The organism is Campylobacter sp. US55 (assembly GCF_004378955.1).
Taxonomy (GTDB): Bacteria; Campylobacterota; Campylobacteria; order Campylobacterales; family Campylobacteraceae; genus Campylobacter_D; species Campylobacter_D jejuni.
Map to the genome: position 1 here is coordinate 1 of NZ_RYYF01000004.1, position 57671 is coordinate 57671.

General features: G+C 29.9%; 61 protein-coding genes and 4 pseudogenes (1 of these 65 running past the window's edge). 23 read left to right on the forward strand and 42 right to left on the reverse strand.

The window, feature by feature from the left end; translation table 11 throughout:
- Window positions 1–67: 67 nt before the first annotated feature.
- On the reverse strand, window positions 68–805 hold the full coding sequence (locus ELQ07_RS03480; RefSeq protein WP_134224738.1) for an ATP-binding protein: 738 nt from the start codon (window positions 803–805) through the stop codon (window positions 68–70).
- A complete protein-coding gene (locus ELQ07_RS03485; RefSeq protein ID WP_134224739.1) occupies window positions 798–2024 on the reverse strand; it encodes a hypothetical protein in 1227 nt (408 codons plus the stop codon). The genes ELQ07_RS03480 and ELQ07_RS03485 overlap by 8 nt, the downstream gene beginning before the upstream one ends.
- 126 nt (window positions 2025–2150) lie before the next feature.
- Between ELQ07_RS03485 and ELQ07_RS03490 the strand changes: the two genes are divergently transcribed.
- Window positions 2151–2735: a YigZ family protein gene (locus tag ELQ07_RS03490; protein ID WP_070316764.1), complete on the forward strand. Its 585-nt coding sequence runs from the start codon at window positions 2151–2153 to the stop codon at window positions 2733–2735.
- 43 nt (window positions 2736–2778) lie between these two features.
- On the opposite strand, the gene ELQ07_RS03495 is transcribed toward ELQ07_RS03490, so the two are convergent.
- The 6 genes and pseudogenes from ELQ07_RS03495 to ELQ07_RS03520 all read right to left on the reverse strand — a co-directional run bounded on the left by ELQ07_RS03495 (window position 2779) and on the right by ELQ07_RS03520 (window position 6724).
- Window positions 2779–3162, reverse strand: coding sequence for a hypothetical protein (locus tag ELQ07_RS03495; RefSeq protein ID WP_134224740.1), 384 nt, complete (start codon window positions 3160–3162; stop codon window positions 2779–2781).
- 75 nt (window positions 3163–3237) lie between these two features.
- Entirely contained in the window at window positions 3238–3573 is a 336-nt protein-coding gene (locus ELQ07_RS03500) for a hypothetical protein (RefSeq protein WP_002859498.1), read from the reverse strand.
- Window positions 3563–5140 carry an ABC-F family ATP-binding cassette domain-containing protein gene (locus ELQ07_RS03505; protein ID WP_088303935.1) on the reverse strand — a complete coding sequence of 526 codons (1578 nt, stop codon included), beginning with the start codon at window positions 5138–5140 and terminating at the stop codon, window positions 3563–3565. Before ELQ07_RS03505 ends, ELQ07_RS03500 begins: the two co-directional genes overlap by 11 nt.
- Window positions 5141–5217: 77 nt before the next feature.
- A pseudogene (locus ELQ07_RS03510) lies at window positions 5218–5684 on the reverse strand (hypothetical protein).
- A gap of 49 nt (window positions 5685–5733) precedes the next feature.
- The gene (locus ELQ07_RS03515; RefSeq protein WP_134224741.1) at window positions 5734–6051 is read right to left on the reverse strand and encodes a hypothetical protein; all 318 of its coding nucleotides are present in this window, start codon (window positions 6049–6051) and stop codon (window positions 5734–5736) included.
- Between the two features lie 250 nt (window positions 6052–6301).
- Entirely contained in the window at window positions 6302–6724 is a 423-nt protein-coding gene (locus ELQ07_RS03520) for a hypothetical protein (RefSeq protein ID WP_134224742.1), read from the reverse strand.
- A gap of 166 nt (window positions 6725–6890) precedes the next feature.
- Between ELQ07_RS03520 and ELQ07_RS03525 the strand changes: the two genes are divergently transcribed.
- A complete protein-coding gene (locus ELQ07_RS03525) occupies window positions 6891–7100 on the forward strand; it encodes a transcriptional regulator (RefSeq protein WP_002778401.1) in 210 nt (69 codons plus the stop codon).
- Between the two features lie 60 nt (window positions 7101–7160).
- A complete protein-coding gene (locus tag ELQ07_RS03530) occupies window positions 7161–8117 on the forward strand; it encodes a membrane protein (RefSeq protein ID WP_002921846.1) in 957 nt (318 codons plus the stop codon).
- A 4-nt stretch (window positions 8118–8121) separates the two neighbouring features.
- Here the strand turns inward: ELQ07_RS03530 and ELQ07_RS03535 are convergent, their stop codons facing one another.
- Both ELQ07_RS03535 and ELQ07_RS03540 read right to left on the reverse strand, forming a co-directional pair.
- Window positions 8122–8694, reverse strand: coding sequence for a YceI family protein (locus tag ELQ07_RS03535; protein ID WP_134224743.1), 573 nt, complete (start codon window positions 8692–8694; stop codon window positions 8122–8124).
- A gap of 74 nt (window positions 8695–8768) precedes the next feature.
- Window positions 8769–9131 carry an HIT family protein gene (locus tag ELQ07_RS03540; RefSeq protein ID WP_002857306.1) on the reverse strand — a complete coding sequence of 121 codons (363 nt, stop codon included), beginning with the start codon at window positions 9129–9131 and terminating at the stop codon, window positions 8769–8771.
- Window positions 9132–9237: 106 nt separating this feature from the next.
- Between ELQ07_RS03540 and ELQ07_RS03545 the strand changes: the two genes are divergently transcribed.
- Complete coding sequence (locus ELQ07_RS03545) at window positions 9238–9942, forward strand: putative metalloprotease CJM1_0395 family protein (RefSeq protein ID WP_134224744.1); 705 nt, start codon at window positions 9238–9240, stop codon at window positions 9940–9942.
- A 64-nt stretch (window positions 9943–10006) separates the two neighbouring features.
- Here the strand turns inward: ELQ07_RS03545 and ELQ07_RS08425 are convergent.
- The 11 genes and pseudogenes from ELQ07_RS08425 to lgt all read right to left on the reverse strand — a co-directional run bounded on the left by ELQ07_RS08425 (window position 10007) and on the right by lgt (window position 22186).
- Window positions 10007–10214 (reverse strand): annotated as a pseudogene (locus ELQ07_RS08425) (hypothetical protein).
- Between the two features lie 31 nt (window positions 10215–10245).
- Window positions 10246–10332: pseudogene (locus ELQ07_RS08325) on the reverse strand (hypothetical protein); the annotation flags it as partial.
- 170 nt (window positions 10333–10502) lie between these two features.
- Entirely contained in the window at window positions 10503–12224 is a 1722-nt protein-coding gene (locus ELQ07_RS03560; protein ID WP_070316757.1) for a GMC family oxidoreductase, read from the reverse strand.
- Between the two features lies 1 nt (window position 12225).
- Window positions 12226–12954, reverse strand: coding sequence for a gluconate 2-dehydrogenase subunit 3 family protein (locus ELQ07_RS03565; protein WP_070316756.1), 729 nt, complete (start codon window positions 12952–12954; stop codon window positions 12226–12228).
- Between the two features lie 135 nt (window positions 12955–13089).
- Entirely contained in the window at window positions 13090–13794 is a 705-nt protein-coding gene (locus ELQ07_RS03570; RefSeq protein WP_088303932.1) for a tetratricopeptide repeat protein, read from the reverse strand.
- Entirely contained in the window at window positions 13794–15623 is a 1830-nt protein-coding gene (locus tag ELQ07_RS03575; protein ID WP_070316754.1) for a dynamin family protein, read from the reverse strand. Before ELQ07_RS03575 ends, ELQ07_RS03570 begins: the two co-directional genes overlap by 1 nt.
- Window positions 15613–17799, reverse strand: a complete 2187-nt coding sequence (locus ELQ07_RS03580) for a dynamin family protein (RefSeq protein ID WP_134224745.1) — start codon at window positions 17797–17799, stop codon at window positions 15613–15615. Before ELQ07_RS03580 ends, ELQ07_RS03575 begins: the two co-directional genes overlap by 11 nt.
- Before the next feature lie 27 nt (window positions 17800–17826).
- Entirely contained in the window at window positions 17827–18552 is a 726-nt protein-coding gene (locus tag ELQ07_RS03585) for a fumarate reductase iron-sulfur subunit (RefSeq protein ID WP_002854302.1), read from the reverse strand.
- Window positions 18545–20536: a fumarate reductase flavoprotein subunit gene (locus tag ELQ07_RS03590; protein ID WP_070316751.1), complete on the reverse strand. Its 1992-nt coding sequence runs from the start codon at window positions 20534–20536 to the stop codon at window positions 18545–18547. Before ELQ07_RS03590 ends, ELQ07_RS03585 begins: the two co-directional genes overlap by 8 nt.
- Entirely contained in the window at window positions 20520–21302 is a 783-nt protein-coding gene (locus ELQ07_RS03595) for a fumarate reductase cytochrome b subunit (RefSeq protein WP_070316750.1), read from the reverse strand. The genes ELQ07_RS03590 and ELQ07_RS03595 overlap by 17 nt, the downstream gene beginning before the upstream one ends.
- 68 nt (window positions 21303–21370) lie before the next feature.
- Window positions 21371–22186: a prolipoprotein diacylglyceryl transferase gene (lgt, locus tag ELQ07_RS03600; RefSeq protein ID WP_070316749.1), complete on the reverse strand. Its 816-nt coding sequence runs from the start codon at window positions 22184–22186 to the stop codon at window positions 21371–21373.
- Between the two features lie 89 nt (window positions 22187–22275).
- Here lgt and ELQ07_RS03605 point away from each other — a divergent pair, with 89 nt between their 5' ends.
- On the forward strand, window positions 22276–23175 hold the full coding sequence (locus ELQ07_RS03605) for a membrane lipoprotein lipid attachment site-containing protein (RefSeq protein WP_070316748.1): 900 nt from the start codon (window positions 22276–22278) through the stop codon (window positions 23173–23175).
- Between the two features lie 73 nt (window positions 23176–23248).
- Here ELQ07_RS03605 and ELQ07_RS03610 read toward each other — a convergent pair whose 3' ends face one another.
- The 8 genes from ELQ07_RS03610 to gatC form a co-directional block, all read right to left on the reverse strand.
- Complete coding sequence (locus ELQ07_RS03610) at window positions 23249–24037, reverse strand: shikimate dehydrogenase (protein WP_070316747.1); 789 nt, start codon at window positions 24035–24037, stop codon at window positions 23249–23251.
- Window positions 24034–24858, reverse strand: coding sequence for an SPOR domain-containing protein (locus ELQ07_RS03615; protein WP_134224746.1), 825 nt, complete (start codon window positions 24856–24858; stop codon window positions 24034–24036). Before ELQ07_RS03615 ends, ELQ07_RS03610 begins: the two co-directional genes overlap by 4 nt.
- A gap of 13 nt (window positions 24859–24871) precedes the next feature.
- Window positions 24872–25417: a DUF1882 domain-containing protein gene (locus tag ELQ07_RS03620; RefSeq protein ID WP_002859481.1), complete on the reverse strand. Its 546-nt coding sequence runs from the start codon at window positions 25415–25417 to the stop codon at window positions 24872–24874.
- Window positions 25414–26658 carry a serine hydroxymethyltransferase gene (locus tag ELQ07_RS03625; RefSeq protein ID WP_134224747.1) on the reverse strand — a complete coding sequence of 415 codons (1245 nt, stop codon included), beginning with the start codon at window positions 26656–26658 and terminating at the stop codon, window positions 25414–25416. The genes ELQ07_RS03620 and ELQ07_RS03625 overlap by 4 nt, the downstream gene beginning before the upstream one ends.
- Entirely contained in the window at window positions 26655–28160 is a 1506-nt protein-coding gene (gene lysS, locus ELQ07_RS03630; protein WP_134224748.1) for a lysine--tRNA ligase, read from the reverse strand. The genes ELQ07_RS03625 and lysS overlap by 4 nt, the downstream gene beginning before the upstream one ends.
- On the reverse strand, window positions 28161–28634 hold the full coding sequence (locus tag ELQ07_RS03635; protein WP_002854230.1) for a Fur family transcriptional regulator: 474 nt from the start codon (window positions 28632–28634) through the stop codon (window positions 28161–28163).
- Window position 28635: 1 nt separating this feature from the next.
- Window positions 28636–29199, reverse strand: coding sequence for a CvpA family protein (locus ELQ07_RS03640; RefSeq protein WP_002882168.1), 564 nt, complete (start codon window positions 29197–29199; stop codon window positions 28636–28638).
- A gap of 68 nt (window positions 29200–29267) precedes the next feature.
- Entirely contained in the window at window positions 29268–29552 is a 285-nt protein-coding gene (gene gatC, locus ELQ07_RS03645; protein ID WP_002858734.1) for an Asp-tRNA(Asn)/Glu-tRNA(Gln) amidotransferase subunit GatC, read from the reverse strand.
- 143 nt (window positions 29553–29695) lie between these two features.
- Here gatC and ELQ07_RS03650 point away from each other — a divergent pair, with 143 nt between their 5' ends.
- The 7 genes from ELQ07_RS03650 to ELQ07_RS03680 all read left to right on the forward strand — a co-directional run bounded on the left by ELQ07_RS03650 (window position 29696) and on the right by ELQ07_RS03680 (window position 35862).
- Window positions 29696–30274 (forward strand): hypothetical protein, encoded by a 579-nt coding sequence (locus ELQ07_RS03650; RefSeq protein WP_002860270.1) that lies wholly within the window; start codon window positions 29696–29698, stop codon window positions 30272–30274.
- A complete protein-coding gene (locus tag ELQ07_RS03655; RefSeq protein WP_002861152.1) occupies window positions 30271–31269 on the forward strand; it encodes a hypothetical protein in 999 nt (332 codons plus the stop codon). The genes ELQ07_RS03650 and ELQ07_RS03655 overlap by 4 nt, the downstream gene beginning before the upstream one ends.
- The gene (locus tag ELQ07_RS03660; RefSeq protein WP_002938172.1) at window positions 31266–31556 is read left to right on the forward strand and encodes a hypothetical protein; all 291 of its coding nucleotides are present in this window, start codon (window positions 31266–31268) and stop codon (window positions 31554–31556) included. Before ELQ07_RS03655 ends, ELQ07_RS03660 begins: the two co-directional genes overlap by 4 nt.
- Window positions 31543–32172 (forward strand): type III pantothenate kinase, encoded by a 630-nt coding sequence (locus ELQ07_RS03665; RefSeq protein ID WP_002854234.1) that lies wholly within the window; start codon window positions 31543–31545, stop codon window positions 32170–32172. Before ELQ07_RS03660 ends, ELQ07_RS03665 begins: the two co-directional genes overlap by 14 nt.
- 119 nt (window positions 32173–32291) lie before the next feature.
- Window positions 32292–33638 (forward strand): FAD-dependent oxidoreductase, encoded by a 1347-nt coding sequence (locus ELQ07_RS03670; protein WP_002854402.1) that lies wholly within the window; start codon window positions 32292–32294, stop codon window positions 33636–33638.
- A gap of 48 nt (window positions 33639–33686) precedes the next feature.
- The gene (pyk, locus tag ELQ07_RS03675; protein WP_134224749.1) at window positions 33687–35129 is read left to right on the forward strand and encodes a pyruvate kinase; all 1443 of its coding nucleotides are present in this window, start codon (window positions 33687–33689) and stop codon (window positions 35127–35129) included.
- A 97-nt stretch (window positions 35130–35226) separates the two neighbouring features.
- A complete protein-coding gene (locus tag ELQ07_RS03680) occupies window positions 35227–35862 on the forward strand; it encodes a hypothetical protein (protein WP_134224750.1) in 636 nt (211 codons plus the stop codon).
- A 30-nt stretch (window positions 35863–35892) separates the two neighbouring features.
- Here ELQ07_RS03680 and pflB read toward each other — a convergent pair whose 3' ends face one another.
- From pflB to der, 5 genes are read right to left on the reverse strand one after another with little or no spacing between them, the layout of a single operon-like run.
- On the reverse strand, window positions 35893–38355 hold the full coding sequence (gene pflB / locus ELQ07_RS03685) for a motility protein PflB (protein WP_134224751.1): 2463 nt from the start codon (window positions 38353–38355) through the stop codon (window positions 35893–35895).
- Between the two features lie 9 nt (window positions 38356–38364).
- Window positions 38365–39600 (reverse strand): serine--tRNA ligase, encoded by a 1236-nt coding sequence (gene serS / locus ELQ07_RS03690; protein WP_087695560.1) that lies wholly within the window; start codon window positions 39598–39600, stop codon window positions 38365–38367.
- Between the two features lie 10 nt (window positions 39601–39610).
- The gene (trpS, locus tag ELQ07_RS03695; RefSeq protein ID WP_087695559.1) at window positions 39611–40570 is read right to left on the reverse strand and encodes a tryptophan--tRNA ligase; all 960 of its coding nucleotides are present in this window, start codon (window positions 40568–40570) and stop codon (window positions 39611–39613) included.
- On the reverse strand, window positions 40567–41064 hold the full coding sequence (locus ELQ07_RS03700; protein ID WP_072225852.1) for a shikimate kinase: 498 nt from the start codon (window positions 41062–41064) through the stop codon (window positions 40567–40569). The genes trpS and ELQ07_RS03700 overlap by 4 nt, the downstream gene beginning before the upstream one ends.
- Window positions 41051–42433, reverse strand: coding sequence for a ribosome biogenesis GTPase Der (gene der, locus ELQ07_RS03705; protein ID WP_038816916.1), 1383 nt, complete (start codon window positions 42431–42433; stop codon window positions 41051–41053). Before der ends, ELQ07_RS03700 begins: the two co-directional genes overlap by 14 nt.
- A 101-nt stretch (window positions 42434–42534) precedes the next feature.
- On the opposite strand from der, the gene ELQ07_RS03710 reads away from it, so the two are divergent.
- The 7 genes and pseudogenes from ELQ07_RS03710 (at window position 42535) to ELQ07_RS03740 (ending at window position 47335) form a co-directional block, all read left to right on the forward strand.
- The gene (locus ELQ07_RS03710; RefSeq protein ID WP_087695556.1) at window positions 42535–43467 is read left to right on the forward strand and encodes an EamA family transporter; all 933 of its coding nucleotides are present in this window, start codon (window positions 42535–42537) and stop codon (window positions 43465–43467) included.
- Window positions 43464–44279, forward strand: a complete 816-nt coding sequence (gene kdsA, locus ELQ07_RS03715) for a 3-deoxy-8-phosphooctulonate synthase (protein ID WP_134224752.1) — start codon at window positions 43464–43466, stop codon at window positions 44277–44279. Before ELQ07_RS03710 ends, kdsA begins: the two co-directional genes overlap by 4 nt.
- Window positions 44276–44740 (forward strand): 6,7-dimethyl-8-ribityllumazine synthase, encoded by a 465-nt coding sequence (ribE, locus tag ELQ07_RS03720; RefSeq protein ID WP_002933962.1) that lies wholly within the window; start codon window positions 44276–44278, stop codon window positions 44738–44740. The genes kdsA and ribE overlap by 4 nt, the downstream gene beginning before the upstream one ends.
- Window positions 44740–45138, forward strand: a complete 399-nt coding sequence (gene nusB / locus ELQ07_RS03725) for a transcription antitermination factor NusB (RefSeq protein ID WP_002854405.1) — start codon at window positions 44740–44742, stop codon at window positions 45136–45138. Before ribE ends, nusB begins: the two co-directional genes overlap by 1 nt.
- A pseudogene (pyrF, locus tag ELQ07_RS03730) lies at window positions 45135–45812 on the forward strand (orotidine-5'-phosphate decarboxylase); the annotation flags it as partial. The gene nusB and the pseudogene pyrF, both read left to right, overlap by 4 nt.
- A gap of 57 nt (window positions 45813–45869) precedes the next feature.
- Entirely contained in the window at window positions 45870–46763 is an 894-nt protein-coding gene (gene msrP, locus ELQ07_RS03735; RefSeq protein ID WP_002857634.1) for a protein-methionine-sulfoxide reductase catalytic subunit MsrP, read from the forward strand.
- Window positions 46763–47335 (forward strand): sulfite oxidase heme-binding subunit YedZ, encoded by a 573-nt coding sequence (locus ELQ07_RS03740; protein WP_052776093.1) that lies wholly within the window; start codon window positions 46763–46765, stop codon window positions 47333–47335. The genes msrP and ELQ07_RS03740 overlap by 1 nt, the downstream gene beginning before the upstream one ends.
- Here the strand turns inward: ELQ07_RS03740 and ELQ07_RS03745 are convergent.
- The 8 genes from ELQ07_RS03745 to rpsU form a co-directional block, all read right to left on the reverse strand.
- Complete coding sequence (locus ELQ07_RS03745) at window positions 47300–49012, reverse strand: ATP-binding protein (RefSeq protein WP_070295332.1); 1713 nt, start codon at window positions 49010–49012, stop codon at window positions 47300–47302. The two genes, ELQ07_RS03740 and ELQ07_RS03745, sit on opposite strands and share 36 nt — an antisense overlap.
- Complete coding sequence (locus ELQ07_RS03750; RefSeq protein WP_088303803.1) at window positions 49012–49836, reverse strand: hypothetical protein; 825 nt, start codon at window positions 49834–49836, stop codon at window positions 49012–49014. Before ELQ07_RS03750 ends, ELQ07_RS03745 begins: the two co-directional genes overlap by 1 nt.
- 10 nt (window positions 49837–49846) lie before the next feature.
- Window positions 49847–50323 (reverse strand): hypothetical protein, encoded by a 477-nt coding sequence (locus ELQ07_RS03755; protein WP_134224753.1) that lies wholly within the window; start codon window positions 50321–50323, stop codon window positions 49847–49849.
- An 8-nt stretch (window positions 50324–50331) separates the two neighbouring features.
- Window positions 50332–50823, reverse strand: coding sequence for a YajQ family cyclic di-GMP-binding protein (locus ELQ07_RS03760; protein ID WP_088303802.1), 492 nt, complete (start codon window positions 50821–50823; stop codon window positions 50332–50334).
- The gene (locus ELQ07_RS03765; protein ID WP_134224754.1) at window positions 50813–51748 is read right to left on the reverse strand and encodes a D-2-hydroxyacid dehydrogenase; all 936 of its coding nucleotides are present in this window, start codon (window positions 51746–51748) and stop codon (window positions 50813–50815) included. The genes ELQ07_RS03760 and ELQ07_RS03765 overlap by 11 nt, the downstream gene beginning before the upstream one ends.
- A 2-nt stretch (window positions 51749–51750) precedes the next feature.
- Window positions 51751–52920, reverse strand: a complete 1170-nt coding sequence (locus ELQ07_RS03770; protein WP_057042685.1) for a glutathionylspermidine synthase family protein — start codon at window positions 52918–52920, stop codon at window positions 51751–51753.
- Between the two features lie 9 nt (window positions 52921–52929).
- Entirely contained in the window at window positions 52930–53535 is a 606-nt protein-coding gene (locus tag ELQ07_RS03775; protein WP_002866630.1) for a UPF0323 family lipoprotein, read from the reverse strand.
- Between the two features lie 122 nt (window positions 53536–53657).
- The gene (gene rpsU, locus ELQ07_RS03785) at window positions 53658–53870 is read right to left on the reverse strand and encodes a 30S ribosomal protein S21 (protein ID WP_002780697.1); all 213 of its coding nucleotides are present in this window, start codon (window positions 53868–53870) and stop codon (window positions 53658–53660) included.
- 158 nt (window positions 53871–54028) lie between these two features.
- Here rpsU and ccoG point away from each other — a divergent pair, with 158 nt between their 5' ends.
- The 4 genes from ccoG to cmeB all read left to right on the forward strand — a co-directional run.
- Window positions 54029–55405: a cytochrome c oxidase accessory protein CcoG gene (gene ccoG / locus ELQ07_RS03790; protein WP_057042684.1), complete on the forward strand. Its 1377-nt coding sequence runs from the start codon at window positions 54029–54031 to the stop codon at window positions 55403–55405.
- Window positions 55392–56024, forward strand: a complete 633-nt coding sequence (cmeR, locus tag ELQ07_RS03795) for a multidrug efflux system transcriptional regulator CmeR (RefSeq protein WP_002854190.1) — start codon at window positions 55392–55394, stop codon at window positions 56022–56024. Before ccoG ends, cmeR begins: the two co-directional genes overlap by 14 nt.
- 93 nt (window positions 56025–56117) lie before the next feature.
- Window positions 56118–57221 (forward strand): multidrug efflux RND transporter periplasmic adaptor subunit CmeA, encoded by a 1104-nt coding sequence (gene cmeA / locus ELQ07_RS03800; RefSeq protein ID WP_057042683.1) that lies wholly within the window; start codon window positions 56118–56120, stop codon window positions 57219–57221.
- Window positions 57221–57671: the 5' end (the start) of a multidrug efflux RND transporter permease subunit CmeB gene (gene cmeB, locus ELQ07_RS03805; RefSeq protein WP_134224755.1), read on the forward strand. Its footprint extends 2672 nt past the window's final position; only the first 451 of its 3123 coding nucleotides appear in the window; the start codon lies at window positions 57221–57223; its stop codon lies off the right edge, out of view. The genes cmeA and cmeB overlap by 1 nt, the downstream gene beginning before the upstream one ends.

Genomic DNA, 57671 nt, shown 5'->3' on the forward strand with positions numbered 1-57671 from the left:
AGGGGATTAAATAAAGGATTAAATAGTATAAATATTTGTGTAAGTATTTATATAAGTATAATGGGGGCTATATTTTAGAGCACTCGTAATTTTTATTTTTTATATTAACAAATTGACTTTTAAGTGTTTTAAAATCTGGAATATAAGCATAACCGCTAAGCGTATCTATAACAATACAAAGAACATGCTTTTTTGATAACAAACGTATAATGCAATCTGAATTATTCTTTGCTAAAGTTTTTTCATATGCATAATTGGCATTTTTTAACGGAGAATACACTCTGCCCATTTCATCAAATACTAATCTAGTGAATCCTGAACAAGATCCTTTAAATTCAACCTTTTCTATTCCGAATCTTTTTGTAAGATTAAATCTTTGTGTAGTTTTTTCATCATCTTTACTAATAACTCCACTTTGACCTGAATTCATTAATTTGTTATAATTGATTACATCAACAGCAATTTCTCTATCTATATTGATTTCAGTTTTACCTAAATTAGCATTTCCATCGCCATTTTTATCCAAGAAAATAGTATATGTTTGATCATAACCTGTGGCAGCTGATTTTATAAAATAAATCTGCCATTTACTTTTAAACCACTCTCTTTTTGCGATAGCCAACTCATCAACTCTTATGCCTTCTTGCATCATGGCTAAACTTTGGGTATATTGGATATCATTAAGAATTTGTATTGCACCTTCTAGTAGATTGTCTTTTTTTAAGTAAAGACTGCCTAAATTAAAAACTATACCTAAAATGAGAATTATAAACACAAATTCCAACAAACTGAAAGCTTTAATCATAGTTTAAAATCTGATATACTTTTTCATATTTTCCAAGTTTTACTTTAACAATTTTTTTGTCCATATCATGCTTATCGGCTTGTTTTAAAGCTTTTAAATAAAACTTATTGCTATTTTTTATTCCATAAAATCGTAATCTTTTTTGCAAACTTGGGGCTGTTGCAAGCTCTAAAACATCTTGTTTTTTTAATTCTAGCGCCAATTCTTTAGCAAAATGATAATTATTGGCAAAATGACGATTTGGATTGTTTATAAAATAATACAATAATTGATTAGCGACGATTAAAAAGTAACAAAATATCAAAAAAATTATAGAACATTCTATAAAGATTTTATACCTTAATCGAAAAACTGGCAATCTCACTCTATAACTTTGCATTAAAGTTTTTATAAGCAAAGGAGTGCAAATAACACAAAAAGGCAAAAAATCATCTAAAAAAAGTTTTTGTCTTAAAGAAAGCAACAAACAAAATACAAATGTTACGCTCATTAAAAACCATAATAAATTTTTATATTTTTGAAAAGTCAAACGATAAATAGTATAAAAAAAATACACAAAAACCAAAGGAGAAAAACATGCAGCAAAAATTCCTAAGGTATCTAAAAAATAACCTCTTGGACGACCACCTGTATCAAAACCATAAAAACTGATACTCGCTCCAAACAAAACAAGAGATAAGGTAAATAAAATAGCATTTCTTTTATAAATCCCAAAAAAGAAAAAAGTTAAAAATAAAATATTAAAAGATTTATCAACAAATAATACTATAATCAATAATATATAAAAAAGCCATTTTTTTTCATATTCGTAAGCACATAATATAGCAAGGGTTAAAAAAATCACCAAAGATGCGGCATTAACCAGCAAAGCACTTGCAACAGTACCCGGCAATAAAACAAACAACAATAAAGAAAAAAAAGCATCAATTTTAGTTTTAGTATATTTTAAAGCTAGCAAATACGAAAGCAAGCAACTTAAAAAATGAAAAAATAAAAAAGGAAGCCTTAAACCAAAATCATTTTGCCCAAAAATAAAAGTTCCAAAATGAGATATATAATAAAGCAAACTATGGAAAAAAATAAGTGATTTACCCTGCTCACCAAAATAAATATCAGCTTCATCAGTACTAATACTCAGTGTTGAAATTCCATAAAGCAAAGCCAACAAATCAAGACTAAGTAAAATGGTGATAAGTTTATAATTTTTGATTTTTTCCATAATGAAAATTTTACAAAATTAAACTTAAAATATCAATGCAAATCATATAAATATCAAATATCTTAAAAATTAACATCAAATTGATTTTAGTTTTTATAAGTATAATTTTAAACAAAAAAGGCAAAAATGCAAACTATTAATCAAATTTTTCAAACACAAATCGATATTAAAAAATCTATTTTCTTATCTTTTCTTTGCCCTTTTAAAGATTTTAAATTTTTAATAGAAACGCTAAAAAAAGAGCATCCAAAAGCTGTTCATTTTGTCTATGCTTATCGTGTTTTAAATGATTTTAATCAAATTGTAGAAGATAAAAGCGATGATGGAGAGCCTAAAGGAACTTCTGGAATGCCAACTTTAAATGTTCTAAGGGGCTATGATCTTATCAATGCGGCTTTAATCACTGTAAGATATTTTGGCGGTATAAAACTTGGTACAGGGGGACTTGTAAGAGCTTATAGCGATGCAGCAAATGCCGTGATTAATAATTCTTCTTTACTTTTATTCGAATTGAAAAAAAATATATCCATTGCTATTGATTTAAAAAATTTAAATCGTTTTGAACATTTTTTAAAAACTTATTCTTTTAATTTCACAAAAGATTTTAAGGATTGCAAAGCTATATTACATATCAAATTAAATGAAAAAGAGGAGCAAGAATTTGAAATTTTTTGTAAAAATTTTGCACCTTTTGAAATAGAGAAATTATAAATTCTTGCAAGTAAATACAAAAGCTCCAAAATGGAGCTTTTGATTAAATTGCGTTCAATAAATCATTTAACAAAGTATTATTCTTACTTTGTTCATTTGCACCTTGTTGCACAAGATCATTGTGAACGCTAGCACTTTGAGCTCTCATAGACAACTCGCCTTCATTTTGTCTAAAACGATAAGCGTAAACATTTGACATTTGAGCATAATTACTTAAATTTGAATTTGAGTTTTGCGCATTGCTTTGAAAACTATTGCTAGAATTTAAAGCATCTCCGCTTGACTTCTCATCCGCCTTATTTAATATATCCATAAAATCAGAATTTCCAGATGAAAAATAATCTTCAACCTGTTTATCCACCTGTTTATACTGACCACTAATAGCATCGTATTCATACGAGCTGATCGTTCTATAATTTACCTGCATAGTTTTCTCCTTTCAAAATATGCAAAAACTATACAAGCAAAAAGTGTTCCTTTTTTATGCAAAAATTAATGTTTTTCAATCATGATGAGTAGGCAAATGCTCCACATCAAGCTCATTATTAGCTATAAATTCTTCCTTGGCTTTTTTACAGTTTTCATCACGCATTTTGCGGTATTCATTGCGAATCGTGATTTCTTTATCGCTTAGAGGTCTATCTTCTAAAAAACTAATATGAAAATAAGTATCATCGCTCTTTGAATAAGTTTTATAAAAATCTATATAATCAAAATAATCCTTGCCATTATCAAACTCTACGACCTCTTCTATATAAATCGTAGGTCCAAAACCCTTGTGATTTTGCGTATAGTGCCCAAAACCTGCGCTGTATTGAATTCTAAATTTAGCCATCATTTTCTCCTAAAAATTCTTGATAAGTTCCACGAAAATCCGTAAGCTTACCATTTTCTAAATGCCAAATTCTATTAGCAAAAGCAGAAACTAACTCCCTATCGTGGCTGATACAAAGCACTACACCTTTGAAATTATACAAAGCTTCACCTAGCGCAATAATACTTTCAAGATCTAAATGGTTATCAGGCTCATCTAAAAGCAAGAAATTTGGACGCTCTAGCATTAAACGAGAAAGCATTAAACGATGTTTTTCACCCCCACTTAAACTTGCTGCCATTTTTTCTTGATCGCTGCCACTAAAAAGCATTCTACCTAAACACTTACGGATTTCATCTAGATCTTTAAATTTTTCACTCATCAACCATTCATAAAGTTTCAAATTTTCACAAATTAAATTACTTGTATCTTGAGGAAAATATCCAAGCTCTATAGTCGCCCCAAGATGCATAGATCCACTATCTGGATTTATAGCATGGGCGATGATTTTTGCCAAAGTACTTTTGCCCATACCATTTGCCCCGATCAAAGCGATTTTATCATTTTTTTCTATTTTTAGCTCCAAATTTGAAAACAATTGTTTATCATAAGCCTTGCCTATACCTTTAAATTCTAAAACTTCATTACCTATTTCACGATTGGTTCTAAAAACTATGCTAGGATCTCTACGACTTGAAATTTTAATCTCTTCAAGCTCTAGTTTTTCAAGTGCTTTAGCACGGCTTGTGGCTTGTTTTGCCTTAGAAGCATTTGCACTAAAACGGCGAATGAAATTTTCTAATTCTTCTCTTTCTTTTAAGGTTTTATCACGTTTAAGCTCAGCTTGTTTTGCCAAAAGCGTTGAAGCCATATACCAATCATCGTAATTTCCCGCAAAATCACGAATTTGTTTAAAATCCACATCTAAAATTCTTGTGCAAATTTTATTTAAAAAATGCCTATCATGAGAGATGACAACCAAAGTTCCTTCATGTCTTAAAAGTTCATTTTCAAGCCAAGAAATCGCCTCTAAATCAAGGTTATTTGTAGGCTCATCTAAAAAAAGCACATCAGCGCCCAAAAATAAAACTTGAGCTAGTAAGACTTTAAATTTATCCGCACTTTGTAAGGTGCTCATCAAAGCATCAAAATCTTTAATCTTTAAAGAACTTAAAATTTTTTCACAACGCGTTTCACAATCATAATTTGGATCTTCTTCGGCCGTTATTATCTCAAGCTCACCTAAACGCTCATTGATCTCATCTGTAAATTCCTCGCTCATATAAAGCTTTTCTTTTTCTTTTAAGGCCTCATATAAACGCTTATTTGCACACATCACTGCATCTTTGATGGTGTAGTTTTCAAAGGCAAATTGATCCTGTCCTAAAACTGCGATTTTTAAACCTTCATCAAATACTATTTCACCACTACTTGACTCAATTTCTCCTGAAAGAATTTTTAAAAAAGTCGATTTTCCCGCACCATTAGCACCGATAAGTCCGTATCTTTGTCCTCGAACAAGCTTTAAATTCACATTTTCAAATAAAAGCTGATTTGCAAAACGCATAGTAAGATTTTTTACTTCAACCATGATTTTCCTTAAATTTTTTACTTATAAAAATTTTTAAGAAATTGTAGCGAAAAAGGCTTGAATTTTTAATTTTAAAATTAAATTTTTTGATAGTTAAAAATAAATTCTATAATTTTATTATAATTTTGTTTTTTAATTTTTTTATAGACTAAAAATAAATCTACTCCCCACCAAATAATGCCTAATAATAGAAAAATTCCAAACAACCCGAAAAAATTTCAGAAATATCCAAGTTAGAATCATTTTCATAGCTAATTCCTAGTATCAAAAATAACACACAAGGAAATAAAGATAATATTATACGCAATATTCCTAATGCATAGTCTTTTATCATAAATCTATCGATTGCCAACCAACCTAAACTTAAAAAACCACATATCATACTCATAATTAAAGGTTTTATAGGATCTTGAAGTCTTAAAAATACCAAATTTGATAAAGCTTCTTTTTTATTTTGTAATTGTTCAAACTTAAGCTTTAAATTGAAAAAATCTTCTTGATTTATTTTATCTTGTATATTTAAAAGAAAAACATTATAGTCCATATCCAGTCTCCTCAAAATTAACTTTTTAAGGCATTTTTGCCTTAAAAAGTTATCTGGTAATTTCTACATATACCATACCATCATCAGTATATCTAGCAAAATACTCGATCCAAGCATCCCATTTGTAAGGGCGAGAATCAATACTTCCATTTGCTTTTACTTGAGCTTTACAATACTGTGTTTTACTTTCCTTATCGGTTAAATCGCTCATAAAACCGCTATAAGTAAATTTCAACTTTTTACGATCAATCTCAGTTAAAACATTTTGTACATCTTGATCACTACATTTTGGAATACCGCTACTACAAGCACTCAAAAATACTGCCAAAATTCCAACAAACATAAATTTCGCATTAAAACATTTCATTAATTTCCTCCTTTTTTGTTCACCTAAATAATATTTTAGTTTCTCTTCATCTGTACCAAGTCCACCATTTTACTTGTAATCTCTAAAAAAACCTGTGCAATATTTGAAGCAACAGACAAAATATTTAAAAGCAATTTTCTTTATTGCTTAAGAATTCTAAACCTCACTTGCCACAAAAACAAAATTTACTAAAAACTTGATAAAAATATTTTGCAAACTTATTTTTGATTGTTTTTCATAAAACTCGAAATTATTGTATAATATTTGCAATCTTTTCAAAATTTTGTTTTCTTAATTTTTTACCCACTAAAAACATATCTACAATCCACCAAATCCAATTAACAAGCCACAACAAACCATATATTATCCCTAAAGCACTATATGTAATCATTAAAATACCGCAAAACATAGCTACAATTGTAACTCCCAAGCGTATAAGCCCTAAAACCCAATCTCCTATCATAAAACGACCCACTCCAAAAGCACCAAATAAAAAAGTCCCTACCCAAAATACTAGAGCGGGACTTTTTAGCTTTATCATTGGAAGCTGTGCTACTACTTCTTTTTGTTTATCCTCATTTAAGCGATCAAATTTCTCTTTTAGCATCACGGTAGATGTTGCATCTTTTGGCAATTTATCGCCAATACTGAAAAGAACCGAATTGAAATCCATAACTACTCCTTGAAAATTAAAAAATATCTCGAATTATTCCATGCTATAACTTAATTAATATTGAAATATTAAATATATTTTATATAAAAGATTGAATATTTCAAGTGTTTTTAATAAAGAAATTTTAATGTAAAATTTTTTAAAGGCTAAATTTTTAAGGTAAAAAATGACAAAAAAGAGCAAGCGTGATATGGCATATGAACTAGACATTGATGTTAGCACTTTATATAATTGGAGAAAATATAAACCCAATTTATATCGTATTGTTATGCTTGGCTTTAAATTTGATGAACTTTTAGAAAATAGTAAAAAAACTCATGAAGAATTACTTCATATAGAACAAACTATACAAGATGAGATTGCTAAATTTAAATAAAGTCCACTTTTAAGCTTTTTTCTATACAATTATCACTTTTATTAAAATCAAGGATTTGAAATGTTTTTATTAGATTTTTTAATATCATTGAGTTTTATTTTTGAAATTTCAGCACTTGTATTATCCTTTTACTTTAAAAATTCAAGAATTTTCTTTTTAACTTTAGTGCTATTAGGAGCTAAGTTGCCTTATTTTTATACAAGTTTTTTTCAAGCTAATTTATTTGTGGCTTTGTTTTTACCTATGATTTTTACTCTATTTTGCCTTGGAAAACACCATGCTTTAATTTTAAGTAAAAAAAATATCGCTTCAATTACAACCCTTATTTTTATAGGCGTTTTAAGCATCATTTTACCTAGAAATACTACTTTTAATAGCGCTGGTTTAGAATTTCATTTTATTGCATTAGATTTTTTTAAGCCTGTGAGTGAATTAGGATTTTTATTTTTTTTAGTCGGCTTAATACTCATTTTTATCAAAACTTTTAAAACTAAAGAATATTATCTTATTATCGCATTTTTTGCTGCATATTTTCAGTTTTTATTCCAAGAAGGAGCAGGAATAAGGTATTTTGAATTTGCAAGTTTAGTTTTTTGTTTTTATCTTTTAAATCACGCTTATAAATTGGCTTTTTTTGACATCTTAACAAAACTACCTAATGAAAAAAGCCTTACACGCTTTACAAAGGGAAAAAACAACTATATCATTGCCTTGCTTCATTTTAATGAACTAAAAGATACTAAAGAAAGCTATGCCAAACTCATCTTAAAACAAATTGCAAAAATTTTAAAACGCTTTAGAGCAAAAATTTTCATCGTAGACAATGATTTTATTTTAATTTTTAATGATAAAAATCAAGCTTTAAATCATCTTGCTTTTTTAGAATCCACCTTGAAAAACACGGAATTTAATTTAGAAAATGAAAATTTTAAACCGGATTTTAAATTGATTTGGCAAGAAAGTGAAGGAAATTTGGATAAAAATTTACAAAGTCTAAGAGCAAGACTCTTAGACTAAAAAATTATTTTTCGTTTGCTTCAACTTCGATATTTAAATTAATATCATCGCTTAAAGTAATAGTTGAAGTACTTGTCGCGAATTTAAAATCAGAGCGTTTGATTTTTCCATTTAAAGAAAAACCTATTTTTTCTTTTCCATCTTTGCCTTTAGCTACACCGCCGATTTCAGTATCCAAAACAATATCTTTAGAAACTCCAGCTATAGTTAAAGTTCCCATCATTTTGCCTTTTTCATTATCGATTTTTTCATATTTTTTCATTGCAAAAGTCATATCAGGATATTTTTTTGCTTTGAAAAAATCATCTTGTTGTAAGTGATTATCTCTTGTTTGATTTTCTGTATTTACAGATGCGATTTTTATAGTTGCATCAAGCTTTTTAAACTCAGCACTCGCAGGATCAAAATCAATCACCGCAGAATAATCTTTGAAATTTCCTTTTACATTGCTAATTTGTAAATGTTTGATTTTAAAACCTACATCTGTATGTGCTTTATCTAAAGTATATTCTTTAGCAAACAAACCTGTGCTTAACAAAGACACCGCAACCAATGAACTTAATAAAACTTTTTTCATTTTTTTCCTTTTTTTATAGTAATTTTCAATATAAAAATTTTATTAGATAAAACATAATAAATCATTAATAAAAATTAAAAAATTTTACTATTTAAAAATTTTACAAATTCTTCAAATTTAGGCAAATCAAGCTTTATTGCTTCTCTTTGCTGTTTTCCCCACATACACTCTGGAAAAAACGCATCTTCTTTAAATCTTGCCATAACATGAAAATGCACCCTTGGCACATAATTTGCAAAAGAGGCGATATTGATTTTTTCAGGTTTGTAAAATTCTATCATAGCCTTTTCACAAAGTAAAATTTTTTCAAAAAGTTCTTTTTGCAACTCTAAAGGACAATCGCTAAATTCTTTATAAATTTCTTTAGTAAAAATTTTAAGCCAAGGCACTTGAGCCTCCTCTTTCTCTATATAAATCAAATCATTTTCATAAATCATTACATTCCTTTGAAATTGTATTTATGATTATTTTACAAAATTTATCAAATTTTTAAGTCAAAATGCGTTAAAATTCCTAAAATTTAAAAAACAAAAAGGAGGATAAATGCAAATTAGTTCAAGTTATAACTCTTATGATTACTACTCTAGCAAACCTTCTTTTGATAAAACAAATCAATCTGATTCCACTCAAAAAGATGAAAAAAATCTTAGCGAAAATAAAGATGATAAAGAAAAAAATGGCGAACAAACCCAAATGGTTAATGGCGTAGAGCTAAGCCAAAAAGAAGTAGCTCAAGTTCGCGAACTTCAAAGTATCGATAGAAATGTAAAAGCTCATGAAGCTGCACATCAAGCAGCGGGCGGCGGCTTAGCAGGTGCTGCAAGTTTTACTTATACAAGAGGCCCTGATAATCAAATGTATGCTACAGCGGGCGAAGTTCCTATCAGCATGCAAAAAGGAAACACACCAGAAGAAACTATAGCCAATGCAAGACAAATCGCAGCAGCAGCTATGGCTCCTGCTGATCCTAGCCCGCAAGACTATAAAGTTGCAGCAAATGCTTCAAAAATGGAATTTGAAGCAAGAGCTGAAGCAATAAAACTTAAAGCCGAAGAAGCCAAAGAAAAAGAAGAAGAAAATAAAGAAAAAGATGACAAAAATTCAGAAAATAGCTTAGAAAAAACAGATAAAGATTCAAAAAACAACGATAAAAATTCAAATTTTGATAAAGATTTTAAAAATTTCATAGCCAAAACTTATCAACAAAACTCGCAAAATAACGACATTAAATTCAATATCGCATCTTAAAATTCTTAATTTAAATAAAAAAAATTATGCCAATCTTCCTTATAAATAAAGCTTTGTTTTAAAACTAAACGGACATGTCTAAAAATTTATCTTTTTTATTATCTGCTTTATCTGTATTTGTAGAATTACTTTGCTCTTCTTTTTTGACTTCTACTTTTTTTGTACCTTCTTGCTGTTCCATAAGCTTTAAAGTATCATATATTTGATGAACTTCCTTAGGCATACATTTATGGAAACGATGACTTGAATTTGCAATGTAAAATATTTAACATTTTTTATCCTTTTTATAATTTAAATTTTTGCATTTTCAATACTTTCATCTCTAATTTTAGTAAGTGTCTGCAGGGGATTATTTCCAAAATATCTATTAAAAGAACTTAAAGTAATCATCTTGCATACCACCCTCCAAGAGCAGACTACATTTGCCTTTTTGTATAATTGTAGTTTGAATAAGAATTTACACCATTAATCATTTTTGCCTTCCTTGATATTATATACTATATCGGAAGAAAATTAAAAATTTATAATCTTGAGAGTTTTCAAAAACTCTCAAGTTATTATCAAGCTAAGCTTTTTCCACTTTTATGATATTTTAAAATACCTTCAGCACAGCGATAAGCCAAAGCTCCCACAGTATCAGTTGGATTATATCCACTATTATGTTGGAAATTTCCTGCTCCTACAACAAAAAGATTATCCGCATCCCAGTGTTGTAAATAAGTATTAACCACACTAGTTTCTCTATCTGCGCCCATGGTTGTTCCACCTGTGTTATGAGTAGATTGATAAGGCACAACGCTATAATCCTTAAGATAAGCACCTTTTTTGATTGATTTTACTCCTTGCATTCTTTTTGCTACCTCAGCTGTTTTATCTGTGATAAATTTATGCAAAGCTCTATCTTGATCGGTGAAATTATAAGTTAAGCGTAAAAGTGGCATACCAAAAGCATCTTTATAAGTTGGATCAAGACTTAAATAATTATTCTTATGAGGCAAAGAAGCACCTTGTCCTCCTACTGTAATAGCTCTTGTGAAATTATAGTTTAATGCTTTCTTAAATTCGGCACCCCAAGTTGGAGCTCCTGCTGGAAGTGGGGCTGATTGTATAGGGCGAGTTCCAAGCTGAACGCTATAAATCATAGCTCCATGAAGGAATTTTTCCTTAGAATGATCAAAATTATCTCCGTTAAAATCATCACTCGTAGTTCCTAAAGCACCTGAACCCATGAAGGTGTTAAATTGCTCATCAAAGAAAGCTGTTGTACCCATGTTCATTTGATAACAATAATTTCTACCTAAAGTTCCTTTACCTGTTTTTGGATCGTATTGCTCACCTATGTTGCTTACCATTAAAAGCTTAGCATTGTTAAACATATAACTAGTAAGTACAACTATATCAGCAGGCTGGATATACTCTTTCATCGTTCTAGTATCGACAAATTTTATCCCCGTTACTTTTCCGTCTTTTTTAAGAATTTGCGTTACATTGCTATAAGTGCGTATGGTGTATTTACCTGTGCTCATAGCCTTTGGAATTACTGTGTTTAAAGGACTTGCTTTTGCACCATACTCACAACCAAAACGCTCACAATACGCACAGTATTGACAAGGAGCTAAATCTTGACCATCAGGGTTTGTATAGCCACCTTTAGAATTTGAGGCTGGCAAACGATAAGTGTGTAAATTTGAACTTTTTGCTGCACTTTCAAATCGTTTAAGCATTTTAGTATTTTCAAGAGGTTCTTGTGGATAAGGACTAGATCTAAAAGCCCCCATTTTTTCTGCTAAAGGATTTGGCTCACCTGATACCCCACAGGTTTTTTCAAATTTATCATAATAAGGCTCCATATCCTTATAAGTCACACCCCAATCTTGCAAGGTATAATCATTGCCTAATTTATTACCATATCTTTGTTTGCTTAGGGTTTGAATTTCAAAGTCATAAGGCATAAACCTAAAAGTCCAACCATTCCAATGCACCCCTGCACCACCAACATTATTACCTAATAAAAACGAACCCATTTTACGATAAGGCAAGGCTAAACTACTAGGGTCATGACGAAAAGTCACAGTGTCTTTTGAGCAATCTTGCATCAAACCATAATTAATCCCGTATCTCCACTCATCATGGATAAAATTAAAATTTTCAGTACTTTGCATATGTCCGCGTTCTAAACTAAGCACATTCAAACCTGCTTTGGTAAGCTCTGCAGCCACTATACCTCCAGTCCATCCTGCTCCAACTGTTACTACATCTACTTTTTTTAATACTTCAGACATTTTAACTCTCCATATCTGCTAAACCCATAGGTTCAATGTTAAAAAATTCATCACTTGCAATTTTATCCACATAGCTCATTTGTGCGCCTGGATATTGCATCATTCTCCAACCGTTTTTATTATCATTTCCGCCATAAATTGGATCAGCTAAAACTCCAGCTACTGTCATATCTCTTAAAAGTGTGAAAAAATAAGAAGATTTAAAACCTGTAGTTTGAATTTTTCCTTTTTCAAAATCGCTTAAAATTTTATCCTGATCTCCACCCTTAAGCAAAGAAAAAGATTTTTTATAACGCTTTTTAGCATTTTCTTCAAGAGCATACACGCCTTCTAAAAAAATATCTTTGCGTTGCATAGGGGTTTGATAACCTTGTTCAGCTTTACCCTCCATGAAAGGCCCCTGCATATATTCTCTATCATTATAACCATAAGCACTAGCTAACTGATTATCGATAAAATAAGGCACACCTAAACCTATAGCTCCTTCTCCTTGTTCATCTTTAGGATAAATTCTTTCACAGGCTGCACTTAAGGTATCAAATTCAGTTTGAGTTTGAAAAAACATTCTACCTCTAATTTTACTTGAATTTCCTTGTGAAGCTTGATGCGAATGCGTAAGTTCTGTTGCCTTTAAAACAGCACCGCCACCTATAGTACTAGCTGCTACTACAGAACCACCTAAAAGCCCTAGTTTAAAAAAGCTTCTGCGATCAATAATATTGTCTTGCATTACTTCTCCTTGATAATAACTTAAACAAGACTATATTATTCCTATTGATATAAATTTAACTTTAAAAAGCGATAAATTTTGTGTTATTCTTAATTTTATTTAAGAATATCTTTGAAAGTAATAAAAATAGAACTTTTAATAAAGCTCTATATCTTTAGAATTAAGTTCTTTATAAGCTGCGCAAGCTTCTTGATGTTTTTGATCACAAGCCATACCAAAATATCTTTTTGCCTTTATTAGATCTTGTTTTTCTAGTTGATTATAGCGTCCTAGCAAATAACAAGCCTCACCAAAACCCAAAGTGCAAGATTTAGAATAAAAAGCAAGAGCAGATTTTACACTTGCTTTAACAAGTTCTCCTTTATCATATAAAGATCCTAACTGATAACAAGCTCTTGCATTTTTTAAGTCACAAGATCTTTTATAAAAACTTGAGGCCATTTGTCCATCTTTTTCTTTTTCATAAAATAAAGCTATGTTATTACAACTTAACGATTCTCCTAAAGTGCAAGCTTTATTAAAAGCCAAAAGAGCTTCATTTTTATAACCTTGATTTTGCAAAAGCAAAGCCATATTAGAACACGCATTTGCTAAACCCAATTTACAAGCTTTATCATAAAATTTATAAGCTTGATTTAAATCCTTACTCACACCCTTAGCACTTTCATGCATAAAAGCTAAAGAAAAACAAGCTTTAGAAATATCTTTTTCACAAAGATTCTTAAAAATTTCATAAGCTTTATCAAATTTATTTGCCTCGTAAAGTTTTAAACCCTCTTCTAATTCACTTAATGCAAATAATGAATTAAAAAATAAAAATAAAGCTAAAAATATTCTCATTAATCTTCCTTTATATTTTCTCTAACATTTAAAATCTGCGCTCTTCTTTTTTGAAGTTCTGCTTTTTTAAGATCTAAAAATTTATTTTTTTCTTGGATTAAATTTTGACTTTGTTCTAAGAAATTTTTTGCAATTTTTGTCAAAATAGGCTTATTAATAAGCAAAGTTTCAAACTCATAAACATTTAATTCATTTAAAACTCTTTCATAAATTTCGCTTTTTTTAGGATAAAAAAGTACGAATTCAGAACTATCAAGCTCATAAAGAACACGACTTTCATTGATTTTACGACTAAAAAATGCAAGGCTTAGTTTCGTAGCATTTTCATAATTTGTAAAAGCCTTAAGATTTAATTTTTCAAAAAATAAATCAAGCTCTAAAATGCTTTTAAATAAAAGTTCTTTAAAATCTTTCAAAAAGTACTCATCGCTTGCATTACAAAAAGCTCTTAATTCGCTAAAATTTTTATCACTTTGGAAAATGTGATCTTTTTGTATGTTTGAAAATTCTGCTTTAAACAGCAAAATTTCTCTTTCAAGTATGTTTATAAAGTCTTTTAATTTCATCTTGATTTCTTCAAAAGATTTATAAAGTTCATTTTTGATTTTTTTAAACTCTTTACTCATCACATCACTATTATAAAACATCGCCAAAAAAGCATCGTCACTTGAAATATAAGGCGCTTTATAATCATATCTTGTATATAAATCTTTCTTTAAAAATCCTTTGTTTTCTTTGTAAAAATAAGCATCTTTTTCCTTAACACTTGCAAAAATTTCACTAGAAATTCTTTCGCTAATGCTTTTAAGCTGTTCTAAAATCTGATGATTTAAAATTTCAATCTCTTTTAAAAAATTTTCATACGCTAAAAGTAAATGCTTTTCATAATTTTGAAATTGATTTAATAAACGATCAAAAATACCTACAAAAAGTTGATTTTCATCTTCTAAAATTTCGCATAAATTTAAAATTTTTCTTTTAACAAATTTTTCTTTTAAAGCTGTTGTATCTAGCTGAGTTAAAAAATCAAGCAAAGATTGAAAATTAGATTTTTCATAGCTTTGCTCATCTTTAGCTTCTTTGCAAGAAATGGCAATAAGCTCATCAAAATATTTTAAAAATACACTTTTTGCATAATTTAAAACATTATCTAGTTCTTCTGTGCTTAATTTATCTTTTTGATTTAATACACAAATGCTATTTTCTCCTAAAAGTTCCAAATTTGCTTTTATGGCATCTTCTTCACTTTTTTTACCTGCATTATCAATCAAACTTAACCAAATCGCCCCATGAATATTTTTAAGCTCATCAAGAGTTGTTAAAGTATCATTTTCATTTGCATTTAAACCTGGAGTATCTACAAGAGTAATTTTTTCAAGTAAAGGAATAGGTGCAAAAATATGCAAACTTTTTGCTTGTTTTACTTCATTTCTTTGATCCGTATAAAAGGCTAATTTTTCTATATTTGTGATAATATCACTTCCATCTTCAAATTCTACTCTTAAAAAATATTCTTTTGCATAGCGTAAAAAAGTAGGTTTAAAAGTAACAGGAACAACACCCGTAGGCAAACAATCACACCCTAAGATCAAATTTAGCAAACTTGATTTACCACTTGAAAACTGCCCTATAATAGCGATATTAACATTCTTATCCAAAGAAAACACAAGTTCTTTTAATTCATTTTCTAAAGCATAACTTGCGTGCATAAAAGGCTCATTAAGTTCCTTACAAAGCTCTTGAATACACCCTTTAAAACTATCATCAAAACTCACACTATAAGTATTTTCATAGGCTTTTATAAAATCATTTAAAAGATTAATCTGCATTTAAAAGCCCCATTTCAAGTTGTTTTAATTTTTCAATTTTTTCTAAATTTTCTTCAAAAGAATTTAAAATATTAGCATCTTGATTTTTCAGACTCTGTAAACCTTTTTCAAGACTTTCTAATTTTGATTTTTGATTTTTTTCATAATGTTTTAATTTATCATTTAAAAACTCAAAAAATGCTCCATTGATATTTAAAGAGTTTAAAATTTCGCTCATTTTAAATTCTTTAAAAGTATCAAAAATAACCGTATCTAAATTCGTTTCAAGCTCATATAAATCTGATTTTAGATTACTTAATTTTTCAATTTTCAATCTTAAAAGTGCAAATTTTTCGCTTTGAAAAATACTATCTATATTTTTTGAAATTCCATCTTTAAAACCTTCAAAACCATTGTCAAAATCATCTTTTAAAAAATTATATTTTAAAGATAAATTTGTTTTAAGCTCCTCGATTTTTTTAATATTTTCAAATTTAATTTCTCTTAAAATATCATTAATCCCATCTTTTGTGGTAATATCAACTATATTTAAAATACGAGAAAGATTAAGCTTTTGTGCATTATTTTTCAAATATTTAAACTCATCTATCAAGCGTTCTTTTAATTTTTTAGCCAAAAGTAAAACAAGATTATCTATGCCACTATCTATATTTTTAAGTTTTGCAATGGAATTTGAAATTTCATCTTGTGCTTCTTTTAATAAGGTGTTTTGCTTTTGAAGTTCAAGTAAAAGCTTTTGATTTTCTTCACTTACACCTTGTTTATTCTCCTTAATAAGACGATTTTGCATTTCATATTCGCTTAGAATATTTTTAAGCTCTAAATGCAATTCTTTTTTGTAAGCTCTTAAGGCAATCTTACTTTTTTCTCCTGCATAAAGCTCGTTAAAAAGATAGTTTTCAACTTCTTGCATACCACTTTTTTGCAAGCTTTCATTAGATGCTAAACCTTTATAAAAATCACTTGCCATTTTAGCGCTCACACATAAAAAATCAATCTTTTCCACTAAATTTTCATCTAAATCCACAAGTCTTGATTTTAAGCTTTCCTTGGTATAAACAATGACTTCTTCTAAATCCTTTTTGCTTAACAAATCCGCTTTAGTTAAAACAATTAAAAACTTACTCAGCCTTGAGTTTAAAAGACAATGCACCAAAAAGTCTGCATCTTTTTGAGTTAAGCTTTGAGAAGCATTCATTAAATGAATTAAAAAATCACTTTCTTTAAGATACTCATTTGTAACAATTTCTCTTTGAACTACAACATCATCAAGTCCTGGAGTATCAACTATGGAAATATTATTTTTTAAAAAATCTAAATGACTTTTAATTTCTATTTTTTTAATTAAAGCTGAAATTTTATTTTTAGCTGAACTGAAATTTTTAAGCTCACAAAGTGCGATATTTTGTATTAAAGGTTTATCTTTGATAAAATCCTCTATATTTACACTCTTATCCAGCTTGTCGATAAATTCTTTTAAATCTGCATTAAAGTGCGAACTTTCAAGTATATTTTGCCATTCTTTTTTATCCCAAAAATATATCTTTGCTTCTTCACTCTTGCCATAACTTAATACTGTTAAATTAGCTGTTTCAGGTATGTTTGAAACCCCCAAAAAATCTTCTTTTAAAAGAGCATTTAAAAGACTTGATTTTCCTGCATTCATCACGCCAGTGATGGCTATATTAAACTCTAAATTTTGAAATTTTTCCAAAGTTTTTTGAAGTCTTGATTTTAAATTTTCATCAAAACTTAGCTTTTGAAGCTCTAAATTAATGGTGTTTAATTCTTTAAAATCATTTTGAAATAAAGCTTTTTGATCTATACTTTGAACTTTTTCTTGTGAAATAAAATCAAGCATTTCGGTATTTTTTGAAATTTTTTCTAAAATTTTTAGAGCCTTAAGCAAATCTTGCCTTGGAATAAAACCTGATTTAAAAAGATTTAAAATACAAATTTGAGCATTTTGTATACTAAAAATATCCACTCTTAAATCAATTTTTTTGCAAAGCTCTTGAAATTCTTTTAAGAGAAAATATCTTTCATAATTGTCTTTATTGACACTTAAAATAATCGCGCACTCGGCTGTATCAAGTTTGCTTTTATCTTGAAATTTAGCATCAAAATTTAAAAATTGGAGTTCATTTTGCCAAATTTTTTGGAATAATTCTTTCATAATCTTCCCCTTAAAAAGGGGAAAGATTTATTTATTTCTTTGAGCGACAAGTTGTCTTCTCATATAAGCAATTTTACTTTGCAAAGGTAATTCTTTAGGGCAATTATCTTCACAAGCAAGCAACGACATACAACCAAAAACACCATCATCATCGCCTACTAATTCATAAAAATCTTCCACACTTCTATGGTCATGCGGATCTTGTAAATATCTAGCTGTTCTTAAAAGCCCTGTAGCAGCTATGAAATTTGGGCGCATAAGTTTAGTTGCACAAGAAGCTACACAAATTCCACACTCTATACAACGATCAAGTTCAAAAGTTTCATCCGCAACTTCTGGCTCAATACGTTCTTCAAGTTTAGAAATATCAGTTTCTTTTTCATTATGCACCCAGCTTTCAACACGTTTACACATGTCTTCAAACCACTCGCCTGTATTCACGCTTAAATCTTTAATGTGTCTAAATGCAGGCATAGGCATAAGCTCTATCACTCCATCAGGATAATCTTTAGTCAAAGTTTTACAAGCAAGTTTTGGCACTCCATTAATCATCATTGCACAAGATCCGCAAATCCCTGCACGACAAACAAAGTCAAAACTCAGATCCGCATCCATTTTTTCACGGATTAAAGTCAAACATACAAAAACCGTCATAAAAGGAGTTTCTTCAAGCTCATAAGTCACAAAATGTGGTTTAGAAATTTTGCTTAAAGGATTATATTTAAATGCCTTTATTGTCAATTTTCTACTCATAATCAACTCCTATTCTTTGGTTTGGTGCTTTATATTTAGCTTGTAATTCATAAGGCATTAAAGCGTTTTGAATTTCATAACGACCTTTGCCTTCAGCTTCCATTTTTTCACGTATTGCATCCACTTCAGCTTGGCGTTTTTCACTTAAAGGATTTTCTATAATATTTCCTTTAGCTCCATATCCACGGAATGCTGGTGGAATTTCCATTTTCATAATATCAAGCTCTTCGTATTCTATGCGTGGCAAGGTTTCGCCTTCTACCCAAAAAGTATTGGTTCTTTTCATCCAATTTAAATCATCTCTTTTTGGATAATCTTCTCTATAATGCGCCCCACGACTTTCTGTTCTTAAAAGCGCTCCATAAGCTACGCAAAGTGCTATTTTTAACATTCTTGGCACTCTATACGCTTCTTCAAGCTCTGGATTTGCACAATCAAGTTCTTTACAATGTACTTTAACATCTTGAGAATCTTTATAAAGTTTTTCAAGTTCATCTACTGCTTCTTTCAAACCTTCACCTGTTCTAAAGATGGCCACTTTATCCCACATGATTTCTTTCATTCTGTTTTTGATTTCAAAAACATTATATTGACCTTCTTTATCTACTAAAGATTTTAAATATTGATACTCTTTAGTTAAGAAGTCTTTTACTACATTTGTATCAATTACTTCACCATTATTTTTACAATAATCTGCAAAATAATCTCCCACTATCATACCTGCTACAACAGTTTCAGCACATGAATTTCCACCCAAACGATTAAAGCCGTGCATATCCCAACAAGCTGCTTCCCCACAAGCAAAAAGTCCTTCTAGCCATTGACTTTCACCTGTTGGCTTAGTTCTAATTCCACCCATAGAATAATGCTGCATCGGAAGAACTGGAGCCCAACCTTTTGGACCTTCATCTGCTGGATCAATACCATTAAAAGTTTTACAAATATCTTGTACATCGCGGAGATTTTTTTCCACATGAGCTCTTCCAAGTATAGAAATATCAAGCCATAAATGATCCCCATAAGGGCTTTTTACACCTTTGCCTTTACGAATATGTTCCATCATTCTACGACTTACCACATCACGGCTTGCAAGTTCTTTTTTTTCTGGTTCATAATCAGGCATAAAACGATATCCATCCACATCGCGTAAAATTCCACCATCACCACGACAGCCCTCAGTAAGCAAAATACCGCTTGGCACAATAGGAGTTGGATGAAATTGCACTGCTTCCATATTTGAAAGTCTGCAAAGCCCTGTTTCAAGAGCGATGGCTGCACCTGTTCCTTCACAAATTACCGCATTTGTAGTTTGTTTATAAATTCTACCATAGCCCCCTGTTGCTATCATGGTTCCTCTTGCAATATAAGCAATGAGTTGTCCATTAGTTAAATCTCTAGCAATCACACCTAAGCATTTTTTACCATCATGGATAATTCTTACTGCTTCCATTCTATCAATAATTTTTACTTGATGTTTAATAGCTTCATTTGCTACACCATAAAGCATACAATGCCCTGTTGCATCTGCGATATAGCAAGTTCTCCATTTTTTAGTTCCACCAAAATCTCTAGCATTAATAAGCCCGTGCGCTTCTTCTTTTTCTTCAATCACAGTTTTTTGTGCATTGATTACAACAGTTCTTGGACCTTTAGTAACTCTAGTCCAAGGCACACCCCAAGCCGCAAGCTCACGCACTGCTTTTGGCGCAGTTTGAGCAAACATTCTTGCTACTTCTTGATCACAGCCCCAATCACTTCCTTTTACTGTATCTGCAAAGTGAAGATCTTCATTATCACCCTCACCTTTTGCCCCATTTGCTAAACTTGCCTGCATACCTCCTTGCACCGCTGCAGAGTGAGAACGCTTCACTGGACAAATACTTAAAAGTGTTACACTTTGGCCACTCTTTGCTACTTCAATAGCCGCTCTAAGACCTGCTAATCCTCCGCCTATTACTAAAGCATCACTATATTGTATATTCATAATTTGCTCCATTGTAGTTTTTTATCATCGCAGTAGTTTGGGTTTGATTTTGGTAGTTTTTATAACCTATTTTTATAAATGCTGCAAGACTTAACACACCTAAAACTAGGAAGAAAATACTGATTATCCATTTAGCAGTTTTAAGCTTTTTGCGACTTTCTTTTACATTTTTTCCTTCAAACCAACCCCATTTAACACAAAGTCTATAAAGCCCTATACTTCCATGAAGTTCAACACAGACTAAAAGAACAGCATAAAAAAGCCACATAAAATGACTTACAACCCTATCTCCTGACATATCACCACTAATTTTATCTGCATTGGTTACAATAAAAATAAGATGAGCAGAACCTAAGAAAAACATAATAAAACCTGTAAAAGCTTGAACCCACCATAACGAAGTATCGCTGTGATTCATTTTTTTACTGTGTGTTCTTAGTATTTGATACTGACGGTAATTAATAGGAAATTTTCTCATTGCAAGCAAAGCATGAACGAAAAAAACCACTAAAACACAGGCGGCTAAAAATGAAGTAAGATAACTCATAACAGGATTATCGTAAACAAATTTTAATTCTAAAAAATGTACCACAGAATTAAAAAAATCCTCACTGACTAAAATTGTAGAAACAAAAAGCATATGCACCCACATAAAAAGACCTAAAAAAAGCCCTGAGGCGCTTTGGATAAAGTCTAATTTCGCAGGCATTTTACTTTTTTTGCCCTCAATGCTCTTACCCAAATAACCTTCGATAAGCTCACGCATCTTTACTCCTTTGTAAAAAGAAATTAAAAAAATCCATTTCATTATATTACAAAAGTCTTTAAGATAGATTAAATATTTACTTTTTTAAACTTTATACAAATATAAACTAACAAAGCTGTTATAAACATTATAAAACTTAAAATTTGTCCCATACTCATACCCCATAAAACAAAACCTATACCAAAATCAGGCTCGCGATAAAATTCACATATAAATCTTGCCAATGAATAAGCACCAGCATACACAAGAATCAATTCCCCTTGAAAACTTTGCTTAAATCTTGCGAAATAAACTATAATAAAAACAACAATACCTTCTAAAAATGCTTCATAAAGTTGCGATGGATGGCGCAATACTCCATCAACATAAATTCCCCAAGGCACATTTGTAATGCGACCAAAAAGCTCTTGATTTAAAAAATTTCCTATACGACCAAAAACATAAGCCAATGGAACACTTAAAGCAACCAAATCAAGAAAAATCCAAGGATTTGTTTTATATTTTTTACAAAACAATAAAGTAGCTATCAAAAATCCTATAATTGCTCCATGATAACTCATACCTCGAATACCTACAAATTCACCATTAATATAAGGATTAAAAATTTGCCAAGGATGAGTAATATAATACATAGTATTTGCATCATAAATCAAAATATATCCAAGCCTTGCACCTAAAATAACCCCTATTTCAACCCATATAAAATAACTATCCAAATGTTTTTCATTAATGTCTAGTTGAAATTTTCTTACAAAAAATTTAGCCAAAAGCAAAGCCAAAAGCAAAGCTATAACATACATAATGCCATACCAATGTACCTTTAAACCAAAGATGCTAAAAGCTATAACATTAAAATTTGAATAAATATGCTGCCAAAATTCCATATATCTTTCCTAATTTTCTTTTATAAAAATATAACAAAAAAACTTTAACTTGCTATAATTAACACAAACACATTAAATAAAGGTAAAAAATGAAAAAATATATTTTACTTGCTAGTAGTATGTTAATTTTAGCAGCTTGTGGGGGTACAAGTAGTAATTTTGTCAATGTTTCTATGCCAAATTTTAAACCCCAAGTTCCAACAAAGGTTGAACCTATTGATTCTGGAGTAAGCATTGCTCTTGAGCCTATTAATATAGAACAAAATAACAATTATTCTGATTATTTTGAAAATTCAGTGCTTAAAATTCGCATAGAAAAAGAAATTGATCTTTTAAAACAAAATTTAGAAGAGCAGATCAAAACCATCGCTCAACTAAAAGGCTATAAAATAGTTACTACTAATCCAGACTACACTCTTAAAAGTTCAATCAGTATTTATACAGAAGAAAAAAATGCACAAAAAACAAGCAATTTTATGAGTGGAGATTATGTAAAATCCAATTTAGGTATAAATTTTAAAAGTAAAATAGATTTTATAGATGCACACAATCCACAAAATTCAACCAATCTTTCAAGCAGCACCAAACTGGATTCTTTAGTTGCGCTTAACTATCCTATTAAAAATGATGATGGGGTTAATATGTTTAAAACTACTATCTCCACTGTACCAACTCAACTCAATAAAGGTTTAGAGCAACCTGCTTTTGAAATTGATAAAAGTTTTTTAGCTTTTTATAAAAATACATTAAATACACTTTATAACAATCTACCAAAAGCAACAGACATAGGCAAAACTATACCTAATACAAACAGTGGTTTTAATAGTTTTGATGGCGATGCTACCTTTGAAGAAAGCTTACCTCAAGCAAATTCTAATCAAAATAATACAATTGAAAATACGCCTACACAAAATATTCCTACAAATCCATCTTCAACAAATCAAAATAATCAAAGTAAAAATCAAGATGGGGTAGAAATATTTGAATAATAAAACTTGTGAGAAAATTAAACTTTCTCACACAAAAAATAAGTTTTTCTTATGCAAAAAAATAACTATCATTCTACTTTAAAATCAATGCCTGTTGCATTGCATTTTTTATCATCTCTCTTTTATCTCGTATTTCAAAAAAAAGTTCAAAAGCAAAAACTCCTTGCCATAAAAGCATATCAAGTCCATCTTTAATTTTTAAATGATACTCTTTACACAATCTATAAAAAGGTGTTTCTCTGCCATAAATTACCTCAAAAGCAAATTTAGCTTTAAGTAAAATTCTATCTAAAAGCTCTCTATCACAAGGTAAATTTTCATCTTTTAATCCAGCAGAAGTTGAATTTACAACCAAATCAAAGTCAAAATCTTGCAAGTTTTTATAAAGATAAGTTGGATAAGCTAAAAAATCTTTAAATCTTTCTTTACTACGATTAGCTATATACACTTCTACGCCTTTTTGTTTTAATGCATAAGCAAGCGCCAAAGCTGTACCTCCAGCACCCAAAATCAAAGCTTTTTTTATATTATCAAAATCCTTAATAGCTTCTAAAAAACCTAAAGCATCAGTATTATAAGCGTAAATTTTATTTTCTTTTAAGCATAAAGTATTTGCAGAGCCAATATTTCTAGCAAAATCATCCTTCACATCAGCAATATCTAAAGCTTTTTCCTTAAAAGGCAAAGTAATATTAGCTCCACTAAGTCCTAATTTAAAAAAATCTTCTCTTAAACAGTTAGCATTTCTTAAATGATAGCGTGTATAAATGCTATCAAGCCCTAAGGCTTTAATAGCATTATTATGCATTCTAGGCGATTTAGAGTGAGAAATAGGATCGCCTATAACTGCTAAAAATTTCATTTTAAAGTAAAAGAAAAAGCATCTTTTGCAATATCCTTACGGATTTTAGCAAGTTCTGCTGCAATATCTGCCTTTTCAAATGGTCCTATTAAAACCTTGGTAATTTCTTTACCTCCAACTGTAGTTTTATAAAGTTTATAATCATAACCTTTTTGTTTTACAGAAGCAAGTTCTTTTGATTTTTGATCCAAATTACTTACTGAGAAAATTTGCACATAAATACCCGATGCTAAACCACTTGGATGTACAGGTTTAGCATCAACATTTTTAAATAAATCATTTGCATTTTGTTCTTTTTTAGGGGTTTGTTTTGCACTTTCTTTTTCTTTTTTGACAGCTGTTTGTTTTTTTGCTTCTTCTTTAGGTTTTGCAGTTTGTTTTACTTCTTGTTTGGGAGCACTTGCTTGCGGAGTAGTATTTTCTGAAGCAGTTGCTGTTGGTTCTGCTAGAACTTCTTGATCAGGCATAGCAAAATTTGCAGTATCATTGTTATTTGAACTAGAGGTTGTTGTATTTTGTTCATCTTGAAATTGTTTTCTTAATGCCTCAAATTGATCTTCTGCTGAAGTATTATCTGTAATTGGCATACTTTCAAAAGAAGTATCATTGTTATTGTCTTGAGTTGCTATAGGTTCACTTGGCAATACACTTTGATTTTGCGTATTTTCATCACCACTACCATTAATAAGCTTCATAACTATCATAATAGCTAAAAACAAAATAACTAAAGCAATAACTCGTAAAAGAATTTTTTTTACTTTTTCACTTTTATTACTTTTTTCTAAAATAATATCATCAAATTCATTTTTTTGATTTTCCACAATTTGTCCTTTCTTACATATGCTTAGACCAAGAACTTCCTCGTTCTTTTTGATAAACCTCATAAGGCAATATTAAAATATTAAATTCCCTAGGTACATCCATGCTAGGAAACACCTTCCATTCTACTGGCATTTTACTTGCAAACATCATTGAAAGTTTAGACGCTAAAGAATAACCTTCGTTTAACGCCGTGTGTCCTTTATGAATATAAAGATGTAAATGTCCTGGAGTTTTAGTCTTATAGGCTGTGAAATTTATAAAACCTTCCTCTCTTAAAATAAGTTGTGCACGGTGATAAAATCTTTCAGCATTAAAACCATTATAATCAAAGACAATATTTTCTACTTTATTATCTTTTGTTATTAAATCATGAGCGACAACAATTTTTTTAGCAGCGTGTTCTCTCATGACATTTAAATTTAAAGGAGCATCAACTCTTTCAAATTTATCAAAAAATAAGCGACCTCTATGTGTAATTTTATTTACAATTTTATCGCGTCTTATATAATAATGATCGCCAATTATTTTAATTAGCGACATATCCATTGGTGAAATCAAAACATAGCCCTTTCATAAATAATAAAACTACTTGCAAGTTTTTTTAATTCTTGTTTAATATTCTCTTGTAATTTTTCATTATTAATATCATCTAAAATATCTGCAATATAATTTGACACAATTTCCATTTCTTTTTCTTTAAAACCTCTGGCAGTAAGGGCTGGAGTTCCAAGTCTTAATCCACTTGTGATAAAAGGACTTCTAATCTCTCCTGGAACGGTATTTTTATTTGCAGTAATACCTGCATTTCCAAGAGCTAAATCTGCATCTTTTCCACTAAATTCACGATCTAAAAAACTCATTAAAACAAGATGATTATCCGTTCCATCGCTAACAAGTTTAAATTTTCTATCCATTAAAACATTAGCTAAAACTTGGGCATTGGTTCTTACTTGTTTTGCATAAACTTTCCACTCATCGCTAAGATTAAATTTAAATCCTACTGCTTTTGCAGCAATTACATGCATCAAAGGACCACCTTGAATACCTGGAAAAATGGCAGAATTAATTTTTTTAGCAAGCTCTTCATCATTTGTCATAATAATACCACCTCTTGGGCCACGCAAAGTTTTATGCGTAGTTGAGCTTACTACATGAGCGTGTGGAAAAGGACTTGGATGTTCGCCTGCTACAACAAGACCTGCAATATGTGCTATATCAGCAAAAAGATAGGCGCCTACTTCATCAGCGATTTCTCTAAATTTAGCAAAATCAATCACTCTTGCATAAGCACTAGCTCCACAAACTATTAATTTTGGCTTTTCTTTTTTAGCAATTTCTCTTACTTTTTCACAATCAATTCTTCCATCAAGTTCTACGCCGTAAAAACAACTTTCGTACATTTTACCTGAAGAACTTACTTTTGCACCATGAGTTAAATGTCCACCATGACTTAAATCCATTCCTAAAATTTTATCACCTGGATTAATCAAAGCCGCATAAACACCTTGATTAGCTTGAGAACCTGAATTAGGCTGAACATTAGCAAATTTACAATTAAAAAGTTTTTTACATCTTTCAATAGCTAGAGTTTCAATCTCATCAACAAATTCACAACCACCATAATATCTTTTACCCGGATAACCCTCTGCGTATTTGTTTGTCAAAATACTTCCCATAACTTCCATTACTTCAGGCAAAGTGAAATTTTCACTCGCTATCATTTCAAGACCTTCACATTGACGCTCTAACTCTTTGTTTGTCAAATCAAAAATTTCTTTATCAAACATTTCTAAACTCATTCTTTCTCCTTTAGTTCTGATTTTAATGGACGCATTGCAGGAAACAATATCACATCTCGAATAGATTTTTTATTTGTCAAAAGCATAACAAGTCTATCTATGCCTATACCCTGCCCTGCCGTTGGAGGCATTCCATAACCCAAAGCATTTACAAAATCTTCATCCATTTCACAAGCCTCTTCATCGCCTGCATTTTTAGCTTCAATTTGTTTTAAAAATCTCTCATATTGATCAAGAGGATCATTAAGCTCATTAAAACCATTTGCCAATTCTCTTCCACAAATAAACAACTCAAATCTCTCAGCAATCTGAGAATCCTCATCGCTACGTCTTGATAAAGGACTTATGGAAATAGGAAAATCAATCACAAAAGTAGGATTGATCAATTTTTCTTCCACATAATTATCAAAAAGTTCAGCTTGTAAATGTCCAAGTTCAAGCTTTTCATTCGCTTCAAAACCATCAGCTTTTAATTTAGTAAGAATTTTTTCTTTATCTTCGATTAAATCCCTATCTAAACCACCATATTTACAAAGTGCATCTTTATAGGTTATTCTTTCAAAAGGTTTAGAAAAATCTATCATTTTTCCATCAAATTCTATTGTTTTTCCCAAATTAAGTTTATCTAAAAGCAAAGCAAAAAGTTCTTCAGTTAAATCCATTAAATCTTTATAATTATGATAAGCCCAATAAAATTCTATAGTTGTAAATTCGGGATTATGAGTTAAATCCATACCTTCGTTTCTAAAACAACGATTGATTTCAAAAACTGCCTCAAAACCACCCACTACAAGTCTTTTAAGATAAAGTTCTGGAGCAATTCTTAAAAATCTTTCTACGCCTAAAGAATTGTGAAAAGTTACAAAAGGCTTAGCGTTTGCTCCACCTGCAATCGGATGCATCATAGGAGTTTCTACTTCTAAAAAGCCTTTATTTTCAAAAAAATGACGAATCAAACTCACCACTTTAGAACGCACTAAAAAATCTTTTCTAACTTCTGCATTCATTATCATATCAACATAACGTTTACGATATCTTTGTTCAATATCTGTTAATCCATGATATTTTTCAGGTAAAGGAACAATAGCTTTTGCAGCGAGTTTTACTTCACTTGCATGTAAACTAAACTCACCTGTTTTAGTTACAAAAGGAAAACCTTTAACCAAAACAATATCACCTACTTCTAAATTCTTTTTCAAAATCGCATAAAGTTCTTCACCTACGCTATCTTTACTAAAATAAATTTGTAAATTTGTATCCCCATCTTCAATGTTTGCAAAAATCGATTTCCCAGCTATACGCAAAAGTTTCAAACGTCCTGCAACAACAGCATTGACACTTTCATCTCTTTTTTCAACTTGCTCTAAAATATAAGAAAATTTATCCTTAAAAGTCTTTAAAGACATTTCTTTTTCTAAAAAATGAGGATAAGGATTGATCCCTAAATTTTTTAATTCCTTAGCTTTTTCTATTCTTTGCTGCTCTAAAATATTATCAAACATTTATATTTTTACCTTTGCTTTTTGATTATTACAATCACCACAAACACCATAAAGCTGCATCAAATGCCCTGTAAGTTTAAAACCATGTTCTTTTGCAATCAAGGCTTGCTGTCTTTCTATAATAGGATTTTCAAATTCTATAATTTTTCCGCAATTTTTACATATCATATGATCATGGTGAGGTTTATTGGCAAGCTCGTATTTTTTACCTGCTGAACCAAAAGAAATGGAAGTTACCATTTCTGCTTCTTCAAGCAAATTTAAAGTACGATAAACAGTTGCAATTCCTACATTTAAATCAGGTTCAGCTTGTTTGATTTCCATATATAAACTTTCGGGTGTGTAATGAGTATCACTGTGATAAAGAGTTTTTAAAAGCACTTCTCTTTGCTTAGTATATTTAAGTCCGCCTTGTCTTAATATTTTTTTAAATCTCTCAAGTAAAACATCATATTCCACATTTTCTATCAGCATATCACTCCCCTTTTTGAGTATTGTTTAAATCACTTACAATATCTTGCAACTTTTCACTAGCATGATCTAGACTATTTTCTGTTAAAGGTTGATTCATAATAAAAGATCCAGTTTCTTTAAGCAAATTTAAAGTATAGCTATTTTTAGCAAAATTATCTAATTTATCATTTAAAAAATCGATTCTTGCTACACAAAAAACCAAAATTGCAAAAATTAAAAAGATTTTTGCTCCGCCAAATATAAAGCCACCAATACGATCTAAAAAACCTAAGCCACTTAATTTGATCAACTTAGAAAGAAAATTACCCACCAATAAACAAACTATCCAAAAAATAATTAATATGGCCAAAAATCCAGCAAATCCAGCTAAGCTTTGATTTTCTATCTTATAAAAAGTACTTTGTATAAATTCAGCTGCTTGAGTTGCATATTTTGAAGCAATAAAAACACCACCAATAATACCCAAAAGCCCAAAAATTTCTTTTATCAAACCATTGATAATACCCTTAAGCCCTAAAAGCAAGGTAAATCCTAAAATAAAAGCATCAAACCAATAAAAATTCATTTCAATCACTCTCTGATTTTTTTTTATTTTAAATTTATTCTACAAATAAGCACTAAATGCTAAGTTAATCATTCTATGATTTTAGGAACAACAAAAAAATGTTCTTGTTTTTTTGGAGCACAATCCAAAACCTCATCAATAACATTGCTATTTCTTATCTCATCAATCCTCAAAGGAGCTCCACCTTTTATAGTACTCACAGTAATCTCTTGGGAATCTAGATCAAGTTCGTTTAATTTTTCAACAAAATTCACAATTTCACTTAACTGTGCAATGGTTTCATTTCTGTTTTTTGTTATTTGTAAAGCACTTAATTTTTCAAGCTTGCTTAATAATTTCTCATCTATTTGCATTTCTTAAACCTTAATAAAAAAGTTAAAATTTTGAAAATTATATCATAAAAAGCTTTAAATTGTTTAGGATATTTTGCAATTTATATGATACAATACCATAATTTTTCTATACAAAAATAAAAATATTTTTTCAAGGATAAATTTTGGGACTAAAAGATAATTTAAAAGCTGTTAAAAATGAACTTAACACAGAAGAACAATTTATAGAAAATTTTATCAAAGGAGAGAGATTTATACGCAAGTATAAATTTTATATATCTGCTGTTGTGATAATTTTAGTTGCTTGGTTTGCTGGAAATTTTATAATCTCAAAAATAAACGATTATAAAACAAAAGAAGCAAATGAAATTTATGCCAATCTAATACAAGATCCTAGCAATAAAAATCTTTTAGAACAACTTAAAAATAAAAATACCAATCTTTACGCTATCTTTTTACTAAAAGAAAATATTAATGATTTTAATAATACAGCTCTCCAAAATGAACTAAAACAAATTTATAGTAATACTCAAACAAACACTTTACTTAAAAATATTATCGCATTATCTTTAGGAGATAAATCGATATTTTTAAAAAATTATGATAAATTATTAGAAGCTTACAAACTTTTAGAGCAAAATAAAATCGAAGAAGCTAATGTTTTACTTTCTCAGATAAAAGAAAATTCAAGTTTAAATCAAATAGCTAAAAATCTCAAACATTATCAAGGCATTACACAATGAAAAAAATATTTTTAACACTATTTTGTTTAATATTTCTATGTGCTTGTGGCACCAAAAGACAATATTTTGAACCAAAACAAACCGATGGAGATTTAAGTCATAATAGCAATTTAAAAAGTAAAATCGTTGATTGGAATCTAGTTTCTGCAAAACTTAGCAATAATACAGCTATCTTAAAAAATAATATCTCCATAGACAAGTTTAAACTTCCTAAAAATTATATGCTTCTAGCTTATCAAGATGGGGAATATTTTACTGCAGATAATAATGGAAATTTAAAAATTTTTGACAATTCTTATAATGAAATTTATAATTTTCAATTTGACGCTAGTGTTGTAGGAGTAGCTTCTAATGGAGATGATTTAGCCCTTGTACTTGCAAACAATACTATAGTTCTTGCAAATCGTTCTTTGGGTATTAAATTCAGTCAAACCCTAACCTCAGCTCCAGCCCAAGACAGTCGTACCGCTAATCCTATATTTTTAGACAATATCATCGTTTATCCAACACTAGATGGTAAAATTTTAATTCTTTCAAGAAACAATCTTCAAATCATTAAAGATGTGGTTATTTCAGCAGAAAATTTTTTCAACAATGTAATCCATCTAAGTGTAATCGGAGATAAACTTATAGCAGCAACAGCTAAAAAAATCATTGTTGTAAGCCCTGCTAGAACTCTTTATCTTGACGCTGACATAAAAGATGTTGCACTTAGCGATGATGGTATTTTTATACTAGAAAAAGATGGCACTATTATTAAAACTGATTATAACTTAAGAAAAATTGCGGAAAAAAAATTTGAATTTGCTATTTTTGTAAAAAGCAATATATACAATAATTATTTATATATTTTTGAAAAAACAGGCTATCTTATCAAAATGAATCTAAATTTAGATAATGCACAAGTATTTAAACTTTCAGAAGCTGTTGATAAAATTTCTTTCATGGGAAATGGTAAATTTTACTACGGAGATAAAATTTTAGATTTGCTATGATAAAAATTTTAGAACAAACAATAAAGGCTTTAAAATTAAATTTAAAGCCCTATGACTTAAGTATGTTGACTAGAAAAAAAAGTTATATTTGTGCTAAAGATCAAAATAACATTCTTTTTATGTATACAGGAAAAACAAAATTTTTAATGAAAGATGCCTTATTTTTAGAAAATCTAGCACAGCAAATTAACATAAATAACAAATATTTTTTTAGCATGGCTTCTCTTTGCTCTAAAGCAAAAAATCATCTAGAAATGAAAGGATTTAATATCTATGCTACTCTGTGATATTGGGAATTCAAATGCTAATTTCCTAGATGATAACAAATATTTTACTCTTAGTATAGATCAGTTTTTAGAATTTAAAAATGAACAAAAAATTTTTTATATCAATGTCAATGAACATCTCAAAGAACATTTAAAAAATCAAAAAAATTTTATCAATCTTGAACCTTATTTTTTATTTGATACTATTTATCAGGGATTAGGAATCGATCGCATAGCAGCTTGTTATACTATTGAAGATGGAGTTGTTGTAGATGCAGGTAGTGCTATTACAATTGATATTATTTCTAATTCTATACATCTTGGTGGTTTTATCTTGCCAGGTATTGCAAATTATAAAAAAATTTATAGCCATATTTCACCACGATTAAAAAGTGAATTTAACACTCAAGTTAGTCTTGATGCATTCCCACAAAAAACCATGGATGCTTTAAGTTATGGTGTTTTTAAAGGAATTTACCTACTGATAAAAGATGCCGCTCAAAATAAAAAGCTTTATTTCACTGGTGGAGATGGGCAATTTTTAGCAAATTATTTCGATCACGCAATTTATGATAAACTTTTAATCTTTCGAGGAATGAAAAAGATTATAAAAGAAAATCCCAATTTACTTTATTAAAAATGTTACAAAAATTCTCATTGATATCAAACCTTAATGAAATTTAACTTTTTGTAAAACAAATTCAATTAAACTTCTATTTAGAAAAAAGTTTATTAAAATAAAAAAAAGGAAAAACAATGAGCCAACAAGAATTTGATGTGCTTGTCATCGGAGCTGGAATTTCAGGAGCAGCATTATTTTACGAGCTTGCAAGATATACAAATATTAAAAATATTGCTTTGATAGAAAAATATAATACAGCTGCAACATTAAATTCTAAGGGAACGAGTAATTCTCAAACCATTCATTGTGGAGATATTGAAACCAATTATACTTTAGAAAAAGCGCGAAAAGTAAAAAGAACAGCTGATATGATAGTTAAATATGGACTCATGCAAAATGCGCAAAATAATTTCATGTTTTCTCATCAAAAAATGGCTCTAGCTGTTGGAGATATAGAATGTGATTATATGAAAAAACGCTATGAAGAATTTAAAGAACTTTATCCTTATATAAAATTTTTCGATAAAGCAAAAATCAAACAAATTGAACCCAAGGTTGTTTTAGGAGAAGATTGCAATCAAGATAGACCTGAAAATATCTGCGCCATGGGTGTTGAAAGCGGCGAGGTTTTTACAACTGTAGATTTTGGGAAAATGAGTATAAATCTAATAGAACAAGCCCAAAAACAAAATAAAAATACTTTCGTTGCCTTTAATCAAGAAATTATTCACATAGAAAAAAAGGATGATATTTTTATATTAAAAACCTCAAATCATCAAGAATACCATGCCAAAAGCGTAGTTGTCAATGCTGGAGCGCACTCTTTATATTTAGCACATAAAATGAACTTAGGTATGGATAAGTCTTGTTGGCCTGTTGCAGGAAGTTTTTATTTAACCAAACAAAAACTTTTAAATGGTAAGGTTTATATGGTGCAAAATCCTAAACTTCCATTTGCAGCTCTTCATGGAGATCCTGATTTGCTTGCTGATATGAACACCCGCTTTGGACCTACCGCACTTGTTATTCCAAAACTAGAACGTTATCATGGTCTAAAATCAGTTCCAGAATTTTTTGAAGCACTAAAACTTGATAAAACTGTTTTAAAAGTAACTTTTAATATGTTTAAAGATGCAACAATTAGAAATTACATCTTTTATAATTATCTTTTTGAACTACCTTTTGTTGATAAAAGCTTATTTGTTAAAGATGCCAAAAAAATAGTCCCAAGTCTTAAAGCAAGCGATATTTATTATGCGAAAGGTTTTGGAGGCGTAAGACCGCAAGTTATTGATAAAACTAAAGGAGAATTAATGCTAGGTGAAGCAAGCATCACAGAAACCCCTGGTATTATTTTCAATATGACTCCAAGTCCTGGAGCAACAAGTTGTTTAGGAAATGCCGAAAGAGATGCAAAGCTTGTATGTAATTACCTAGGAATGGAATTTAACGAAGATAAATTTTCTTCAGAATTATTGTAATCATTTTGTTTCTATTTTTAGCTACAATAATTTCAAAAGGAGTTTACCATGCTTAAAAAAACAAAAATTGTAGCCACAGTAGGTCCAGCAAGTGAAAAGGAAGAAATTCTACGCCAAATGATTATCAATGGTGTAAATGTTTTCCGTTTAAACTTTTCTCATGGAACACATGAGTATCATAAAAAAAACTTAGATACCATAAGAAGAGTAGCTAAAGAATTGCATACTCGTATTGGAATTTTACAAGACATTAGTGGTCCTAAAATTCGTACAGGTGAACTTAAAGAACCATTTGAATTAAAAAAGGGTGATAGACTTGATTTTTATCGTGAAACAATTTTAGGGGAGAAGATTGCTCAAAATCATTATAAAATCAGCATCAATCAAAAATCCATTTTAGATATGTTAAAAATTGATGAATATATTTATCTATATGATGGATCAATTCGTGCTAAAGTAGTAAGCATAGATGATCAAAAAATTGAAACCATTATAGAAAATGATGGTTTTTTAAACTCAAATAAAGGTATTAATTTTCCGAATACTAAAATCAATATTGATGTTATTACACAAAAAGATAAAAATGATTTACTTTGGGGTATAAAAAATGAAGTAGATTTTTTAGCAATATCTTTCGTACAAAATGCGCACGATATTGATGAAGTTCGTGAAATTTTAGCACAAAATAACGCAAAAATATCTATTTTTGCAAAAATTGAAAAATTTGATGCAGTAGAAAATATTGATGAGATTATTAAATCTAGCGATGGTATAATGGTTGCAAGAGGAGACTTAGGTATTGAGGTACCTTATTATAAAGTTCCTAATATCCAAAAAGAAATTATACAAAAAGCAAACAATGCCTCTAAGCCTGTTATTACTGCGACTCAGATGCTTTTTTCATTAGCCAAAAGCAAAACCGCCACAAGAGCTGAAATTTCAGATGTTGCAAATGCTGTTTTAGATGGAACAGATGCAGTAATGCTAAGTGAAGAAAGCGCCGTTGGTATAGATCCTGCAAACGCTGTTGATATAATGTGCCAAACTATAATAGAAACAGAAAAACGCTATCCATATAACAAATTTAATGATTTTAATGATTTAGACAATACAGATAAAATCATGCGTTCTTCAGCTCATCTTGCAACAGATCTTAACTCTGATGCTATTTTTTCTTTAACAAGTAGCGGAAAATCTGCTATTAAGATTGCAAGATATCGTCCAAATATAGAAATCATAGCAGTAGGGCATTCTGAAAAAACCTTAAACTCTTTAAGTATAGTTTGGGGAGTTAATCCTGCGATCTTGGTTAACAAAAGTAATGAACTTACAGAATTATTAAAAGACTCTGTAAGATCAAGTGTTGAAAAAGGTTTTATGGATGAAGACAAATGCTATCTTCTAACTGCAGGCTTTCCAACAGGAGTAGAAGGTACTAGCAATCTTATCCGCATTCTCAATAAAGAGCAAATTGCTTATTATCTACAATAAAACATTAAATTCCTTTGAAAATAAGGAATTTAATGTCCTTATAAATTTTTTAAGTCAAAAGTCGATATAAATTAAAGCCTCACACAAAGGAGCAAATATGCAAGTGAATACTTTTTCAAATATCGCTAGCATGGCACAAACACAAGTTAGCAATAAGAAGGCAGATGATGCTAAAGAAAACACAAAAGACAAAAATGTTCAAAGTGCTAATTCTAGCAAGGATGTAGATAAAAATACCCTTGAAAAATTAAATGCACTTGGTGGAAAGGGCATTACACAAATTTACCTAGTTCAGTTTCAACAGCAAACAATGAATGCTGTAATAGATTCGAGCAATGCCCAAACTGGACTAGATAGTCTTTTAAATGGTGCCAATTTAAATACTGCGAAATCTATACTTACAAATATTGATTTTGCATCCTTAGGCTACAGTGGCAAAAATCCACTTGATATGAATACAGATGAACTTCAACAACTTGTAAGTGAAGATGGTTTTTTTGGAGTGGAAAATACAGCCAATCGCATCGCGGATTTTGTTATTAAAGGCGGTGGCGACGATGTTGAAAAATTGAAAAAAGGTCTTGAAGGTATGAAAAAAGGATTTGAGCAAGCAGAAAAAATGTGGGGTGGAGAACTTCCTCAAATCAGTCAAAATACAATAGATGCGGCACTTAAAAAAGTTAGCGATCGCATTGATGAACTAGGCGGAAAAACTCTAGATCTTCAAGCTTAACCAAAAATGCTTAGAAATTTCTAAGCATTTTTAGTTGTTATTAATATCAAAAGTAAAAAATTCACTCTTAAAATTATTAGGTAAAGTTTTATACTGAGATATCGCAGCTTCATAGTTCTTTACTTCTTGATACAACATACCAAGAGCTGCTTTACTCTCTTTGTTATTTTTATCTGTAAGTTTAGAAAGCTGCAAAAGCGCTATAGCTGAATTTGGATTATTTGCACCTACGGCTGCTACGGCTGCTAAAAATAAAGTTTTAGTATCTTTAGCTCCATAATCATCAATCAAAGAATTATAAAGTGCATAAGCCTCCTCGTATTGCTGTGCAAAAATATCCAAATAAGCTAAAGTTTGTAAAATACCCTCATCTTTTGCTCCTGAAACATTAATCAACTCTTTAAATTTCTGTCTTTCTAAATTTAAAAGCCCTGCAATATGCATTAAATTAACATAAAATTCCCTAGCTATATTTGGCCCACCAAAAACACTACGATAATCAAGTTTTAAATTTTTAAAATGAATTTGAGCATTTTGAGCATATTCTTTAATATTTAAATTTGAATTTAAAGAATTAAAATACAAAATATTTGCCAAAATATCTTCAGGCAACTCTGAACGCAATTTAGCAATTTTCACATCTACTTGATTATTAAGGTTATTATTTTTAGCAACAATAGCTTCAAAAATCAAACTCAAAGGCGTATCTTTTTTTGCTTCATCTAAATAAGGAAGCATAGAAATATAATTATTATTAACTAAAAACAACATACTTTTTTGCATATTAGCTTTAAAATTAGAATCAGCAGCTATATTATCAAGAATTTCATTGTAAAGTTTAGTTGTATCAATATCAATTAATTTTGCACAAAACATAGCAAAAGCACCTGCTAAGTAATTTTTAGGATTAAGATGATATGAACTTGAAAAATGCTTATAAGCAAGTTCATAATTTTGCATTTGGGCATAAGTTAAAGCCAAATTATAATGTAAAATACTATGTTCTGGATAATCCTTGATAAGTTTTTGAAATTCTTGGTTAGCAAAGCGTAACTTCTGATTTAATGCATAGTTAATAATATTGGCAATTTTTACATTGGTAGATGAAAGAGCCTTGCTTGTATTAAGATAAACTCCTGCATCAGCACTATCATCAACGAAATCTGTAACATTAGCTTTTTTAATATATAAAGCAGCCTGCTTACTATCAAAAACTTGATAAGGCGCAAAATAAAAAAGCAAATCGAATTGATCTTTTTGTTTTTTTAACAAATCTTTTGAAAAAGAATTTTGAGCAACTGCTATATTAAAAATATCCTTATTTAAACGAACTTGAATTTTATAAGCATCTAAAATCTTATATCTATCTTTATCATTATCATAAGAATTTTGTAAGCGCGCTAACATATCTTGATAATTTCCTGTTTTAATATCAACCAATGTTAAAGCCGCCAAACTTTGATTAAAATCTCTTTCAATTTTCATCGCTGTACTTAAAGCGACTTTAGCTTTAGCATATTCTCCTATTCTAGCGTATAAAAGACCTAAAGATAAACTAGATTCAAAATTGCCTTGAGAATTTAATTGCTGTATAGCCTTGGAATCAAAGTCCATTTTTGCATAAATTTTAGCAGACAAATACTTTGCAACATCAGAATACGGCTCCACATCTGTTCTTTGTAACATTTGTAAAGCCTCAGGGTAATATCCTTTGTAATAATTAATCAAGCTTAAATAATAATCATATAATTTTGATTTTCCTTCTTTTGGAAGATACACTCGAGCTAAATCAATATAATATCTAAATTTTTCCTTATCATTAAGCTTTAAAGCACAAACAGCAGCATTGATAGCAGCTACACTTTGATTTTCTCCATTGGCTATAGCTTTCTTGAAGCTTTCAAAAGCTTCTTGGAATTTATTCTCATTCATTTGAGAAACGCCTAAATTATAATTAGATAAAGATTCGTTATATACGGCAACTTGCTCATAAACTTTTAAAGCCTGTTCAACCTCACCCTTTAAATATAAAGCATTTGCTTTTTGGATCATACCATCAATTCTTTGCATATCATTGTATTTATATGATTCATCAGGCATAACAACAGGTTGTTCTAAAGGCTTAGAAGCTATAATATCTGGTTTAATTTTTCCTTCACTAAAAGTTAAATAAAAAAGTGTAAAAACTAAAATACAAATAATCCCCAAAGATAAACCCACAAGAGACATAAACTTACGATCTTTATACCAAGGCGTAGGCTCTTGACTTTCAACTTCTTCAAAAGTTGATACATCTTCAGGCGCACTTTCTCTTGTAAATTTAAAACCACTTTCACTATTTTCTTGAGGTAATTCTTCTGGCAATGATGCAAATTCTTCATCTTCTGGAGCTTGCCCCTCTTGCCCTTTAAATCCCTCTAAACTCTCATCAAGTCTTGGTTGATTTAAGCCATCTTCGGGTTTTTCTAGTATTATATCTTCTTGTTCAGCCATCTATACTCTTTAAAAATATTTTTTCAAAACATCAGGAATATGAATTTTTCCTTCTTTGTCTTGATAATTTTCCATAATTGCTACCAAGGTTCTTCCTACTGCCAAAGATGAGCCATTAAGAGTGTGGACGAGTTCATTTTTTCCTTGTTCGTTTTTATAGCGAATTTTAGCGCGTCTTGCTTGAAAATCACGACAATTTGAAACCGAGCTGATCTCACGATATTTATTTTGTCCTGGAAGCCACACTTCAAGATCCACGGTTTTTGCCGCACTAAAACCCAAATCTCCAGTGCAAAGCATCAAATGTCTATGCGCTAAACCTAAAGAACTCAGCAAATCACTTGCACACTCAAGCATTTCATTAAACACACTATCACTTTGCCCAGGTTTAGTGATACTTACAAGCTCTACTTTTTCAAACTGGTGTTGTCTTATAATACCCCTTGTATCACGCCCTGCACTGCCTGCTTCTTTTCTAAAACAAGCACTATAACAAGTCATTTTTATAGGTAAAGTTTCACTAGCTAAAATTTCTCCGCTGTAAAGATTGGTTACTGGAATTTCAGAAGTTGAGATCAAATACAAATCCTCATCATCTACCTTATACATATCTTCTTTAAATTTTGGCAACTGACCCGTCCCAAACATAGTAGCACCATTTACCAAAAAAGGCACATTAACAAATTCAAATCCACGACTTCTATTAAAATCTATCATATAATTTACCAAAGCGCGGCTTAATAAAGCTCCTTCGTTTTTAAGCACACAAAAACGACTTTGTGAAATTTTTACCCCACGCACAAAATCAAGCCAATTTAAACTCTCACCTAATTCAAAATGTTCTTTTGGAGTAAAATCAAAGCTAGGTGAATTTAAAACTTTTTTAAGCTCCACATTTTCATCTTCGTCTTCACCCACAGGCACACATTCATCAGGGATATTTGGGATGGCATGAGCGATTTCTTCAAGCTCATTTTCTAAAACATTTACTTTAGCGCTTTGCTCATTAATTTTACTTTTATTTTCGCTTAATTTTGCTTTTAAACTTTCTTTATCTTCGGCTGTAGCAAGTTCTTTACTGAATTTATTTTGAAAAGCTTGAAATTCTTCTAAAGCTGTTTTTTCTTTTTTTAAACTTGCAAAAAGTTCAGCAAGTTTTTTTAAGATATTTTCATCAACTTTTTTATTTTTTAACTTTTTAGCCACTTCATCAAAATTATTTTGCAAATTTTTTAAATCTAGCATTTTCTACTCCTTAAAGTCCGATTTTTTCATAAATTTTTTGCATTTTTTCTTGGGCGATTTTTCTTGCTTTTGTCGCACCAAAATCCAAAATTTCTTTCAAATGCAAAGGCTTTTCTAAAAGCTCATTATATTTTTCTCTTGCTTCTTTAAAATAAGCATTTACAAGCTCGTTTAAATACATTTTAAAATGTCCATAACCCTCACCACCTTTTTCATAGCGTATTTGTAATTCTTTTTGCCCTGATTCATCTAAAAAAAGCTTTGCGATTTTAAAAATATTGCAGTTTTCATGATCTTTTGGATCTTCTAAAGCGGTGCTATCTGTAACTATGGAAGAAATTTGTTTTTTTAAGGTTTTTTCACTGCTAAAAATATCTATAGTATTTTGATAAGATTTACTCATTTTTGCCCCATCGGTGCCTACAACTACAGCTACTTCTTCATTAACTTTAGCCTCTGGAAGGGTAAAAATTTCACCCCATTCATTATTAACTTTTAAAGCAATATCACGTACGATTTCAACATGTTGGATTTGATCTTTTCCCACAGGAACAATTTGTGTATCAAAAAGTAAAATATCAGCTGCCATTAAAACAGGATAAGAAAAAAGCCCATGTGAAGCACTAAGCCCCTTAGCAACTTTATCCTTGTAACTATGCGCACGCTCTAATAAACCCATAGGAGTAAATTGCGATAAAATCCAATAAAGCTCCATAACTTCCTTAACATCACTTTGCAACCAAAAAACGCTCTTTTGCGGATCTATACCAAGGCTTAAAAAAGCCGCAGCAGCTTTTAAGGAATTTTGTTTAAGTTTTTCTCCATCTTGAGAAGAAGTCATGGCATGATAATTAGCAATAAACATAAACATTTGGCTTTTTTCTTGTGCATCTACCATTTGCTTAATCGCACCAAAATAATTACCTATATGCAAATCGCCACTTGGCTGAAGGCCTGTTAATACTCTCATTTTATCACCTTTTTAATCTCGCTTAAAAGCTTGTCTATATTTTTATTTTCTATATTTAAAACAAAATTTGCCTTTTGTTCATACTTGCTTAAACGCTCATTATATAATTTTTTTGCTTTAATTTCATCATAAAACAAAGGTCTTTTAGAAATTTCATTTTCATCTAAACGCTTTTTTAAATATTCAAAATCTGCTTTTAAATAAATACAAAAACCTACTTTTTCTAAATTTGAAACATTAACAAAACCCCCGCCTGTAGCAATACAAGTTTTCTCACAAGAACTAAAAAAATCAGCCATTTTTTGCTCTTGTTCTCTAAAAAAAATCTCGCCTTTTTGTGCGAAAATTTCACTGATTTTTTGATTAAATTTTTGTTCTATTAAAAAATCACTATCTAAAAAAACAAGATCTAAATCCTTAGCCAAAGCTCTTGCTAAAGTACTTTTTCCAGAACCCATAAATCCTATAAAAACGATATTTTTAGCTTTCATCATTTTCTTTACTGCCCTTTTTACGCGAAGCAATCACTAAAGGCACACCTTCAAAATTAAATTCTTTTCTGATTTGATTTTGCAAATAACGCTTGTAACTAAAATGCAAAGCCTTAGGACGATTCATGATAAGCGCAATTTTTGGCGGTGCTAAGTCATATTGTACTGCATAATAAATTTTAACCAATTTCCCATAATCATGCGGCAAAGGATGTGCTCTTGTGGCATTTTCTATCAACGTATTAAGCTTAGAAGTTTGGATTTTTTGAGTGAAATTTTCAAAAATTTGCAAAATTTTATCGAGTAAAACATGCACCCTTTTTCCACTTAAAGCTGATACACTAATCACGGGTGCGTAAGCTAGAAATTTAAAACGATCAAGACGCAATTCTTTTACAGTCTTATCAAAATCCATCTCACTTTTATCCCATTTATTTAAAACAATAATCACACCCAAATAATGCTTAGCCACAAGCCCAGCAATGCGTTCATCAAGCTCGTTAAAGCCCTCATGCGCATCTAAAACCAAAAGTGCTATTTGAGAATGAGATAAAATTTTTTCCGTGCGATTTAGGGCAAAGCGTTCGAGTCCTTGAATTTTACCCCTTTTTCTAATACCTGCAGTATCAACAAATTCTATCACTTTATCTTTATGAACTACACTTTCATTAACAGGATCTATAGTAGTTCCTGCGATAGAACTTACAACACTACGTTCTTGTTTAACCAAAGCATTTAAAAGACTTGATTTTCCAACATTTACACGCCCTACAATACCCACTCTGATATGATTTTGATCGACTTCTTTAAATTGAAATTCTTTTCCTTCTTCATAATGCTCTAAAAAATCTTCTAAATTTTCTTCTTCATCGGGGATTAAAAACTCTTCATGTAAAAATTTTTCAAGCCATTCATAAAGTTCATCTAAGCCTACATTATGGGTTACTGAAAGATTAAAGATTTCCTTTACGCCAAAATTTGCAAACTCCCAAGCCCTTTCTTCATCTTTTTTATTATCTACTTTATTAATCACTAAGGCTATAGGTTTTCCAAGTTTTTTTAAAGAATAAAAAAACTGTCTATCCTCATCATCAGGCGCTAATTTTCCATCAACTAGATAAAGTATGATATCGCTTTCTTTGGCTACTTTTAAAGTGTTTTTTTTCACATTTTTAAAAAGTTCATCACTTTCATCAAGCCCTCCACTATCAATAAGCATGGCTTTTTTTGAATGAATATGAATTTGCGTTTTATTTGTATCTCTAGTTGTACCTGAAATATCACTTGTAATAGCTATTCTTTGTCTTGCCATTCTATTAAAAAGACTTGATTTACCAACATTTGGCTTGCCTATAAGTATGATGCTTTGCATTTTTTTCCTAGAAAATTATATTTTTAAAATTATATAAAATTTGGCTTAATATTAAGCAAAAAAAGACTAGAATTAACCCAGATTTTAGTCAAGGAAAAAAAATGCTAAAAGTAATCAAGCATAATTTAGGAATTTATTTCATGATTTTAGCATGTTTGGATTTTGCACTTATGGGAGCTTGTGCAAAAATTCTTAGCAAGGAAATGAGTTCTATAGAAATTATGTTTTTTAGAAATATCATAGGAATTTTTTTCATAGTCTATCTTTTAAAGCAATCTAAGGCACATAAAGAAGGGGGACATTTTTGGCTCTTGGTATTTCGTGGAGTAGTAGGCACGCTTTCACTATATATGTTTTTCTATAATGTTTCAAATATTACACTAGGTGGAGCTTTTGCTTTTCAAAAAACTGCTCCTATTTTTATTACTTTAATAGCTTTTGTTGTTTTTAAAGAAAATATTGGCATCAAAGGCTGGATAGGAATTTTAATAGCATTTGGTGGAGTGCTTTTAATCGCTCAGCCTTGGGCTCATAATTTAAATCATTCAGGCTTTGATTTAAAAAATTCAGTTATAGGTATCACGAGTGGATTTTTAGCTGCTTTAGCTCTTACAAGTGTAAGAGAACTTAGAAAATCTTACACTACAGAACAAATTGCCTTTTCTTTTATCCTTTTAGGAACCTTAATGCCTTTAATTTCTATGATCAGTGCTGAATTTTTTGAACCACAGCATCTTGATTCTTTACATTTAGATTTCATTCTAGCACCTTTTGTGATGCCAAGTCTTACAGCTTGGCTTATCATTGCCATTATGGGAACTTTAGGCACCATTTATCAAATTCATGTCACTAAAGCTTATGGTATCGCTAAACAAGCAGGAGTAGTTGCTGGAGTTAGTTATCTTGATGTAGTATTTAGTATGATAGTTGGGATAATTTTAGGAGATAATTTACCAAGTACTATGGTTTTTTTAGGTATAATAGGCATTATTTTTGGTGGATTAATTTTAGTTAAGAACAAAGGAAAAAAATGAAAAAAATGATACTCATTGCTGGTCCTTGCGTAATAGAAAGCAAAGATTTGATTTTTAAAGTTGCTGAACAGTTAAAAAACTTTAATGAAAATCCAAATATAGAATTTTATTTCAAATCAAGTTTTGATAAGGCCAATCGCACAAGTATTAATTCTTTTCGAGGTCCTGGTCTTGAAGAAGGATTAAAAATTTTACAAAGCGTAAAAGATGAATTTGGTATGAAAATCTTAACCGATATACACGAAAGCAATCAAGCAAACCCTGTAAGTGAAGTAGCTGATGTCTTGCAAATTCCTGCTTTTTTATGTCGTCAAACCGATTTACTTGTAGCCGCAGCAAAAACTAAGGCAAAAGTTAATATCAAAAAAGGACAATTTTTAAACCCAAGCGATATCAAATACAGCGTTAAAAAAGTTCTACAAACCCGTGGCATAGAAAATGAAGGCTATGAAGCTGCTCAAAAAAATGGTGTTTTTGTAGCTGAAAGAGGATCTAGCTTTGGCTATGGAAATCTAGTAGTAGATATGCGTTCTTTAGTTATTATGCGTGAATTTGCTCCAGTTATTTTTGATGCTACCCATAGTGTACAAATGCCAGGGGCTGCAGGTGGAAGTAGCGGAGGGAAAAGCGAATTTGTAGAACCTTTAGCAAGAGCGGCAGCAGCCGTAGGCATAGATGGCTTTTTCTTTGAAACACATATTAATCCTTGCGAGGCTTTATGCGATGGACCTAATATGCTTAATCTTACACGCCTTAAAAATTGCGTTAATACATTACTAGAAATACAAAATATCATAAAGGAAAACAAATGAACATTATTGAAGGAAAATTATATTTAGACTCAAATACAAAAATTGCTATCATTAATGCAAGATTTAATCATATCATCACAGATCGCCTTGTAGAAGGAGCAAAAGATGCTTTTTTAAGACACGGAGGCAAAGAGGAAAATCTAAGCCTTATACTTGTTCCTGGTGCTTTTGAACTTCCGTATGCGTTAAAAAAAGCTATAGAAAGCAAAAAATTTGATGCAATTTGTTGCGTAGGCGCAGTAATTCGTGGCTCAACTCCGCATTTTGACTATGTTTCAGCAGAAACCACCAAAGGCATAGCCAATGTGAGTTTAAATCATAATATCCCTGTAAGCTTTGGTGTTTTAACTACAGATACAATAGAACAAGCCATAGAAAGAGCTGGAAGCAAAGCAGGCAATAAAGGCTTTGAAGCTATGACAACTGTAATCGAGATGTTAAATTTAAGCAAGGAGCTTTAATGGCAACGCGTCATCAAGTTCGCCAAAGCGTCATCTCCTTGCTTTATGCTTTTGAATTAAATTCTCAAAACAACGTTTTTGTAGATGAAATTTTAGATGAAAAAAAAATACGCAATGAACAAAAAAATTTTACTTTAAATTTATATCATGGAATTTTAGACAATTTAAACAATATTGATGAAACCTTAAATTCATTTCTAAATGATAATCAAATTACAGCTTTAGGACATGTAGAAAGAGCTATACTAAGACTTGGAGCTTATGAGTTACTTTTTACCGATACTCCTAGCGCCATTGTTATCAATGAAGCTATAGAACTTGCCAAAGAGCTTGCTAATGATAATTCTCCAAAATTTATAAATGGAGTTTTAGATGCCTTGATAAAGGCTAAAAAATGAAGCTTTGTGTCGCACTTGATCTTTCTACAAAAGAAGAATGCTTGCAACTTGCTAAAGAATTAAAAAATTTAGACATATGGTTAAAAGTAGGTTTAAGAGCATATTTAAGAGATGGTTTTAAATTCATAGAAGAACTTAAAAAAGTTGATGATTTTAAAATATTTCTTGATCTTAAAATTCATGATATTCCCAACACTATGGCAGATGCTTGCGAAGAAATATCAAAACTTGGTGTTGATATGATCAATATCCACGCAAGTGCTGGAAAAATAGCTATGCAAGAAGTTATGACACGGCTTAGCAAATTTTCAAAAAGACCTTTAGTTTTAGCAGTTTCTGCTCTTACGAGTTTTGATGAAGAAAATTTCTTTAGTATTTATAGACAAAAAATCGAAGAAGCTGTAATTAATTTTTCAAAAATATCCTATGAAAATGGACTTGATGGTATGGTATGCTCTGTTTTTGAAAGTAAAATCATCAAAGAACACACTCAAAGAAATTTCCTAACTCTCACTCCAGGAATTCGTCCATTTGGAGAGAAAAATGATGATCAAAAACGCGTCGCTAATTTAACAATGGCTAGAGAAAATTTAAGCGATTTTATAGTAGTTGGACGCCCTATTTATAAAGATAATAACCCTAGAAAAATTTGCGAAAAAATTCTACAAGAAATTTAATAATCATTATCCTTGTTATGTTTTAATAATAAAAATTTTTAACAAGGAAAAATTATGATTATAACCCCTGAGAATTTATATAAAAAAAGAAGAGATTTTTTAAAACTTGGAGCAGGTGCTTTAATAAGTTCAAGCGTGCTTGCTTCTAAATTATCTGCTTTAAATTTCACAAGCGATACTAATCCAAACAAACTTGAAATCAGCGATGAAGAACTTGCTACAAATTATGTCAATTTTTATGAATTTTCAACAGATAAAAAAAAGGCTGTATCATTGGCACAAAATTTCAATACTCAAAATTGGAAAATCGATATCAGTGGAGAAATAGAAAAACCTTTAACTTTAAGCATGGAAGATATTTTAAAATTCCCACTAGAAGAAAGAATTTATCGTTTTCGCTGTGTTGAAACTTGGTCTATGGTGGTACCTTGGGTAGGCTTTGAATTGCGTCGTTTGATTGAAATGGCAAAACCTACAAGCGAGGCAAAATTTGTTAAATTCACCACTCTTTTAGATAAGAGCCAATTTCCCGATCAAGACGCTTTATTTCCAACTATAGACTATCCTTATGTAGAAGGACTTCGCATGGATGAAGCTATGCATCCTCTTACCTTGCTTGCAGTAGGAATGTATAAAAAAGCCTTAAAGCCTCAAAATGGTGCTCCAATACGCCTTGTTGTTCCTTGGAAATATGGCTTTAAAAGTATTAAATCTATAGTTAAAATAGAATTTACCAAAGAACAGCCTAAATCCACTTGGGAAAGTTACGCTCCAAGTGAATATGGTTTTTATGCTAATGTCAATCCTAATGTTTCTCATCCTAGATGGTCTCAAGCTAACGAAAGGGCTTTAGGAGACTTCTTTACCAAGCCTACTTTAATGTTTAATGGTTATGAAAAAGAAGTGGCAAGTTTATATAAAAACATGGACTTAAAAGTGAATTTTTAATGCAGACAAAATACTTTAAATTTCTTGCTTATTTTAGCTTTATCATAAGTTTAATCTATGGCTTTTATCATATCATAAAAGCCTTTGATTTTGTAAAAGAAGCCTACATTTACACTGGAATATTTGCTTTAATCTTTTTAAATTTAAGTCTTTTATTTTCTTTACTTAAATTTAAAAAAACAAAAAATTATCCTAAAATTTTAGGTATTTTTGCAGCTTTTTGGGCGATTTTGCACTTTTTAAATTATTTTATTTTTGATAGAAATGCTCAAATTTCAAGGCTTTTCGATGATATTTCACATCGTTTATTAGAAGCAAGTGGATTTATCGCGTTTTTAATCATATTTTTAATGCTTTTAAGTTCTTTTAAAATCTTTAAAAAACTTAGTAAAATCAGAAAACTAGGATATTTATGCTTAGTTTTGGCAAGTTATCATTATTTTTTAACCCCAAAAGTTCCTATGTTTTGGGAATGGAGTGCTTTAATTGTAGCTTTGTTTTATTTTATAGTTCGCTATACAAAAACATTAAAAAAGTTAAAATCCAACAATCTTACTTTTATCAAAACTTGAATTTAATTCTTTTTGTATGCTTTCTATAAAATCTTGCATTTTAAAAACCCCATCTTGTGATACAGCTACTTTCAAAGCTGTATTCTTTACTATCATTAAAATTTGTGCTCCACTTAATTCATAATTTGATAAAATATTTATATCAAAATCTTTTTCAAATAATGCTTTTTTAGGTAGAAATTTTTCCCAAATTTTAAGCCTATCTTTAAAATCAGGTTTTTTAAATTCTATCTTATAATCAAATCTTCTTGAAAATGCACTATCTAAGCTTTCTAAAAAATTTGTCGTAGCGATAATTACACCACTAAAACGCTCAATTTGCTCTAAGAATATATTTTGCATTTGATTATGCATTTTATCACTACCACTACTTCCATCTACACGCGTACTTAAAAACTGATCGGCTTCATTGAGAAGTAAAATAGGACTTTGTTTACAAGTTTGCACAATATTTTTATAAGTATCAAAAATTTTTCTTACATTTTGCTCACTCTCTCCAACCCATTTGCTCAAAATTTTAGAACAGTCAAAACTAAGAACAGATTTTTTCATTGATTTAGCCATAGCTAAAGCTGACATAGTTTTTCCAGTACCAGCAGGACCATAAAAAATAATTTTAGCTTCTATATTTTTATTGCTCTTTATACCCCAAGAATGAAGTCTTTCTAGGACTTTTTTATCTTGTTGTTTTAAAATATTTTCTAAAAGCTCTTTTGTATTTTCAGGCATAATAATATCATTGATGTCAGTGCTTGGTTCTATAAGCTCGAAAATATCTTGATCTTTTAAAACACTTTCAATTTTGATTTTTTTACTTTGTTTTGGTTCAAAATTTATAATTCTTTGTAAAATTTCATCAATAATAAAAAAACTTTTAGAAATATCTCCAAAAGCATTTAAATATTCATCATACTCGATTAAGTTTAAAAGAGGAGCATTTTCTTGTAATAGTTTTTTATTTTTGTGTCTTTCTAAATCATTTTCACTGATTAAAGAAAGTAAAGAATTCATTTCTCTAGAAATCGAACTTTCATTACTTAAGGCGTATTCTTCTTTTAAAAGTGCTAGAAAAATAATTTGTTCTTTATGTTCAAGATTGTATTCTTTAAAAATATCAGCCAATACATTATAAAATTTACTTTTTTTTAGTCTTTCTTTGATATGTTTTTCATAAAGTTTAATTTGATTTTTTATTTCACTATTATAAGCACTTTTTTGTATAAAACTTAATCTTTCGTATAATTGAATACGCACAAATTCATCTTTTAAATATTCTAAATAATCTGCATAAGCCTCTTGTTTCTCAAAGTTTAAACGAGGTTTTGCTTCTAAAAATTCTAAAAAATATTCACTTAAACTAAGCTCACTTTGCAATAAGGCAAGAGTTAATGTTTGAGTTTTATTATTTTCCAAACTTTTAAAAAAACTCGAATTTTGATTTACAAAACCTCTTTCGATAAGTTTTTTTAAATCCTCCAAAGCATCAAGATAAAGATACTTATCATTTCCAAAAATTGTCGATAATAAAGTAAAGGCATTGATAGAAGAAATAGAAACGACATAATTTCTACAAAGCTCTCTAAGAATCAAAGCTTCATTTTTAGCACACTTAAGCTCTTTATAAATTTGAGTATCTTCTATATTTTTCAAACTTAAAAAATTTTTTAATTTTTCCATTATTTTTTAAATTCCTTAAGCTCATCTTCATTAAATTCTACGCAAATATTTTCATCTAAAAAATGACCTTCAAAAGGTAGATAACAAATTTTTAGTTTTCCATTATTAAGCAAAAAATTATTATTAAATTGTAAATTTTGCAGATCTTCAAAACACTCATCACATGTATTTTTAAGCTTCTCATGTAAAAGATTTTGAAATTTTTGATTTTCAGTATTATACAAATCATTTAGTTTTACAAATGCGTGAGCATTAATATCATAAACAAAATTATTTAACTCTAAAATAGCACGACTCATACCATCTTCATAAAAATAATACCATTCTTCAAAACTAATTTTTCCATCTTGTAAAAAAATAGGTTTTTGGCAAATTTGCTCAAAGCTAAATACACCCTTATGAACAGGATGAAATTCTTTAAAATCATCATTAAAACCTATAAAATCAAGACTACGCTTTATACGAATGCCATCTTGCGTTTCGACAAGTTCTAAAGTAGTTGTTCCTAAATTTTCTCCTTGAAAATTTTTATTATCATATGTAAGCATTTTAGAAGAATTGATTTTATATTTTTTACGCTCATCCTGCCAAAAATCATTTGTCTTAACGAGCGGAATCTCTAAATTTCCATTTATATCATCAACAATTAAAAAACTAGAACTTGTTTGATTTTTATCCCTGTCAAAAAGTGGGGTCATAGGTGCATTATCATAAACTATGGCAAAAATTTCTTTATCCTGCAAATGATAAAAATACAATTCACCTTTATAAATTTTCGCTAAAGCTAGATTTACAAAGCAAAATACCAGTAAAAAAAATTTCAAACTCTATCCTTCAATTTTGAATATGCGTTAAGATAATTTTAGTATGTGAAATTTTATCAAAAAAACTTACTTTATTATCACAAACTTGATAAAAAATTTCATAATTTTTTGCTTTTAAATTTTGTTCAAAACCACAATCAGTTTTTTCTAAATTTTTACCCTGCCATAAAGCATTTACCTTTAAAATATCACTTAAAATATCATCATAATATACATTTTTAAAAAATTTTTGATTAAACACTTTTTTATCATAACACACTGCATTGATACAAATTTTATCTTTGATTTTGAGTTCAAAAAAAGCTTGCCCTAGTTTATAAACTTCTAAATTTAAAGCATTATTTTCTTTTTTTAAAAAAGCTGCGTCATTGATTTTTATCATAGGAGAAGCAATCAAAACCATCAAGCTTTGACTCGAAAAATTTTGATTTTTCACACTACAAGCACAAAGAAAAAAAATAAAACACAGAGCTAAACAATGCTTCAAATTTGACCTTATTTAAGATTTTTAAAACTGATATTTAACTCTAAATCAAGCTCTTTTACAAGCTTCATCACAGCTTGTAAATCATCAATTTGTTTTGCTACAACACGAATTTCTTCACCACGAATCAAAGAATTAACTTTAAGTTTGCTATCTTTGATAGCTTTATTGATTTTTTTGGCATTTTCACTATCAATAGCATCGTTTGCTTTCAAATTTAAACGAAACATTGCTCCACTTTCACGAGAAAGCTCTTTAATAACATTAGGATTAATTCCTCTTTTGATAAGTTTAGAAATCACTATATCTCTTAAAACATCAAGCTTTCCTTCACTAGAAGAACTGAGTTTAAAAATACTCTCTTTTTCGCTTAAATCAATCTCACACTTAATTCCTTTTAAGTCATAACGACTATCAAGTTCTTTTTTAGCTTGTTCAAAAGCATTTTTTAACTCTTGTTTATCTAAAGCTGCTGAAATATCAAAACTATGTTCACTTGCCATTTTCTATCCATTCTTTTAAATTATTATAAACTATATCCATTAAAGCATTTAAAGCCTCCTTACTCGCCCACGCAACATGAGGAGTGATAATAAGATTTTCTTTATTTTTAATGCTTAAAAGTGGATGATTTTTCATCATAGGTTCAATTTCTAAAACATCAAGCCCTACACGAATATTTTTTTCATCTATGATTTTAGCTAAATCATTTTCATTGACAATCCCGCCTCTTCCTACATTAATCAAAATCGCATTATCTTTTAAATGCTTTAATTCTTCAAAGGCGAGTAAATTTTTGGTTTTTTCATTTACAGGTGCGTGGATACTTATAATATCGCAAGTTTTTAATAAATCTTTTAATTCCAAATGTACAAAATCTGCGTTTTTATTAGCTCCACTCGTAGAATAATAATAAATTTCGGCTCCAAAAGCCTTTGAAATTTTTGCCACTTCTTTACCTATGGTTCCTAAACCTATAATACCATGTTTTTTACCACTTAAGGTGTTTAAAATTCTACTATAATCTGTAAAAATAGGACTTTCACACCATTTACCCTCTTTGCTCCATTTGTCATAATAAGGTATTTGATTTAAAAAAGCAAACATAAACGCAAAAGTATGTTGCACCACACTCATAGTAGAATACCCAGCAGCATTTTTTACAATAATACCTTTTTCTTTAGCATACTCAATATCGATATTATTAACCCCTGTTGCAGTTTCTAAAATGAGTTTTAAATTTTTACAAGCATCAATCACATCTTTATCAATTACAACCTTGTTTGTCATGGCGACATTAGCATCTTTTAAACGCTCTATGGTTTGCTCTTTATTTGTTATAGTATAAATTTGCAAAGAACCAAATTTTTCAAAAACACTTAAATCATAATCCCCTAAAGTTGCCGCATCTAAACAAACAATTTTCATTTCTAATCCTTTATAATATGTCCTACAAATTTAGAATAATTATCAAGCACAAGTCCTCCTTTTCTAAATCCTAAGCCACACCCTTCATAAGCAAAGAAAACACCTGCTTGATAGTATTCGTTTTCACATGAATTAAACTCTACATATTCTTGATAAATAACCTTATTATTCCCATAAGGACCTACATTCTCATGCAAAGTTTTTCCATCTTTAATTATACTGATATTTGCGCCTTCTCTACCAAAAACAGGTTTTTTAACATAGTCTTTACCTTCCAAAGGAGTATCTTTTGTTTCTAAAAGTAATGGATGATTTGGATAAAGTTCCCATAGAATTTTTAAAATTCCCTTAGATTGAAATAAAAGTGTATAAGCAGGATTTAAAATAATTGCTCTTTGATTACGCATAATTTGAGTTAAAAGCATGGCAAGTTCACCCTCTTCTATGGCTATATCTTCCCAAGGAATAAGCTTAAACCAATACTCATAATTTTCACCCTCTTTAAAAACACCCTCTTCACTAAATTCCACCTCATCTACAAAGGAAAAATTAGTTTGAAAACCTGCTTCATTGGCTATATGAGAAAGTAATTTTGTAGTGATTTCTTCTTCTTTACTTCCTGCAACACTTGAAAAAAGAATTTTCCATCCTTGATAATGCTCTTCAAACCCTTCAACACTTTCATCAAGGGTAATAAGTCTTTTAAAATTATCCATCAAACTTTCATAAATGCTGTTAAATTGTGCGCTTTCATCCATTCCATTTTGTTTTAAAAGCGCCCATTGTAAAATCGCACTTTCAAAAAGAGCAGTAGGGGTATCAGCATTAAATTCTATAAGTTTTATAGGCTTGCCATCAAGTCCACCCGCTAAATCAAAACGCCCATATAAATGCCAATGCACTTCATTTTCCCAACTCATCTTAATCGCATCAATAAGATTAAAAGGAATTCCAAGCTCATCAAAACGATCATTATCAATCACTTCTTGCGCTGCAGCAATAAACATATCATAAAGTTCATTTACTGCTTCATAATAAGCATTAGCTTCGCTTTCTTTAACACAAACTAACTTATTGCTAATATAATCACTTCCATCTTCATCTGTATGCCAAGAAAAACCTATATTTTCTAAATAATCTTTTTGAAGTTTATCTACTTGTAGTAATTGCATTATTTATCCTTAAGAGCCAAAAGAGGAACTAGAACTTGCAGCTTTAGAGCCTCCACCAAAAAAACCTGATTTTTTAGCACTTGAAGTAGAACTTGTTGTGCCTGCTTTATTAAAACTATTGACACTCCTTTGATAAGCACTTTGATTTGAAAAAGCACCGCGTTGTTGATTAGCAAAATTTTGATTATTGAAAAGTTTTGAACCTATCCAACTTCCCAAAATAGCACCTGCAGCACTTGCGAGTAAAGTTTCTCCTAAACTCAATCCCCCACTACTGATTTGCCCATTATCTTTAGTTAAATTTGAAGTTCCATTGTCAATTTTAGCTGCTTCTTCTTTAATCAAAGCATCCATTTCTTCTTTGGATAAAATTCTTTCTGTACCATTAAGATCTTTTAAAACTACCCTTGTTTCATCACTTGGATATTGATCTTTGATTTTATACTGCCCTGGAGCTGTTTCTTCGATAATTACAAAAGCTCCTTGAGCATTAGCTGCTTGATTTAAAGTATCTGCATTGTCATTATTACTTCCACAACCTGCTAAAGCACCTCCAGCAACAGCTGCTAAACCACCTATCATACCAATTTGAATGATTTTTTTGATTTTTTTCATAGAGTTTATCCTAAAAACAGAAAATTTAAATTTAGAAATTTTAACAAAAAATAATAAATACTTTTTAATTTAATACCAAATGAAGTTCGTAGATATAAAAAAAGCCCTTTCGGGCTTTTGGGTTAGAGTCTTGACTCGTAGCGTCTAAGCATATAAAGTCTTTTAAGCATTTTTTTGCGTGCTGAAATTTTTTGTTTTTTGCGAATTTCAGTCATAGGCTCGAAAAATCTTCTTGCTCTTACTTCAGTTACAACTAGATTTCTATCTACTTGTTTTTTGAATTTACGATACGCTTCATCAAAAGACTCGTTAGGATGCACCTTGATTCCTGGCACAGTCCTCACCACCTTTCTGTGTAAATTTTTGTTGTGAAATATAATTATAAAACACTTCTTATTAATTCTAACTTAGAAAGCATTTAAAAATTGTTTTAGTTTTTATCGGTTATAATCCTTAATTACAAAGTGCTAAAAATTATAATTAAGGTCTAAAAATGCAAGGACACATTACAAACTATACAAAAAAACGATATTTTGTATATTTAATTGCAAGTATTATCATATTTGCCCTACCTTTCATAAGAATTAATGAGAATCATTTTTTTCTTTTAAGTTTTGATCATTCTAAATTAAACCTATTTTTTATTTCTTTTTCAACACAAGAATTTTATCTCATGCCTTTTGTTCTTATATTTCTTTTTTTATTTATTTTTTTTATTACAACTTTAGGTGGAAGAATTTGGTGTGCTTGGAGTTGTCCACAAACGATTTTTAGAGTTATATATAGAGATATCATACAAACTAAATTTCTTAAAATTCGCAAAAATATCAATAACAAACAAAAAGAATATGGAGGGCAATATTTTAAAAAATTTCTTGGAGTAATAATTTTTTATTTTATATCTTTAGTTGCTGTTAGTAATTTACTTTGGTACTTTATTCCTCCTGAAGATTTTTTCAATTATATTCAAAATCCTGGCGAGCATCTACTTTTACTTGGAATTTTATTTTGTGCTAGCTTACTTTTTACTTTGGATATTACCTACTTACAAGAAAAATTTTGTGTTTATGTCTGTCCTTATGCAAGAATACAATCTGTAATGTTCGATCATGATACAATGCAAGTGATCTACGATGAAAAACGCGGGGGCTTGATCTATGATGGACACACCAAACTTCATAAAAAACCGCCTGAGGGAGAATGCATAGGTTGTGAAGCCTGTGTTAGCATCTGTCCAACTCATATTGACATACGCAAAGGAATGCAACTTGAATGTATTAATTGTCTTGAATGTGCCGATGCTTGCTCTAAGGTACAAAGTAAATTTAATCGTCCAAGTTTGATCAATTGGACAAGTGCAAAAGCTATTGAAACGCGTTCTAAGGTTCATTATTTAAGATTTAGAACGATAGCATATTTTATAGTTCTTTTAATTGCTTTATTGGCTTTAATCATCATGGGAAGCAAAAAAGAAAGCATGCTTTTAAACATCAATCGTAGTAGCGAATTATATAATATTTCAAATATTAAAGGTGAATTAGTCATTTCAAATGCTTATACCTTTTTGTTTCAAAATACAGATTCTAAACCTCATGAATATTATTTTACAGCAAATTTAGAAGGAATAAATGATGGAATTGAAATCATAAGACCAAACAAACCTTTTAAATTAAAAGCAGGAGAACAAATCAAAAAAATAGTTGTTATCAGGGCTACAAAAAATTTAGCAAATAATGATAAAAAAGATGTAATCTTTCCTTTACATATAAAAGCTTACGCAAAGGATAATGAAAAAATTTCGGTTTTTAGAAAAAGTATATTTGTATACCCTAAAAGCACTCTTATAAAGGATAAAAATGAACTCAAATAGAACACCGTCACAAAAAGTTTTAGCCAGACAAGAAAAAATCAAAGCAGTGGCCTTAGAGCTTTTTTTAACAAAAGGATACCAAGAAACAAGTTTGAGTGATATTATTAAATTATCCGGAGGATCTTATTCTAATATTTATGATGGTTTTAAAAGTAAAGAAGGGCTATTCTTTGAAATTTTAGATGACATATGTAAAAAACACTTTCATCTTATTTATTCCAAAACACAAGAAATTGAAAATGGCACTTTAAAAGAAATTTTAACTTCTTTTGGTTTAGCTTTTATAGAAATTTTCAATCAACCAGAAGCTGTAGCTTTTGGTAAAATTATCTATTCTCAAGTTTATGACAAAGATAGACATCTTGCCAATTGGATAGAAAATAATCAACAAAATTTTTCCTATAACATACTTATGGATTTTTTCAAGCAACAAAATAATTCTTATATGAAAAAAAATGCAGAAAAACTTGCTGTTCTTTTTTGTACTATGTTAAAAGAACCTTATCATCATCTTAATGTTTTAATTAATACTCCTTTGAAAAATAAAAAAGAACAAAAAGAACATGTTGAATTTGTTGTAAACGTTTTTCTAAATGGGATCAATGGCTCCAAAGCTTAAAAATAATTTTATTAACCAAAATTAAGATATAATTAGCCAAAAATTTTTGTAATAAATATTACAATTTTTAATTTAATTTTTCAAGGCAAAACCATGAAATTATTTCAAAAAAATACTATTTTAGCTTTAGGTGTTGTGCTTTTACTCACTGCTTGTAGCAAAGAAGAAGCACCAAAAATACAAATGCCGCCTCAACCTGTAACAACCATGAGTGCTAAATCTGAAGATTTACCACTTAGTTTTACTTACCCTGCTAAACTTGTCAGCGATTATGATGTCATTATAAAACCTCAAGTTAGTGGCGTAATAGTAAATAAACTTTTTAAAGCTGGGGATAAGGTAAAAAAAGGACAAACATTATTTATTATAGAGCAAGATAAATTTAAAGCTAGTGTTGATTCGGCTTACGGACAAGCTTTAATGGCTAGAGCAACTTTTGAAAATGCAAGCAAGGATTTTAATCGTTCTAAAGCTCTTTTTAGTAAAAATGCAATCTCTCAAAAGGAATACGACTCTTCTCTTGCTACATTTAACAATTCAAAAGCTAGTCTAGCAAGTGCTAGAGCACAACTTGCAAATGCAAGAATTGATCTAGATCATACCGAAATAAAAGCTCCTTTTGATGGTACTGTAGGAGATGCTTTAGTTAATATAGGAGATTATGTAAGTGCCTCAACAACTGAACTAGTTAGAGTTACAAATTTAAATCCTATTTACGCAGATTTCTTTATTTCAGATACAGATAAGCTAAATTTAGTCCGCAATACTCAAAGTGGAAAATGGGACTTAGACAGCATTCATGCAAATTTAAATCTTAATGGAGAAACCGTTCAAGGCAAACTTTATTTTATTGATTCGGTTATAGATGCTAATAGTGGAACAGTAAAAGCCAAAGCCGTATTTGATAACAATAAATCAACACTTTTACCAGGTGCTTTTGCAACAATTACTTCAGAAGGTTTTATACAAAAAAATGGCTTTAAAGTGCCTCAAATAGCTGTTAAACAAGATCAAAATGATGTTTATGTTCTTCTTGTTAAAAATGGAAAAGTAGAAAAATCTTCTGTACATATAAGCTACCAAAACAATGAATACGCTATTATTGACAAAGGGTTGCAAAATGGCGATAAAATTATTTTAGACAACTTTAAAAAAATTCAAGTTGGTAGCGAAGTTAAAGAAATTGGAGCACAATAATGTTTTCTAAATTTTTTATTGAAAGACCTGTTTTTGCTTCAGTTGTTGCAATTATAATTTCTTTGGCTGGAACCATAGGTCTTACAAATTTACCTATAGAACAATATCCTTCTTTAACTCCGCCTACAGTTAAAGTAAGCGCAACTTATACAGGAGCTGATGCACAAACCATTGCTTCAACAGTTGCCAGTCCTATCGAAGATGCAATCAATGGCGCGGATAATATGATTTACATGGATTCAACTTCAAGTTCTTCAGGAACTATGAGCTTGACTGTCTATTTTGATATCGGCACAGATCCTGATCAAGCCACCATAGATGTTAACAATAGAATTTCAGCTGCAACTGCAAAAATGCCAGATGCAGTTAAAAAACTTGGAGTAACTGTTAGAAAAACTTCCTCAGCAACACTTGCTGCAATTTCTATGTATTCAAATGATGGTTCAATGA

What these genes read in the sequence shown, in the direction of transcription:
- ELQ07_RS03480 (WP_134224738.1), bottom strand. Translation starts at nt 805, where the DNA reads ATGATTAAAGCTTTCAGTTTGTTGGAATTTGTGTTTATAATTCTCATT.
- ELQ07_RS03485 (WP_134224739.1), bottom strand. Translation starts at nt 2,024, where the DNA reads ATGGAAAAAATCAAAAATTATAAACTTATCACCATTTTACTTAGTCTT.
- ELQ07_RS03490 (WP_070316764.1), top strand. Translation starts at nt 2,151, where the DNA reads ATGCAAACTATTAATCAAATTTTTCAAACACAAATCGATATTAAAAAA.
- ELQ07_RS03495 (WP_134224740.1), bottom strand. Translation starts at nt 3,162, where the DNA reads ATGCAGGTAAATTATAGAACGATCAGCTCGTATGAATACGATGCTATT.
- ELQ07_RS03500 (WP_002859498.1), bottom strand. Translation starts at nt 3,573, where the DNA reads ATGATGGCTAAATTTAGAATTCAATACAGCGCAGGTTTTGGGCACTAT.
- ELQ07_RS03505 (WP_088303935.1), bottom strand. Translation starts at nt 5,140, where the DNA reads ATGGTTGAAGTAAAAAATCTTACTATGCGTTTTGCAAATCAGCTTTTA.
- ELQ07_RS03515 (WP_134224741.1), bottom strand. Translation starts at nt 6,051, where the DNA reads ATGAAATGTTTTAATGCGAAATTTATGTTTGTTGGAATTTTGGCAGTA.
- ELQ07_RS03520 (WP_134224742.1), bottom strand. Translation starts at nt 6,724, where the DNA reads ATGGATTTCAATTCGGTTCTTTTCAGTATTGGCGATAAATTGCCAAAA.
- ELQ07_RS03525 (WP_002778401.1), top strand. Translation starts at nt 6,891, where the DNA reads ATGACAAAAAAGAGCAAGCGTGATATGGCATATGAACTAGACATTGAT.
- ELQ07_RS03530 (WP_002921846.1), top strand. Translation starts at nt 7,161, where the DNA reads ATGTTTTTATTAGATTTTTTAATATCATTGAGTTTTATTTTTGAAATT.
- ELQ07_RS03535 (WP_134224743.1), bottom strand. Translation starts at nt 8,694, where the DNA reads ATGAAAAAAGTTTTATTAAGTTCATTGGTTGCGGTGTCTTTGTTAAGC.
- ELQ07_RS03540 (WP_002857306.1), bottom strand. Translation starts at nt 9,131, where the DNA reads ATGATTTATGAAAATGATTTGATTTATATAGAGAAAGAGGAGGCTCAA.
- ELQ07_RS03545 (WP_134224744.1), top strand. Translation starts at nt 9,238, where the DNA reads ATGCAAATTAGTTCAAGTTATAACTCTTATGATTACTACTCTAGCAAA.
- ELQ07_RS03560 (WP_070316757.1), bottom strand. Translation starts at nt 12,224, where the DNA reads ATGTCTGAAGTATTAAAAAAAGTAGATGTAGTAACAGTTGGAGCAGGA.
- ELQ07_RS03565 (WP_070316756.1), bottom strand. Translation starts at nt 12,954, where the DNA reads ATGCAAGACAATATTATTGATCGCAGAAGCTTTTTTAAACTAGGGCTT.
- ELQ07_RS03570 (WP_088303932.1), bottom strand. Translation starts at nt 13,794, where the DNA reads ATGAGAATATTTTTAGCTTTATTTTTATTTTTTAATTCATTATTTGCA.
- ELQ07_RS03575 (WP_070316754.1), bottom strand. Translation starts at nt 15,623, where the DNA reads ATGCAGATTAATCTTTTAAATGATTTTATAAAAGCCTATGAAAATACT.
- ELQ07_RS03580 (WP_134224745.1), bottom strand. Translation starts at nt 17,799, where the DNA reads ATGAAAGAATTATTCCAAAAAATTTGGCAAAATGAACTCCAATTTTTA.
- ELQ07_RS03585 (WP_002854302.1), bottom strand. Translation starts at nt 18,552, where the DNA reads ATGAGTAGAAAATTGACAATAAAGGCATTTAAATATAATCCTTTAAGC.
- ELQ07_RS03590 (WP_070316751.1), bottom strand. Translation starts at nt 20,536, where the DNA reads ATGAATATACAATATAGTGATGCTTTAGTAATAGGCGGAGGATTAGCA.
- ELQ07_RS03595 (WP_070316750.1), bottom strand. Translation starts at nt 21,302, where the DNA reads ATGCGTGAGCTTATCGAAGGTTATTTGGGTAAGAGCATTGAGGGCAAA.
- lgt (WP_070316749.1), bottom strand. Translation starts at nt 22,186, where the DNA reads ATGGAATTTTGGCAGCATATTTATTCAAATTTTAATGTTATAGCTTTT.
- ELQ07_RS03605 (WP_070316748.1), top strand. Translation starts at nt 22,276, where the DNA reads ATGAAAAAATATATTTTACTTGCTAGTAGTATGTTAATTTTAGCAGCT.
- ELQ07_RS03610 (WP_070316747.1), bottom strand. Translation starts at nt 24,037, where the DNA reads ATGAAATTTTTAGCAGTTATAGGCGATCCTATTTCTCACTCTAAATCG.
- ELQ07_RS03625 (WP_134224747.1), bottom strand. Translation starts at nt 26,658, where the DNA reads ATGAGTTTAGAAATGTTTGATAAAGAAATTTTTGATTTGACAAACAAA.
- lysS (WP_134224748.1), bottom strand. Translation starts at nt 28,160, where the DNA reads ATGTTTGATAATATTTTAGAGCAGCAAAGAATAGAAAAAGCTAAGGAA.
- ELQ07_RS03635 (WP_002854230.1), bottom strand. Translation starts at nt 28,634, where the DNA reads ATGCTGATAGAAAATGTGGAATATGATGTTTTACTTGAGAGATTTAAA.
- ELQ07_RS03640 (WP_002882168.1), bottom strand. Translation starts at nt 29,199, where the DNA reads ATGAATTTTTATTGGTTTGATGCTTTTATTTTAGGATTTACCTTGCTT.
- gatC (WP_002858734.1), bottom strand. Translation starts at nt 29,552, where the DNA reads ATGCAAATAGATGAGAAATTATTAAGCAAGCTTGAAAAATTAAGTGCT.
- ELQ07_RS03655 (WP_002861152.1), top strand. Translation starts at nt 30,271, where the DNA reads ATGAAAAAAATATTTTTAACACTATTTTGTTTAATATTTCTATGTGCT.
- ELQ07_RS03660 (WP_002938172.1), top strand. Translation starts at nt 31,266, where the DNA reads ATGATAAAAATTTTAGAACAAACAATAAAGGCTTTAAAATTAAATTTA.
- ELQ07_RS03665 (WP_002854234.1), top strand. Translation starts at nt 31,543, where the DNA reads ATGCTACTCTGTGATATTGGGAATTCAAATGCTAATTTCCTAGATGAT.
- ELQ07_RS03670 (WP_002854402.1), top strand. Translation starts at nt 32,292, where the DNA reads ATGAGCCAACAAGAATTTGATGTGCTTGTCATCGGAGCTGGAATTTCA.
- pyk (WP_134224749.1), top strand. Translation starts at nt 33,687, where the DNA reads ATGCTTAAAAAAACAAAAATTGTAGCCACAGTAGGTCCAGCAAGTGAA.
- ELQ07_RS03680 (WP_134224750.1), top strand. Translation starts at nt 35,227, where the DNA reads ATGCAAGTGAATACTTTTTCAAATATCGCTAGCATGGCACAAACACAA.
- pflB (WP_134224751.1), bottom strand. Translation starts at nt 38,355, where the DNA reads ATGGCTGAACAAGAAGATATAATACTAGAAAAACCCGAAGATGGCTTA.
- serS (WP_087695560.1), bottom strand. Translation starts at nt 39,600, where the DNA reads ATGCTAGATTTAAAAAATTTGCAAAATAATTTTGATGAAGTGGCTAAA.
- trpS (WP_087695559.1), bottom strand. Translation starts at nt 40,570, where the DNA reads ATGAGAGTATTAACAGGCCTTCAGCCAAGTGGCGATTTGCATATAGGT.
- ELQ07_RS03700 (WP_072225852.1), bottom strand. Translation starts at nt 41,064, where the DNA reads ATGATGAAAGCTAAAAATATCGTTTTTATAGGATTTATGGGTTCTGGA.
- der (WP_038816916.1), bottom strand. Translation starts at nt 42,433, where the DNA reads ATGCAAAGCATCATACTTATAGGCAAGCCAAATGTTGGTAAATCAAGT.
- ELQ07_RS03710 (WP_087695556.1), top strand. Translation starts at nt 42,535, where the DNA reads ATGCTAAAAGTAATCAAGCATAATTTAGGAATTTATTTCATGATTTTA.
- kdsA (WP_134224752.1), top strand. Translation starts at nt 43,464, where the DNA reads ATGAAAAAAATGATACTCATTGCTGGTCCTTGCGTAATAGAAAGCAAA.
- ribE (WP_002933962.1), top strand. Translation starts at nt 44,276, where the DNA reads ATGAACATTATTGAAGGAAAATTATATTTAGACTCAAATACAAAAATT.
- nusB (WP_002854405.1), top strand. Translation starts at nt 44,740, where the DNA reads ATGGCAACGCGTCATCAAGTTCGCCAAAGCGTCATCTCCTTGCTTTAT.
- msrP (WP_002857634.1), top strand. Translation starts at nt 45,870, where the DNA reads ATGATTATAACCCCTGAGAATTTATATAAAAAAAGAAGAGATTTTTTA.
- ELQ07_RS03740 (WP_052776093.1), top strand. Translation starts at nt 46,763, where the DNA reads ATGCAGACAAAATACTTTAAATTTCTTGCTTATTTTAGCTTTATCATA.
- ELQ07_RS03745 (WP_070295332.1), bottom strand. Translation starts at nt 49,012, where the DNA reads ATGGAAAAATTAAAAAATTTTTTAAGTTTGAAAAATATAGAAGATACT.
- ELQ07_RS03760 (WP_088303802.1), bottom strand. Translation starts at nt 50,823, where the DNA reads ATGGCAAGTGAACATAGTTTTGATATTTCAGCAGCTTTAGATAAACAA.
- ELQ07_RS03765 (WP_134224754.1), bottom strand. Translation starts at nt 51,748, where the DNA reads ATGAAAATTGTTTGTTTAGATGCGGCAACTTTAGGGGATTATGATTTA.
- ELQ07_RS03770 (WP_057042685.1), bottom strand. Translation starts at nt 52,920, where the DNA reads ATGCAATTACTACAAGTAGATAAACTTCAAAAAGATTATTTAGAAAAT.
- ELQ07_RS03775 (WP_002866630.1), bottom strand. Translation starts at nt 53,535, where the DNA reads ATGAAAAAAATCAAAAAAATCATTCAAATTGGTATGATAGGTGGTTTA.
- ccoG (WP_057042684.1), top strand. Translation starts at nt 54,029, where the DNA reads ATGCAAGGACACATTACAAACTATACAAAAAAACGATATTTTGTATAT.
- cmeR (WP_002854190.1), top strand. Translation starts at nt 55,392, where the DNA reads ATGAACTCAAATAGAACACCGTCACAAAAAGTTTTAGCCAGACAAGAA.
- cmeA (WP_057042683.1), top strand. Translation starts at nt 56,118, where the DNA reads ATGAAATTATTTCAAAAAAATACTATTTTAGCTTTAGGTGTTGTGCTT.